Source organism: Oryzomicrobium terrae (assembly GCF_008274805.1).
GTDB lineage: Bacteria > Pseudomonadota > Gammaproteobacteria > Burkholderiales > Rhodocyclaceae > Oryzomicrobium > Oryzomicrobium terrae.
In genome coordinates, this window is record NZ_CP022579.1 from 2,829,572 (window position 1) to 2,886,565 (window position 56,994).

The following is a 56,994-nucleotide window of genomic DNA, read 5'->3' on the forward strand; positions in this document are numbered from 1 at the left end:
GGTAGCCACCCGGCCCACGTCGTTGCGGCCCAGGTCGAGCAGTTGCACATGCTCGGCCCGTTCCTTCTCGTCGGCCAACAGCTCGGCGGCCAGGGCGGCGTCCTCCTCGGGACTGGCCCCGCGCTTGCGGGTGCCGGCGATCGGCCGCAGGGTGACGCGCTTGCCCTGCCCCTGCTCATCGCCCTGCCCTTCGACCCGGACCAGGATCTCCGGCGAGGCGCCGACGATGTGGAAGTCTTCCAGGTTGAAATAGAACATGTAGGGCGAGGGGTTCAAGCTGCGCAGCGCCCGGTACAGGGCCAGGGGCGTGGCGCCGAAAGGCTTGACCATGCGCTGGGAGAGCACCACCTGCATGATGTCGCCCTCGGTGATGTAGCGCTTGGCCTTGACCACGGCCTCCTTGAAGCGGGCCTCGCCGAACACCGAGACGGCGGGCTGGGAGGCGCAGGGCGTTTCCGTGGGCACGGCGGCGGGCTGGCGCAGCTTGGCGAGCAGTTCCTTGAGGCGCGCCTGGGCCTTCTGGTAGGCGCCGGGAAAGCCCGGCTCGGCATAGACCACCAGGGTCAGCTTGCCGGACAGGTTGTCCACCACCGCGATCTCTTCCGAGAGCAGCAGCAGGATGTCCGGGGTGCCCAGGTCGTCGGCCTTGGCGGTGCGGGTCAGGCGCGTTTCGATGTAGCGCACCGTGTCGTAGCCAAAAGCGCCCACCAGGCCGCCGCAGAAACGCGGCAGACCGGCCACCGGGGCGACGCGGAAGCGCTTCTGGAAGCGGGCGACGAAGTCGAGGGGATTGGTGTCGTCCTCCCGCTCGGCGATGCGGTTGTGGTTGAGCACCAGCACCTGGTGGCCGTGCACCGCGATGCGGGTCGGGCTTTGCAGGCCGATGATCGAGTAGCGGCCGAAGCGCTCGCCGCCCTGCACCGATTCAAGCAGGTAGGTATAGGGCGCGTCGGCCAGCTTCAGGTAGATGGAAAGGGGGGTGTCGAGATCGGCGAAGGTCTCGAGGGTCACCGGGATACGGTTGTACCCCTGCGCGGCAAGCGCGTTGAATTCGGTTTCGGTCACAGCAACCTCGCAAGCAGGTTTTTACTTCTTTTGAACGCCCCCGTGCGGGGAGGGGCGCGTCGTTGCCCGGGTGTCAGCCGTCCGGGCCCGGACGGGGGATTAATGTTGGCGCGGCGAGCGCCACCAACCCTGCCACGATTGCCAGCGCTGCTGGCCGATCAGGCATTCCGTCCGGAGTACGACGTTCTTGCGGGTCACGATGGAGAAGAGTGCGGAGTTTGGTTCAGCTAGGTGATGACGCCAGAGACACAATCGAGGCCCCTGTGCGGATTTCGCCATTCCATGCGGCTACCACCCGGGCGGCCTCATGAAGGTCCGATACTAGCGCATGGCAGGAAGCGACGTCTACCGGCGACGCCGTCACCGGCCGCCCCTCGTTGTAACCGTAGGGCACGCCGATGGTCAGGCAGCCGGCGCCCCGGGCGGCGATGAAGTCGTTGCTCGAATCGCCGACGTGGACGTTCTCTTCCGGCCGGCAGCCCAACAGCTCGCAGGCGTGGCGCACCGGCGCCGGGTCCGGCTTTTTCTGCGCCAGGGTGTCGCCGGACACCACCGCGGCGAAGTAGCCGGCCAACCCCTGGCGTTCGAGCAGCGGCAAGGTGAAGGCCTCGGGTTTGTTGGTCACCACCCCGAGCTTGAGGCCCTGGGCCGCCAAGGCGTCCAGTCCGGCGAACACGCCGGGATAGGGCTGCGCCGTCCGGCCGTTGGTCTCGGCATAGTGGCGGCGGAAGGCGGCAATGCCGGCCTGCACCAGCCCGGGCGCGGGCGGCGCCTCCCAGGTCAGGCAGCGCTCCACCAGCACCGCCATGCCCTTGCCGACGAAATTGCGCACCTCGTCGTCGCTGCGCGGTGGCTGGCCCAGTTCGGCCAGCATGGCATGGCAGGCGGCGGCCAGATCGGGCACCGTGTCGAGCAGGGTGCCATCGAGGTCGAGGGTAACCGAGAGAAGCGCCATCACAATCCTTTACCGCCGAGGGCGGCGACGACGGATATCAGCCCGTCGCGCGCCCTCTGCATGTCACGTTAGACCCCGGCCAACTCGGCGCGCAGGGCGGCGATGACCGAGTCGTAGCGGTTGGGGTCGCTGTCCTTGCCGGCGCCATAGACCGCCGAACCGGCGACGAAGGCGTCGGCCCCGGCCCGGGCGATCTGGGCAATGTTGTCCACTTTCACTCCGCCGTCGATCTCCAGGCGGATGCTGCGGCCGGTGCGGGCGGTGTAGGCGTCGATCTTGGCCCGGGCCTCGCGCAGCTTGTCCAGGGTGCCGGGGATGAACTTCTGCCCGCCGAAGCCCGGGTTCACGCTCATCAGCAGCACCACGTCGAGCTTGTCCATGACGTAGTCCATGTAGTGCAGCGGCGTCGCCGGGTTGAACACCAGGCCGGCCTGGCAGCCGGAATCGCGGATCAGGCCCAGGGTGCGGTCCACGTGGTCGGAGGCTTCGGGATGGAAGGTGATGATGTTGGCGCCGGTCTTGGCGAAGTCCGGGACGATGCGGTCCACCGGCTTGACCATGAGATGCACGTCGATCGGCGCGGTGGTGCACGGGCGGATCGCCTCGCACACCAGGGGGCCGATGGTCAGGTTGGGGACGTAGTGGTTGTCCATCACGTCGAAGTGGATCCAGTCGGCGCCGGAGGCGATCACGGCGGAGACTTCTTCGCCCAGTTTGGCGAAGTTGGCGGAAAGGATGCTGGGGGCGATGACGTGCATGGGGAGTCGGGCCAGTGGCGCTAAGTAGATTCAGGCACAATTTTAGCGCGAACCCCGCCTCCCCTCCGTGGTCAGAGTGCAACCGCCCCGAGCGTCGCGGCGATTCCCTTGCCAGCAGCCGGAGCGGGACGACCTCTGCCCCCTTTCCCACAACAAGAGCAGCCATGGCCGATCACTCCTCCCCACCCCCTACCGACACCGGCACCTACAAAATCCGCGTCACCGCCACGCCCCAGTTCCTTCCCGAGCAGTCGGACAGCGAGGAAGGGCGCTACGTTTTTGCCTACACCATCATCATTGAAAACATCGGCACGGTCGCCGCCCGGCTGATTTCACGTCACTGGGTGATCAGCGATGCCCGTAACGACGAGCAGGAAGTGCGCGGCATCGGTGTGGTGGGTCACCAGCCCCTGCTCAAGCCGGGCGAACGCTTCGAATACACCAGCGGCTGCATCCTGCCGACGCCGGTAGGCACCATGCGCGGCAGCTACCAGATGGAAGCCGAAGACGGCACCACCTTCGACGCAACGATCCCGGAATTCACCCTCGCCGCCCCGCGGGTGCTGCACTAAGCCCCTGCCCAGCCCCACGGCTCTGGGCCCTCCACATAGCCAGCCCCTATCGCCAACATAGGGGTTAGCTATAGCAACCGATTGATTTAAATCAACATTTACCAACCCACCCCACCGACAATCCCCTGCTGATGAAAAGGTTTTTCACCAGCAAAAGGGAGATGTCATGAAAAAGAGAACCGCTCTACCCCTCCTCTTGGCCGGCCTGCTCGTCGCCGGAGGCAGCCAGGCCGCCGACCCCTACGCCAAGTTCAAGGAACTGTTCAAGCCGCTGCCGGCCATTGCGCCGATTCCGGCGGACAACCCCCAGACCGAAGCCAAGGTGGAGTTGGGCAAGATGCTCTATTTCGACGCCCGCCTGTCCGGCGACGGCACCATCGCCTGCGCCACCTGCCACAACCCGGCCCTGGGCTTCACCGACCGCATCCCCCGGGCCATCGGCCACGGCGCCGCCCGCGGCCCGCGCAACTCCCCCACCACCCTGAACGCGGCCTTCCTCACTTCCCAGTTCTGGGACGGCCGCGCTCCCACCCTGGAAGCTCAGGCCCTGGGCCCCCTCCAGGCCAACATCGAGCACAACATCACCCTGGACAAGGCGATCGCCGTGCTGAAGGGCTTCCCCGAGTACCAGAAGCGCTTCGCCGAGGTGTTCGGCGGCAAGGATCCGGTCACGCCGGACAACCTGGCCAAGGCCATTGCCGCCTTCGAGCGCACCCTGATCACGCCGAACTCTCCCTTCGATCGCTACCTGGCCGGGGACGAATCGGCAATCAGCACCCAGCAGAAGAAAGGCATGAAGAGCTTCGTCGAGAAAGGCTGCGTCGGCTGCCACAACGGCCCCAACTTCACCGACGGCAACTTCTACGCCATCAAGGTGCCGGGCTCCACCGACGAAGGGCGCTACACGGTGACCAAGAAGGAGAGCGACAAGCACGCCTTCCGCACCCAGACCCTGCGCAACGTGGCCCTGACCTACCCGTACTTCAACAACGGCTCGGTGTGGAAGCTCGACGAGGCGGTGAAGATCATGGGCAAGGAAATGCTCAAGACCGACCTGAGCAAGGATGAAGTGGACGATCTGGTGGCCTTCTTGCACGGCCTGACCGGCGAGATGCCCAAGTTCACCATCCCCGCCCTGCCGTAAACCACACGACTCACCGCAACTACCGACGGGGGCAGCAGCCCCCGTTTCCATTGGAGCGCCTGGAAACTGCCCCCTGGGGCAGGGCCATCCTCCCGGGCCGGCTACGGACGCGCAACCGAGGGGATACGACCGGCCAGCCATCGTCAACCACGATGGCTGTTTTTCACCCCTCTGAAAGTCCGCGACTGGCGCGGAGTTTCATGAGGCACCAAAAGCGCCATCGCGGTTGACGATGGCATGACACACACCTCAACACCTCCATGAGGCCAGCCAGGCCCGGGCACCAGGCCCCACGGTCCAGCCTCCCCGCGCTCACGCCTGCGCCGTCGCGCCGCCAGACAAGTCCACGAAACGCCGCGCCAGGCGATACCACCTCAGCGATCTGCGGCGTTGGGGGGCGGAATGCGCCCCTCGTCCATGCGCTCGCCGTAGATTTCCACCCCCATCAGCAGGGCGATCAGGGCCACGATCACGGCACTGGCGATCAGGCCGAAGATCAGGGTGCCACGGCGTTCCGCCCGCGCCGCGGCCTGCTCGGCCGACCGCCGCTCCGCGACGGAATCCTTTGTTTCGTTCATGGCTAGCCACATCCAAACGGTAAAGGCGCCATTATCCGCCCGGCCGGCCGCCACAGACCTGCCAGGGAAGCAGCCCCAAAACGAACAAGCCCGCACGGCGGCGGGCTTGTCCAGGGGTGGGCGTGCGGCCTAGCTACGGTAGTCGGCGTTGATCTTCACGTAGTCGTAAGAGAAGTCGCAGGTCCACACGGTGCCGGCGGCGCTGCCGCGGCCCAGGTCGATGCGCACGGTGATCTCGGCGGACTGCATGACGCGGGCGCCGTCCTCTTCCCGGTAGGCGGCAGCACGACCACCGTGCTCGGCCACCAACACGGTGTCGTCGCCGGCGGCCAGCCAGACGCGGATGCCGTCCACGTCCAGGTCGGCGATGCCGGCGTAGCCCACCGCCGCCAGGATGCGGCCCAGGTTGGGGTCGGAGGCGAAGAAGGCGGTCTTGACCAGGGGCGAATGGGCCACGGCGTAGGCCACCTGGCGGCATTCTTCCCGGGTTTTACCCCCTTCCACGGCGACGGCCATGAACTTGGTGGCGCCCTCGCCGTCGCGCACGATGGCCTGGGCCAGTTCCCGGGCCACGTCGATCAGGGCGGTGCGCACCTCGGCCCAGCCCGGCTCGTTGCCCGAGACGAAGGCCACGCCGGCCTGGCCGGTGGCGGCCACGACGAAGGAATCGTTGGTGGAGGTGTCGCCGTCCACGGTGATGCAGTTGAACGACTGGTCCGCCGCCTCCTTGGTCACCGCTTCCAGCAAGGACTGGGCGATGCCGGCGTCGGTGGCGAGGAAGCCGAGCATGGTGGCCATGTTCGGCCGGATCATACCAGCGCCCTTGGAGATGCCGGTCAGGGTGACGGTCTTGCCGTCCACCACCACCCGGCGCGAAGCGGCCTTGGCCACCGTATCGGTGGTCATGATGCCGTGGGCGGCGGCGTGCCAGTTGTCGGCCTTGAGGTCGGCAATGGCCGCCGGCAGGCCGGCCACCAGGCGATCCACGGGCAGGGGCTCCAGGATCACGCCGGTGGAGAACGGCAGCACCTGGCCCGCCGTCACGCCGAGCTTTTCAGCCAGGGCGGCGCAGGTGGCGTTGGCCGTGGCCAATCCCGGGGCACCGGTGCCGGCGTTGGCGATGCCGGTGTTGACCACCAGGGCACGAATGCCTGCGGCGCCGTCCCGGGCCGCCGCCAGGTGGCTGCGGCACACCTGCACCGGGGCGGCGCAGAAGCGATTGGCGGTGAACACGCCGGCCACGGTAGAGCCTTCGGCCAGGGTGATCACCGTCAGGTCGCGGCGGTTGGCCTTGCGGATGCCGGCCTCGGTAACGCCGAGACCGACGCCGGCGACGGGGAACAGGGCTTCAGGAGCGGGAGTGGCGTAATTGACAGGCATGGGAGGTACCTAACAAAAAAGAAAAAGGGGCGACGGCGGCGGCACGAAGCCCCCGCCACCGCCCCCTCAATGCATCAGTTGAGCTTGCCGTGGCAGTGCTTGAACTTCTTGCCGCTACCGCAGGGGCAGGGATCGTTGCGCCCAACCTTGTCGCCGGCACCGGCCGGCAGGGGGGCCGCCTCGGCCTCCGCATCGGCGCCGGACAGGGCCTCGTCGTAGTCGGCGTGGTGGTACTGGACGTTTTCCACGTCGGCGTGGGGCGCGGTCTCTTCCACCTCTTCGGCAGAGCGGATCTGCACGGTCATGAGCAGGCGGGTGACCTCGTTGCGTACGCCGTTGAGCAGTTGCTCGAACAGCTCGAAGGCTTCGCGCTTGTACTCCTGCTTGGGGTTCTTCTGCGCATAGCCGCGCAGGTGAATCCCCTGGCGCAGGTGATCCAGCGCGGCCAGGTGCTCGCGCCAACGCTCGTCGAGACGCTGCAGCATGACGTTGCGCTCGAACTGGTGGAAGGCATCCTCGCTCACCAGGGCGATCTTGTCGGCATAGGCCTGGTCGGCGGTTTCAAGCAGACGCTTGAGCAGATCGGCTTCCTGCAGCTGGGGTTCGTTCTTCAGCCACTCGCCCACCGGGGCCGCCAATTGCAGGTCCGTCAGCAGGCTGCGCTCCAGGCCCTCGATGTCCCACTGCTCTTCCACCGACTCTTCCGGCACGAAGGTGCGGAAGGTTTCCTCGATCACACCATGGCGCATGGCGGTGATGGTTTCGGTGATGTCCTCGGTTTCGAGCAGTTCGTTGCGCTGGGCGTAGATCACCTTGCGCTGGTCGTTGGCGACGTCGTCGTATTCGAGCAGCTGCTTGCGGATGTCGAAGTTGCGAGCTTCGACCTTGCGCTGGGCGGATTCCAGGGAGCGGGTCACCAGGGGATGCTCTATGGCCTCGCCCTCGGGCATCTTCAGCCGCTCCATGATCGCCTTGAGGCGCTCGCCGGCGAAGATGCGCAGCAGGGAGTCGTCCAGGCACAGGTAGAAGCGGGACGAGCCCGGGTCGCCCTGACGGCCGGCACGGCCGCGCAGCTGGTTGTCGATACGGCGGGATTCATGGCGCTCGGAGCCGATGATGTGCAGGCCGCCGGCGGCCACCACCTGCTCGTGCAGGGGCTTCCACTCGGCTTTGAGGGCGGCGATACGGGCGGCCTTTTCCTCGGCGGAGAGGGCCTCATCCTCGCGGATGGCGTCCACTTTCTTGTCGATGGCCCCGCCGAGCACGATGTCGGTGCCGCGACCGGCCATGTTGGTGGCGATGGTGATCATGCCGGGGCGACCTGCTTCGGCCACGATCTCGGCCTCGCGGGCGTGCTGCTTGGCGTTGAGCACCTGGTGCGGCAGTTTTTCCCGGTCGAGCAGGGCGGAGAGCAGCTCGGAGTTCTCGATCGAGGTGGTGCCCACCAGGATCGGCCGGCCCTTGGCATGCTGCTCGCGGATGTCGGCGACGATCGCGGCATGCTTTTCTTCGGGGGTGCGGAACACCTGGTCATTGAGATCCTGGCGCACCACCGGTTTGTTCGGCGGGATCACCACGGTTTCCAGGGCGTAGATCTGGTGGAACTCGTAGGCTTCCGTATCGGCGGTACCGGTCATGCCGCCGAGCTTTTCGTACATGCGGAAGTAGTTCTGGAAGGTGACCGAAGCCAGGGTCTGGTTCTCGGCCTGGATCGCCACGCCTTCCTTGGCCTCCACGGCCTGGTGCAAGCCGTCCGACCAGCGCCGGCCGGCCATCAGGCGGCCGGTGAATTCGTCGACGATGACGATCTCGCCCTTGGGGCTGACCACATAGTGCTGGTCGCGGTGGAACAGGGTGTGGGCACGCAGGGCGGCGTTGAGGTGGTGCATCAGGGTGATGTTGCCGGCGTCGTACAAGTTACGACCTTCGGCCAGCAGGCCCATGTCCACCATGATCTGTTCGGCGTGCTCGTGCCCGGCATCGGACAGGTGCACCTGGTGGCCCTTCTCGTCCACCCAGTAATCGCCTTCGCCGTCCTCGGTGTCCATGCGCACCAGTTGCGGCGCCACCTGGTTGAGCTTGAGGTAGAGCTCGGTGTGGTCGTCGGCCTGGCCGGAAATGATCAACGGGGTACGGGCTTCGTCGATCAGGATCGAGTCCACTTCGTCCACGATGGCGAAATGCAGACCGCGCTGCACCCGATCGCCCCGCTCGTAGACCATGTTGTCGCGCAGGTAGTCGAAACCGAATTCGTTATTGGTGCCGTAGGTGATGTCGGCGCCGTACGCGGCCTGCTTGGCGTCGTGGTCCATCTGGGACAGGTTGACGCCCACGGTGAGGCCGAGGAAGCGGTGCAGGCGTCCCATCCACTCGGCGTCGCGACTGGCCAGATAGTCGTTCACCGTAATGATGTGCACGCCCTTGCCGGTGATGGCATTCAGGTAGGACGGCAGGGTCGCCATCAGGGTCTTGCCTTCACCGGTGCGCATTTCGGCGATCTTGCCGTAGTGCAGAGCCATGCCGCCAATCAGCTGGACATCGTAGTGGCGCATCCCCATCACCCGCTTGCCGGCTTCCCGGACCACGGCAAATGCCTCGGGCAGCAGGGCGTCCAGGGACTCGCCCTGGGCGTGGCGCTGCTTGAATTCCGCCGTCTTGGCGGCCAGGGCCTCGTCGCTCAGGGCGGCGATACTCGGCTCAAGATCGTTGATGCGGCGAACGGTCTGGGAGTACTGCTTGATCAGTCGGTCGTTACGGCTGCCGAAAAGCTTTTTGAGAAGGCCGGAAATCATGTCGGGAGAGACCCAGAACTCACGGAAATCGCGAAAGGCGGGATTCTAGCATGGGGGGCGGGTTGCCCCGGGATGCACCAAGTTCATGGCATGAGCATGGCACGGGGGAAAGAGCGGCTGGCGGCAGCCTTACCCAAACTCAGCGCCGGGCCAGATTGGGCAGCGCCCGCTCGAGGAAGCGGTTGGGGTTCTGCGCCACGCCGTTCATGCGCACTTCGAAATGCAAGTGCGGCCCGGTAGAACGGCCGGTCGTGCCGACCTCGGCGATGCGCTCGCCCGGCTTGACCACCTGCCCCTCGCGCACCATCAGGCGGGAGCAATGCGCATAGCGGGTGGACAGGCCGTTGCCATGGTCGATTTCGACCATATTGCCGTATTGGGGATGAAACTCCGCCGCCACCACCACCCCGCCGGCGGCGGCAACGATGTTCGTTCCTACGCTGGCAACGAAATCGACACCTTCGTGCAGGGCACGAGCGCCGGTAAACGGATCTATGCGCCAGCCAAAGGTGGAGGCGTTCCACTGGGTATCGACCGGCAGCACCGTCGGCAAGCGACTCTTTTCAGCCCAGCGGGCGAGCAATTCGGACTCCAACAGGGAAAACTGATCGTTCTGGACGTCGACGCGGCGAGCGAAGTGATCGAGTTCTTGGTTCAGCTGTCCCAGGGACAGGGCCGGTTGCGGCAGTACCAGAGGGCCGCCCTGGCCCCCGGTCGGCAGGGCATCGAGAGGCTTGAGGGCAGCGCCGCCCTGCCCCACCTTTTCACCCGCCTTGACCCCGGCCAGCCCCATCAGGCGCTCGCTCACCGAATCCAGGCGCACCACCTGGGCCTGCAACTGCCCTAGCCGCAACGCCATGGCGTTCACGTTGTCGCGCAGGAAAGCCTCGCTCTTCTGCGCCTCATGCTCGCGGATCGCGGCGAGCATGTTCTCAGCCACGGGCAAACGGAAATGCAACGACAAATAGGCCAGCACCAGGCTGCCCACCACGATGCTGCCCACCAGGGCCAGTCCGGCCAGCAGCAGATGCCGGCCGGTCAAGGTCAGGGTCTTGGCGGTGGCAAAGCGGTTTGAGACTACAATGATGTGCATACGCTGATCTCCCTATGCCCGACTTCATCAACGCTTACTTCGACGCCCCCAACGGCCTAGGCCGTCTGATGGCGCACGCGCGGCTGCTCAACCGGCTGCAATCGGCCTATGCCGATGCCGTGCCGGCTTACCTGGGACAGGCGAGCCGAGTGGCGAACTACAAGCAGGGAATAGTGGTCATCCACACCGAGAGTGGCGGTGTGGCGGTCAAGCTGAAGCAGCTAAGCCCCTCATTGACCGATGTTTTTTTAGGAATTGGGGTCGAGTGTAGCGGCATCCAGGTACGGGTGCAACCCGGGCCCGAGGCCCCGGAAGAGCGCCCCCGGCCCCAGCGCGCACTCACGTCGGGAGCCCGGCAAGGCCTGGGCGAGTTGGCCTCGGGGATGGCCGACACCCCCTTGCGCCGCGCCCTGGAATCCCTGCTCAAGCACAGTGCCTGAAGGGCACGACGAGCGGCCCGGAACTCAGAAGGGAAGCGGCGCCACCACTGCGACCCGCTCGAGCAGCAGCAGGCCAAAAAAACCCAGAGCGACGATCAGGGCCCAACGGAACAAGCGGAAGGCGATGGTCAGGTAGCGACGGTCCGCGGTGACGAAATAAGCACCGACACACCCCGCCACACCAATGATGACCAGAACCGCCAGAATGCGCAGAACGAGCACGGCAGCTCTCGTCCGGAATCAGGTGGCCAGGGCTGCCGGCTGGGCCAGCCAGCGCGAAACCGCAGGTGGCGCCTCTTCTTCCTTCTCGAAGGTGACGAACTCCCAGGCATCCTGCTGGGCCAACAGGGCCCGGGCCAGTTGGTTGTTCACCCCGTGCCCGGACTTGTGGGCGGTGAAGGAGGCCAGCAGCGGGTGGCCGAGCAGGTAGAGGTCGCCGATGGCGTCGAGCACCTTGTGCTTGACGAACTCGTCGGGTAGCCGCAACCCGTCGGCATTGAGTACGCGGAACTCGTCGAGCACCACGGCATTATCCAGGCCGCCGCCCAGGGCCAGACCGTTCTCGCGCAGCCACTCGACTTCCTGCATGAAGCCGAAGGTACGGGCCCGGGAGACTTCACGCACATAAGACTGGTCGGCGAAGTCGAAGGTGGTTTCCTGGGCGGTACGGTCGATGGCCGGGTGGGAGAAGACGATGGAGAACGACAGACGATAGCCGTCGTAGGGCTCGAAGCGCGCCCATTTGTCGCCGTCGCGCACTTCGATCGGCTTGAGCACGCGGATGAACTTCTTGGCCGCAGGTTGCTCTTCGATGCCTGCCGACTGGATGAGGAAGACGAAAGGTGCCGAGGAACCGTCCAGGATGGGCACTTCGGCCGCGTCCAGGTCCACGTAGGCGTTATCGATGCCCAGGCCGGCCATGGCCGACATGATGTGTTCGACGGTGCCGACCTTGATGCCGTCGCGCTCGATGCACGAGCACATGCGGGTGTCGCCGACCAGCAATGCGGACGCCGGCAGCTCCACCGGCTCGGGCAGATCCACGCGGCGGAACACGATGCCGGTGTCGGGCGCTGCCGGGCGCAGGGTCATGGTGACCCGGGCGCCGGAATGGAGGCCCACGCCGGAGGCGCGAATCGTCGCTTTTAGGGTGCGCTGCCTAAGCATTTTTTCTGACCGAAAAAGACCTCACGTCGCCATCACGCGGCAACGAAGGGCGAAATTCTTGTTTCGCGTTGAAAAGGGAGGGAAGAACGCATTTTAGCACGCAGGCGTTCTTCCCCCTTTCAAGAGGCGAGTATCGATACGATAGGCGGGGTTAATCCGCCTGCCGGCGCAGGAAGGCCGGGATGTCGTAGCGATCGACGCCAGAGGAGACCATGGCCTCGACCTTGGCGTTGCTGCGGTTGGTGCGGAACACAGCCGGCACTTCCAGGCTGGCGTAGTCGGGACCGGCCGCCATGGGCATGTCGTCGGTACCGGTACGAGCCGCCACCACCAGCTGGGGCTGCTTGACCGCCTGGCCGAGGCCGGTGGCGACCACGGTCACCCGCAGGGCGTCGCCGACGTTCTCGTCGAAAACGGCACCGAAGATGATGTGAGCGTCTTCGGCGGCGAAGGCGCGGATGGTGTTCATCACCTCGTTCACTTCCTTCATCTTCAGGGAGCGGGACGCGGTGATGTTGACCAGAACGCCCTTGGCGCCGGACAGGTTGATGCCTTCGAGCAGCGGGCTGGCCACGGCCTGCTCGGCGGCGATGCGGGCACGGTCCACGCCGGCGGCGACGGCGGAACCCATCATGGCGCGGCCCATCTCGCTCATCACGGTGCGCACGTCTTCAAAGTCCACGTTCACCAGGCCGGGGAAGGTGATGATTTCGGCAATGCCGCCCACGGCGTTGCGCAGCACGTTGTCGGCAGCCTTGAAGGCCTCGTCCATGGACACGTCGTCGCCCAGCACTTCCATCAACTTGTCGTTGAGGATGACGATCAGGGAATCGACGTGCTGCTGCAGCTCGGCCAGGCCGGCTTCGGCCAGCTTCATGCGCTTGCCTTCGAAGCCGAAGGGCTTGGTCACCACGGCCACGGTGAGGATGCCCAGCTCGCGGGCCACTTCGGCCACGATCGGGGCGGCGCCGGTGCCGGTGCCGCCACCCATGCCGGCGGTGATGAACACCATGTTGGCGCCCTTGAGGGCTTCGGCGATCTGCTCGCGCTGTTCCATGGCGGCGCTGCGGCCGGCTTCCGGCTTGGCGCCGGCACCGAGGCCGGTGGCCCCGAGCTGCACCTTGTGCGGCGCCACGCTGCGGTTCAGCGCCTGGGCGTCGGTGTTGGCGGTGATGAACTCCACCCCCTGCACCCCTTCCCGGATCATGTGGTCCACGGCGTTGCCGCCGGCGCCACCCACGCCCACCACCTTGATGATGGTGCCGCCCACTTCCTTGTCGATGATTTCAAACATACTCGCCTCCGTTACAAGAGATTCATTGATATTGTTTGCTGCTTAAAACGGGACCGCCGATAAAACGGGTACTACCTGATTACCTGAAGCAGCCGGGCTGAAAGGACGCCCGGGGTACTGCAAAACCTTAGAAATTCTTCTCGAACCAGCCCTTCATCACCGAGAACACGTCCTTCACCGAGCGGGTCTCGCGCACTTTCATGCCGCGCTTGTGCTGGGTCTGGGCTTCGAGCAGCAGACCGAAGGCGGTGGAGAAGCGCGGGCTCTGCACCACGTCGGCCAGACTGCCGGAGTACTTGGGAATGCCCAGGCGCACCGGCATGTGGAAAATTTCTTCCCCCAGCTCGACCATGCCCGGCATCAGGGCGGCGCCGCCGGTGATGACGATCCCCGAGGACAGCACGTCCTCGAAGCCGGAGCGACGCAGCTCGGCGTGGATCAGGTCGAACAGTTCCTCGATGCGCGGCTGGATCACGTCGGCCAGGGCCCGGCGCGACAGCTTGCGCGAGGGGCGATCGTCCATGCCGGCCACTTCGAACACGTCTTCCGGATCGGCCAGGTCGGATAGGGCCGTGCCGTACTGGCGCTTGATCTCTTCCGCTTCCCGGGTCGGGGTGCGCAGGGCCATGGCGATGTCGTTGGTCACCTGGTCGCCGGCAATGGGAATCACCGAGGTGTGGCGGATGGCGCCCTGGGTCCACACGGCGATGTCGGTGGTACCGCCGCCGATGTCCACCAGGCACACGCCCAGGTCCTTCTCGTCCTCGGACAGCACGGCGTAGCTGGAGGCCAAGGGCTGCAGCACCAGGTCGTTCACTTCCAGGCCGCAGCGGCGCACGCATTTGACGATGTTCTGGGCGGCGGACACGGCGCCGGTGACGATGTGCACCTTCACTTCGAGGCGCATGCCGCTCATGCCGATGGGCTCGCGGATGCCGTCCTGGCCGTCGATGACGAATTCCTGGGTGAGGATGTGCAGGATTTCCTGGTCCGCCGGGATGGGCATGGCGCGGGCGGTCTCGATCACCCGGTCCACATCCATCGGGGTGACTTCCTTGTCCTTGATCGCCACCATGCCGTGGGAATTAAAGCTCTTGATGTGGCTGCCGGCGATGCCCGTATAGACGTCCTTGACCTTGCAGTCGGCCATCAGCTCAACCTCTTGAACCACCCGGGAGATGGTGCCGACGGTTTCCTCGATGTTGACCACCACGCCCTTCTTGAGCCCCTTCGACTCCTGGGTGCCCATGCCGATGACGTTGAGACGCCCTTCCGGCGTGATCTCCGCCACCAGCGCGACGATCTTCGAGGTGCCGATATCCAGGCCGACCACCAGATCCTTGGTATCCCTGCTCATTTCTTTTCCTTGCCGTCAGGCTTCGTTCCTGCGTTGCCGGTGCCCATCACCCGCAGCGCAAATCCATTGGGGTAACGCATGTCCACCACCTCCGGCCGGGGCGTACGTCCCGCCAGGGTGGTGGGGTAAAACGTGACGAAGCGGGCCAGGCGCATGGCCACCGGAGCCTTGGACTGCTCGCGCCCCAACTCCACCACCATTCCGTCGTCCAACTTCAAGTGCCAGGCCAGTCGGGGAGACAGGGTCAGTTCCACCGGGCGTCGCTCGATCGATTTCAGGGCCGCCAACGTATCCACGTAGCGACGCAGCACATCGGCGCTGGAGCCCTGCGGGCCATACAGCATGGGCAGCCGCCCCACACGCCGCTCCTCGGCTTCCTCGCTCCCGGCACCGGCAGGCGAGCCAGTGGTGAAGACTTCGCCGAAGGTATTCACCATCTGCCCCCCCTCGCTGCCCCAACGGGCTGCCGCCTGATGCTCTTCGAGACGGACTTCCAGCTTGCCCGGCCAGCGCCGCCGCACCTCGGCCTTGCGCACCCAGGGCAGTTTTTCCAGGGCGCCGCGCACCGCTTCCAGGTTCACGTTGAAGAAGTTGCCGCGCAGCAAGCCGGCCCCGGCCAACGCGCCCTCCACTTCGTCCGAACGCACAGCCTGGAGCCGCTCCACCACCACCACCTGGCGCAGCGGAAACAGCGGCAACCGGGCCGCGGCCAGCACTGCCGCGGCAAGAATGGCCGCCGCCCCTGCTGCAAACAGCAGGTCGGCCAGGACATTCAACAGGTGCGGTTTGTGCCACATGCGCAGGGGTCATCTCGTCAAGTCAGTCGTTGGCCGCCAGGGCCAGGACCTGGAGCACCAGGGCTTCATAGTCGAGGCCGGCCACTCGGGCCGCCATCGGCACCAGGGAGTGGTCGGTCATGCCCGGTGAGGTGTTGGCCTCGAGGAAATAGGGATTGCCGGCGTCGTCCATGAGGAAGTCCACCCGGCCCCAACCCCGCCCGCCCAGCACCCGGAAGGCCTGCAGGGCCTGGGCCTGGATGGCGGCCTCCTGCCCGGCGGCCAGGCCGCTGGGGCAGCGATAGGTGGTGTCGTCGCGCAGGTACTTGGCCTCGTAGTCGTAGAACTCGGTGGCCGGCTCGATCTTGATGATCGGCAGGGCGCGCATGTCGTCGCCGCTGCCCAGGATGCCTACGGTGTATTCCCCCCCCAGCACCGCCTGCTCGGCGATCACCAGGGAGTCGTGGCGGGCGGCTTCTTGGTAGGCACTGCGCAGCTCGGCGGCGGTCTTGACCTTGGTCACGCCGATCGACGAGCCCTCACAAGCCGGCTTGACGAACAGGGGCAGGCCCAGTTCGCGCACCACCGCAGCGAAGTCGCTGGCGGCGGTAAGCATGCGGTAGGCCGGCACCGGCAGGCCGGCGGCCTGCCAGAGCAGCTTGGTGCGCCACTTGTCCATGCCCGCGGCCGAAGCCAGCACGCCCGGGCCGGTGTAGGGAATGTGCATCAGCTCCAGGGCCCCCTGGATGGTGCCATCCTCGCCGTGGCGGCCGTGCAGGGCGATGAACGCCCGGTCGTAGCCCTTGAGGGCGTCCAGGGGCTGCTCCGCCGGATCGAAGGCATGGGCATCCACGCCCTGGCGTTGCAGCGCCGCCAGCACACGGCTCCCGCTGTTGAGGGAGACGTCCCGTTCTGCCGAGGTGCCGCCGAACAGCACCGCTACTTTTCCGAATTCCTTGTTCATAACCACGTCAGACCGTTGCAAGTTTGGCGGGAACGGCGCCGATCGACCCCGCTCCCATCGTCAAAACCACGTCGCCGTCCTGAGCCACGGCGCGGATGGTGGCCGGCATGTCGGCCATGTCCTCGACAAACACCGGCTCCACCTTGCCCGCCACCCGCAGCGCCCGGGCCAGGGCCCGGCCGTCGGCGGCGACGATGGGCGCCTCGCCGGCGGCATAGACGTCGGCCAGCACCAGGGCATCGACGGTGGACAGGACCTTCACGAAGTCCTCGAAGCAGTCCCGGGTGCGGGTATAGCGATGCGGCTGGAAGGCCAGCACCAGGCGGCGGCCGGGGAAGGCGCCGCGGGCGGCGGCCAGGGTCGCCGCCATTTCCACCGGGTGGTGGCCGTAGTCGTCGATCAGGGTGAAGCTGCCACCGGACGCCAGGGCGATCTCGCCATAGCGCTGGAAGCGCCGGCCAACGCCGCGAAACTCGGCCAGCCCCTTGGCGATGGCCGCATCCGGCACGCCAATCTCGGTGGCCACGGCGGCCGCTGCCAGAGCGTTCTTGACGTTGTGCAGGCCCGGTAGGTTGAGGGTCACCGGATAGCGCACCGTGGTGCCGTTGACCCGCACCAGGTCGAACTTCATCTGGGCACCGGCGGCCTCGATGTTCTCGGCGCGGAACTGGGCCTCGGCGGCGTGTTCCGGATCGATTCCGTAGCGCACCACGTGCTTGGAGACGAAGGGCAGGATTTCGCGCACGTTCGGATCATCCACGCACACCACCGCCACGCCGTAGAAGGGCAGGCGGTTGAGGAAGTCGATGAAGGCGTGCTTGAGCTTGCCAAAGTCGTGGCCGTAGGTCTCCATGTGGTCCGCGTCGATGTTGGTCACGATCGACATCACCGGCGTCAGGAACAGGAACGAGGCGTCCGACTCGTCGGCCTCGGCCACCAGGAATTCGCCGGTGCCGAGCCGGGCATTGGCGCCGGCGGCATTGAGCCGGCCGCCGATGACGAAGGTCGGGTCGAAGCCCCCCTCGGCCAGGATCGAGGCCACCAGGCTGGTGGTGGTGGTCTTGCCGTGGGTGCCGGCCACGGCAATGCCCTGCTTGAGCCGCATCAGCTCGGCCAGCATCTGGGCCCGGGGCACCACCGGGATATGGGCGGTGCGGGCGGCGATCACTTCCGGGTTGTCGGCCTTGACCGCGGTGGACACCACCACGGCGTCGGCACCGGCCACGTGGGCGCCGTCGTGGCCGAGCAGCACCCGGGCGCCGGCGGCGGCCAGGCGGGCGGTGGTGGCGTTTTCCGCCAGGTCCGAGCCGGACACGGTGAAGCCCAGGTTCACCAGCACCTCGGCGATGCCGGACATACCGGAGCCGCCGATGCCGACGAAGTGGATGTGTTTGACCTTGTGTTTCATGGTCGTCGATTCCTCAAACGTTCTTTTCCGCCGCTTCGGCGCAGATCGCTGCCACCCGCTCGGCAGCGTCGGTGCGGGCCACATCCCGGGCCTTGGCGGCCATTTCGGCAAGTTGTTCCCGGGGGGTCACGACCAGTTCGGCCAGGGCCGCCGGGGTCAGTTGCTCCTGGGGCATCAGCACGGCGCCGCCGGCATCGGCCAGATGACGGGCGTTGGCGGTCTGGTGGTCGTCCACCGCGTGGGGGAAGGGCACCAGCACGCTGGCCACCCCGGCGGCGGCCAGCTCGGCCACGGTCAGGGCCCCGGCGCGACACACCACCAGATCGGCCCACTCGTAGGCGCCAGCCATGTCGGTGATGAAGGGCACCAGGAAGCCGTTGGCGCCGGCCACCTCGTAGTTCTCGCGCAGGGCCTTCATGTGCTTCTCACCGGCCTGGTGCACCACCTCGGGCCGCTCTTCCTCGGCGATCAGGGCCAGGGCCTGGGGCACGGCGGTGTTGAGCGCCGCGGCGCCCAGGCTGCCGCCCACCACCAGGATGTGACGCACGCCGCTGCGCTCGGCGTAGCGGGCGGCCGGCGGGGCCTTGTCGGCCACGGCGGCGATCTCGGCGCGCACCGGGTTGCCGACCCACTCGCCCTTGGGCAGTACGTCGGGGAAGCCGGTGAGGATGCGGTCGGCCACCTTGGCCAGAACCTTATTGGCGAGGCCGGCCACGGCGTTCTGCTCGTGGACGACCAGGGGGATGCCAGCCAGGGCGGCCATCATGCCGCCCGGGAAGGTGATGTAGCCGCCCATGCCCAGCACCACGTCGGGCTTGATCCGTTTCAGGGCGCGGCGGGCCTGCCAGAAGCCGGACAGCAGGCTGAACGGCAACAGCAGCTTGCGGGCCAGGCCCTTGCCGCGCAGGGCGCCGAACTTTATCCAGACGCACTCGAAGTCCTGCTCGGGCACCAGGCGGGCTTCCATGCCGTCCGGGTTGCCCAGCCAGACCACGCGCCAGCCCTGGCTGCGCAGGACCTTGGCCACGGCCAGGGCGGGGAAGATGTGGCCGCCGGTGCCGCCGGCCATCACCAGGAGGGTTTTCGGGGTCGCGCTCACAGCTTGCCTCCCCGCATCAGCTGGCGGTTTTCCCAGTCGATGCGCAACAGCACGGCCAGGGCGACGCAGTTGGCGAGGATGCCAGAGCCGCCGAAGCTCATCAGGGGCAGGGTCAGGCCCTTGGTGGGCAGCAGGCCCATGTTCACCCCCATGTTGATGAAGGACTGCACCCCCAGCCAGATGCCCACGCCCATGGCCACCAGGCCGGGGAACAGGCGGTCGAGGGTGACGCACTGGCGGCCGATGGCGAAGCAGCGCTGCACCAGCAGGGCAAACAAGGCCACCACCACCAGCACGCCGACGAAGCCCAGTTCCTCGGCGATCACAGCCAGGAGGAAGTCGGTGTGGGCTTCGGGCAGGTAGAACAGTTTTTCGACACTGGCCCCCAGGCCGACGCCGAACAGCTCGCCACGGCCGAAGGCGATCAGGGCGTGGGACAACTGGTAGCCCCGGCCGAAGGCATCGGTCCACGGGTCCATGAAGCCGAAGATACGCTCGCGCCGGTAGGGCGAAACGATGATCAGGATGGCGAAGGCCACCAGCATCACCACGATCAGCACGGCAAACAGGCGGGCGCGCAGGCCGCCGAGGAAGAGGATGCCCATGGCGATGGAAATGATCACCACGAAGGCACCGAAGTCCGGCTCCTTGAGCAGCAGGACACCGACGAAGACCATGGCCACCGCCATAGGCAGGAAGGCCTTCTTCAGGTCGCGCATGTGGGGCATCTTGCGCACCGTGTAGTCGGCGGCGTAGAGCACAGCGAACAGCTTCATCAGCTCGGAGGGCTGCAGGTTGGCCACCCCCAGGGGCAGCCAGCGCCTGGCGCCGTTCACATCCCGACCCAGGCCCGGAATGAGCACGATCACCAGCAGCAGCACTCCGGCCATGAACAGGTAGGGCGCCCACTGCTGCCAGGCGGTGAGCGGCACCTGGAAGGCGACTACGGCGGCGACAATGCCGACGGTGAGGAAAACGCCGTGGCGCACCAGGAAGTAGGCCGGCTGGTGGCCGGCGAAACGGCTTCCCTCGGCAGTGGCGATCGACGCCGAATAGACCATCACCATGCCGAGCAGAAGTAGGATCAAACCGGACCAGAGCAGCAGCATGTCCACCTCGGCCGGAGTGCGGCGGGTGTTGTCGAGGATGGCTCTCATCGCCCCTCCCCTTGGCCTTTGGACGCGGCGGCCAGCTCGGCCACGGTGTCGATGAACACCTGGGCCCGGTGGGCATAGCCACGGAACATGTCGAAGCTGGCGCAGGCCGGCGAAAGCAGCACGGCGTCGCCAGATTGGGCCCGGTCCGCCAGCCAGCGCACGGCGGCGGGCAGGTCGGCGCAGCGCTGCACGGGGACACCGACGGCGGCAAGGGGCGCGGCGATGGCGGCCTCGATCAGCCCGGCGTCGCGGCCGATCAGGGCTACGGCGCGGCCGTGGGCGACCAAGGCGGCACCCAGGGGGGCGAAATCCTGGCCCTTGCCGTCGCCCCCCAGGACGATGCCGACCTTGCGGCCCAGACCCTCGATGGCGGCCAGGGTGGCGCCCACGTTGGTGCCCTTGGAATCGTCGATGTAGGTCACGCCGCCGACCTCGGCCACGGTCTCGACCCGGTGCGGCAGCCCGGCGAAGGACTTGAGGGCCGGCAGCACCCGCTCGGCGGCCACACCCACCGCCTCGCACAGGGCGATGGCGGCCAGGGCGTTGGCAGCGTTGTGGGCGCCGGTGAGCTTGAGTTCGTCCTGGCGCACCAAGGCCTTGTCGCCCTTCACCAGGGCGCCGCCCACCAGGCCGAAATCGCCGGCGCGCCCCGGGGCGTCCAGGCCGAAAGTGACGAAGGGCACGCCGCAGCGACCGTTGGCCAGGCTCCAGTCATCGTTCCGGTTGAGCACGGCGGCCTTGGCACCCTTGAAGATGCGGGCCTTAGCCGCGGCGTAGTTGGCCAGACTGCCCTGGTAGCGGTCCAGGTGGTCCTCGGAAACGTTCAGCACCGTGGCCGCGTCGGCGTTCAGGGTGTGGGTGGCCTCCAGCTGGAAGCTGGACAGCTCCAGCACCCAGGCCTGGGGCAGGTCGCCGTGGTCCGCGGCGTCCATCAGGGCGTCCAGGGCCGAGGGCGAGATGTTGCCGGCGGCCCGGGCGGTGACGCCGGCGCCGTTGAGCAGGTGGGCGGTGAGCGCCGTGGTGGTGGTCTTGCCGTTGCTGCCGGTGATGGCCACCACCTTGGCGGCCGGCGCCAGGGCGCGCAGGCCCCAGGCGAACAGTTCGATTTCCGAGACCACCGGCACAGTCAGGGCCGGCAGGGTCTCCCGGGGCACCCCCGGGGAGATGGCCACGACGTCGGCGTCAGCGAAGGTAGCGGCAGCGAAGGCGCCGCAAACGAGTTCGGCCGCCGGCACGGCGGCGGCCAGTTCGGCCTGGTTGGGCGGCGTGGCGCGGCTGTCGGCGACCCGTACCCGGGCGCCTTGCCGATCCAGCCATTTGGCCATGGCCAGCCCGGACTCGCCGAGCCCCGCCACCACGACCGTTTTACCCATGAGTTCCATGTTCGCTTACCGCAGTTTCAAGGTGGAGAGGCCAAACAGCACGAGCATGATGGTGATGATCCAGAAGCGCACCACCACCTGGGTTTCCTTCCAGCCGCTCTGCTCGAAGTGATGGTGCAGGGGCGCCATCAGCAGGATGCGGCGGCCTTCGCCGAAGCGCTTCTTGGTGTATTTGAAGTAGCCGACCTGGAGCATCACCGAGAGGGTCTCGACGACGAACACGCCGCCCATGATGAACAGCACGATCTCCTGGCGGACGATCACCGCCACGGTGCCGAGGGCCGCGCCCAGGCCCAGGGCGCCCACGTCGCCCATGAACACTTCGGCCGGGTAGGCGTTGAACCACAGGAAGCCGAGGGCCGCGCCGGCCATGGCACCGCAGAACACCGCCAGCTCACCGGCGCCGGGGATGTAGGGCACCCCCAGGTAGCGGGAGAAGACGGCGTGGCCGGCCACGTAGGCGAAGATCGCCAGGGCACCGCTGACCATGGCGGTCGGCATGATCGCCAGGCCGTCCAGGCCATCGGTGAGGTTCACTGCGTGGCTGGTGCCGGTGATGACGAAGTAGGTCAGCACGACGAAACCGATGGCGCCGAGGGGATAGGCCACGGTCTTGAAGAAGGGCACGATCAGTTCCATCTGGGACGGCACGCTGGCGTTGGCCGCCAGGTAGAGGGCCGCGCCCAGCGCCAGCACCGAGGTCCAAAAGTACTTCCAACGCGACGCCAGGCCCTTCGGGTCCCGGTACACCACCTTCTTCCAGTCGTCGTAGAAACCCACCGCGCCGAAGCCCAGGGAGACGATCAGCACCACCCAGAGGTAGCGGTTGGTCAGGTCACCCCACAACAGGGTGGTGATGCCGATGGCGATGAGGATCAGCACCCCACCCATGGTCGGGGTGCCGGTCTTCTTGAGATGGGTCTGGGGACCGTCCTGGCGCACGGCCTGGCCGATCTTCTTGGCCGCCAGCCAGCGGATCACCCCGGGACCAGCCCAGAAGGCGATCAGCAGGGCGGTCATCGCCGCCAGCACGGTACGCAGGGTGATGTAGTTGAAAACGTTGAAGGCCCGGATGTCCTGGGCCAGCCACTGGGCGAGAAGCAGCAGCATTTAGTGGGCCTCCTGCACGGGTTCGTCGGCAAGCAGGGCGACGACCCGCTCCATCTTCATGAAACGGGAGCCCTTGATCAGGACGGTGACGTCCGGCCCCAGTTCGGGCAGCAGGGCCTGGACCAGAGTCTCGGGGCTGCCGAAATGCTGGGCTCCCTCGCCGAAGTTGCGCGTCGCCACCTCGGCCAGCTCGCCCAGGGTGAATAAGCGATCCACCCCCTGGCTCTTGGCGTAGCCCCCCACTTCGTCGTGGAACTGGCCGCTCATTTCGCCGATCTCGCCCATGGCGCCGAGCACCAGCACTTTGCGGCCAATGGTGGCGGCGAGCACGTCGATGCCGGCGCGTACCGAATCCGGGTTGGCGTTGTAGGTGTCGTCGAGCAACTGGGCACCCTTCTTGCCGGCACGGCGTTGTAGACGCCCGGTAACGCCAGCGAAGCGGGCCAAGCCTTCGGCCACCGCTTCCAGGGGCACGCCGGCCGCCAGGGTGGCGGCTGCAGCCGCCAGGGCGTTGGCGGCGTTGTGCCGGCCAGGGACGGCCAGGCGTACCGTGGCTTGGCCTTCGGCACAGGTCAGATCCACTTCCAGGTCGAGACCGTGGGTGCGGACCGCACCGCGCACGTCCGCCGCATGCGTCAGCCCGAAGGTGCGCACCGGACGGCCGCTGTTGAGGCCCTGCCAGTAGCCAGCGAACTCGTCGTCGGCATTGATCACGGCCACCCCCTTGGCATCGAGGCCGGCATAGATGCTGCCCTTTTCCCGGGCCACCTCGTCCAGGGAGCCCATGCCTTCCAGGTGAGCGCGCTGGGCGTTGGTCACCAGGGCCACGGTGGGGCGGGTCAGGCCGGTCAGGTAGGCAATCTCGCCCGGGTGGTTCATGCCCATCTCGATCACCGCCACCTTGTGTGCGGCGGTCAGGCCGAGCAGGGTCAGGGGCAGGCCGATGTCGTTATTGAAGTTGCCCTGGGTGGCCAGTACCGCCTTGGCACCGAAAGCCACCGCCAGGATGCTGGCGATCATTTCCTTGGTGGTGGTCTTGCCGTTGGAGCCGGTCAGGGCGATCACCGGAATCGCGAACTTGGCGCGCCAGTGGGCGGCCAACTGACCCAGGGCATGGCGGGTGTCGGCGCAGGTCACCAAGGGCAGATTCGGGGCGGCGGCCCGCACCCGCGCCAGTTGGTCGGCGGCGATCAGCGCTGCGCAGGCGCCCTGGGCTGCCACCTGGGCGATGAAGTCGTGGGCATCGAAGCGTTCGCCCTTGAGGGCAACGAACAACTGGCCAGGCTGCACGGCCCGGCTGTCGCTGCTCACCCCGGCGATGGCAACCGACGTCCCGTGCAGCGTCCCGCCCACGGCGGCGGCGATCTCGGTCAGATCCAGCGTCACTTTTTTGCTCATTGTTGGTTGCTCCACGCGGCCAGCGCTGCCTTGGCCTGCACCACGTCGGAATAGGGCCGGCGCACACCGCCGACCTCTTGATAGTTCTCGTGCCCCTTACCGGCGAGCAGCACCACGTCCCGGGCATCGGCGGTGGCAATGGCGCGCTCCACGGCCCGCGCCCGATCCAGTTCGTGCTCGGCCCCGGGGGCGCCAGCCAGGATGGCGGCGATGATGGCGGCCGGGTCCTCGCTGCGCGGGTTGTCGCTGGTGACGATCACCCGGTCAGCACGGCGCACGGCCACTTCGCCCATCAGCGGACGCTTGCCGCCGTCCCGATCGCCGCCGCAACCGAACACGCAGACCAGCTTGCCGCCTCGCGCCTCGGCCACTTCGGCGAGGGCGCCCAGGGCGTTGTCCAGGGCATCCGGGGTGTGGGCGTAATCGACCACCACCAGGGGCCGGGCTTCACCGCCCAGGCATTCGAGGCGCCCCGGCGGCGGGGTCAGGCGGGCCAGCTGGGCGGCCACCACGTCGAGGGGCAGCGCCAGGCTGACCAGGGCGCCGGCCACCGCCAGCAGATTGGCAGCGTTGTAGCGGCCGAGCAGGGATGACGCCACGCTGGCGCGCTGATGGCCGTCGCTCAGGGTGAAGTGGAGCCCGGACGGGGTGATCGCCAGGTCGTCGGCGCAAAGCAGACGGGTGGCACGCGGGTGGCGGGCGCCGGTCAGGCTGTAGGCGATGCGCTCCCGGGCGTCGGTCACGCTGAGCAACTGGGCACCAAACGGATCGTCCAGGTTCACCACCACCGCTTCCAGACCGGGCCAGCGGAACAGCTTGGCCTTTTCCTCGGCGTAAGCGGCCATGGAACCGTGGTAATCCAGGTGGTCCCGGGTCAGGTTGGTGAACACGGCGGTGGCGAAGCGGCAACCGGCCACCCGGTCCTCGGCCAGGCCGATGGAGGACACCTCGATGGCGCAGGCCCGGGCCCCGGCGGCAACGAAACCGGCCAGCTTTTCCTGCAGGTGGGCAGGTTCCGGGGTGGTGAAACCGGACGGGGTAAGGGCCCCGGGAAATCCGTCACCCAGGGTGCCGATCACGGCGCAGGACTGACCGGCCGCATGCAGGGCCTGGGCGATCCACTGAGTGCAGGACGTCTTGCCGTTGGTGCCGGTGACGCCCACCAGGGCCAGCTTGGCGGTCGGGGCGCCATATACCGCGTCGGCCAGGGCACCGCACCAACGCTTGAGTTCCCCCACGGCCACGGCGGGAACGGTCAGGGACGCGGCATCCCAGCCGGCGGCCTCGTAGACCACCGCCACGGCGCCGCGGGCAACCGCCTGGTCGATGTAGCGGCGGCCGTCGGCAGCATCGCCCGGGTAGGCGAGGAACACGTCGCCCGGACGCACCCGGCGGCTATCGTTCTCCAGACGGGTCACGGTCACGCCTTGGGCGCGCAGGGTATCAAGCACCCGGTTGATCACGGTCAGGGCGTCCATTACATGCCCTCCTCTTCGGCCGGTGCCTGGGCCACCTTGAGGTTGCCGCCGATGGGGGCATCGTGGGCCACGCCCAGGGTGCGCAGAGCACCAGCCATGATCTGGGAGAAGGCCGGCCCCGCCACGTCGCCGCCGTAGTGGCGGCCGCTGGAGGGTTCGTCGATCATCACCGCCACCACCAACCGGGGATCGGAAGCTGGCGCCAGACCGATGAACGAGGCTACGTACTTTTTGGCGTACACGCCGTTTTCGATCTTGTAGGCAGTGCCGGTCTTGCCCGCCACCCGATAGCCAGGGATTTGCGCCTTGGGGGCGGTGCCGCCGGGCTGGGTGGCCATTTCCAGCATGGTGCGCACTTCCTGCACGGTCTGGGGCGAGAAGATGCGGGTGCCGGTGACCGGCCCCGGGGGCAGCTTGGTCAGGGACAGGGGCAGCAATTCACCGTCGGTGGCGAACACCGAATAGGCCCGGGCCATCTGCACCAGGGAGACGGAAATGCCGTGGCCGTAGGACATGGTGGCCTGTTCGATGGGGCGCCATTGGGCATAGGGACGCAGCCGGCCGCCGACTTCGCCGGGGAACCCCAGACGCGGCGGCTTGCCGAAGCCGACGCTGTCGAACATTTCCCACATTTCCTTGGGGGCGAAGGTGCCGGCGACCTTGGCGGTGCCAATGTTGGACGACTTCTGGATGACCTGGGCCAGGGTCAGCACACCATGGGGATGGGAGTCGGAAATGGTGGCGGTACCGATGGTCAGCTTGCCCGGAGCGGTATTGATCAGGCTGTCGAAGCGGAACTTGCCCTTTTCCAGGGCGAGCGCCGCGGTAAACGGCTTCATGGTCGAGCCCGGCTCGAAGGTGTCGGTCACCGCCCGATTGCGCAACTGGGCGCCGGACAGGCGCTCCCGGTTGTTCGGGTTGTAGGTCGGCCAGTTGGCCAGGGCCAGCACCTCGCCGGTCTTGGCGTCGAGCACGACAACACCGCCGGCCTTGGCGGCGTTGTCGGCCACGGCCTGCTTGAGGGTGCTGAACGCCAGGTACTGGATCTTGCCGTCCAGGGCCAACTGGATGTCGCGACCGTCCTGGGGGGGCTTGATCGACCCCACGTCCTCGACGATCTGGCCGCGCCGGTCCTTGATCACGCTGCGGCTGCCGTTCTTGCCTTCGAGCTGGTTCTGGAAGGCCAGCTCGACCCCTTCCAGGCCCTTGGCGTCCACCCCGGTGAAGCCGACGATGTGGGCGGTCATTTCACCGGAGGGGTAGTAGCGGCGGTATTCCTTTTCCTGGTGGATGCCAGGCAATTTGAGGGCGGCGATGCGCTCGGCGTTTTCCGGCGGAATCTGCCGCTGCAGGAAGACGAAGTTGCGGTCGGTGGCCAGCTTGCGGTTGAGTTCGCGCTGATCCAGGTCGAGCAACTTGGCCAGAGTGCGGGACTGATCCGGGGTGAGTTTGACGTCGCTGGGGATCGCCCAGATCGACTTCATCGGCGTGGAAATGGCCAACACGTCGCCGTTGCGGTCGGTGATGCGGCCGCGGGACGCGGATACTTCGATGTCGCGGCGGTAGCGGGACTCGCCCTTTTCCTGGAGGAAATCGTTGTTGATCACCTGCAGGTAGAAGGAGCGACCAACCAGGGCCACCATGGCGGTCATCAACAAAACGACAACCGCCCGGCTTCGCCAGGCGTCGAGTTTCAGGTGCAGCACCGGGCTTTCGGTGTACTTGTGCGGTTTCATCGCGCCACCACCCGGTTGGCAGAACGATTATCCGGCTCCCGCGCCACCACCACCTTGGCCGGGTCCGGCGCCTGCATCTTCAAGCGCTCCCGGGCGATCTTCTCGATGCGCGGATGGGTCGCCCAGGTAGACAGTTCGAGCTGGATCTGACCGTACTCCACATCCAGGCTGCGCGAGCGCTCCTGCTCCGCCTCCAGGGCCTGGAAGAGCTTGCGCGCCTTGTGCTGGGCAGTGACCAGCCCGAGGGAGCAGAGCATCACGGCGAGCAGGAGGGCGAGGTTGAAGCGCAGCATGATCGCTTAGGCCGCCAGCTTTTCGGCGACGCGCATCACGGCGCTACGCGAACGGGGGTTGGCCGCGACTTCGGCAGCGGAGGCCTTGACCGGCTTGCCGACGATGCGCAGGCGCGGCTGCGGCAACTGGGCGGCGGTCAGCGGCAGGTTCTTGGGCAGATCGTCGGGATTGGCCTCGGCCTTCATGAAGCGTTTGACGATGCGGTCTTCCAGGGAATGGAAGCTGATCACCGCCAGGCGGCCGCCGGGCACCAGCAGGCCCATGGCCGCGGGCAGGGCTAGCGCCAGCTGCTCGAGCTCCTGATTGATATGAATCCGTAGAGCTTGAAAGCTCCGCGTCGCCGCATCCTGCCCTGGCTCGCGGGTACGCACGGCCTCGCGCACGAGCGCAGCGAACTCACCTGTGGTTGCAATACGCCGTTCCCGCCGAGCAGCCACAACCTTCTTTGCAATCTGGAAAGCAAACCGTTCTTCGCCATAGTCCCTGATCACCTCCGTAATTTCCCGCTCGCTGGCGCGATCCAGCCACTCGGCGGCGGTCTCGCCCCGGGAGGTGTCCATGCGCATATCGAGGGGCGCGTCGAAACGGAAGGAAAACCCCCGCTCCGCTTCATCCAGCTGGGGAGACGAAACTCCGACGTCGAGCAGGACGCCATCCACCGCTGAGTAACCCGCCGCCCGCACCACATCCCCCATCTCGGCGAAGGGCGCGTGGAACAGGGTGAAACGGGGGTCGTTGATTTGACTGGCCGCGGCGATCGCCTGGGGATCGCGATCGAAGGCCAGCAGACGGCCGGCCGGGCCGAGCTTGGACAGGAGCAGACGGCTGTGGCCGCCGCGGCCGAACGTGCCATCGATGTACACGCCGTCGGCTTTCACCGCCAGCGCCTCGATCGCCTCTTCAAGCAGGACCGTGACGTGGGTGAGAGAGGCGCTCACAGGGAAATCGCCTCGAAGCCCGGCGGAGGAACGTCACTTTGGAGCGCCGCCAGGGCTGCGGCGTTTTGCGCCTGCCAGCCCTCGTCGCTCCAGATTTCGAAGTGGGAGCCCATACCCACCATCCACACCTGCTTCTCCAGCTTGGCATGGCCGCGCAATTCGGGGGCAATGAGCATGCGCCCGGCGGAGTCCATTTCCTCTTCCCGGGCATTACCGACCAGCACGCGCTTCAGCGCGGCGGAACGGGGGTCGAAGCTGGGGGCCTTGAGGATCTGGTCACGGATCGGCTCCCAGGCCTGCAGGGGGTAGAGCAGCAGGCAGCCGTGGGGATGGGCGGTCAGCACCAGCGCACCGGCCGATGCCTGGGCGAGCGCTTCCCGGTGGCGCGCCGGAATGGCGAGCCGCCCTTTGGCGTCGAGGCTGATCGAAACCGTCCCCTGGAACATGGCGCCCTGTCGCTTCCCCTGTTAAATCTCACATCCCGTTCGGCTAGAACGAGAACCCCGCAACCCGTTTTTCCCACTTCCTACCACTTTCACCCACTTTAGAGGAATGATTTACCACGGTCAAGCGCAAAAACGGATTTTTCCCAATGGAGACAATGACTTAGAGACGCTTTTGCGCAAAAAACGTAGAAAAATAAACCTTAATAATCAATGGGGATAGAAAAGCATCTGAAAGTGCTTTGTGAGGAATGCAATGCCATTGGCGGACGACGAACGGCCATGCCGGACGCATCGACCGGTTGCCGGGCAAATAACGGGGGAGGTAAAGCAGAACGTGCGGGGGACAGGCCGGGAGCGGGATACCGCCAGGCTCCGGCGCAGCGATGCAGGGGCGGCGACCCGAAAGGGCCGACCGAAGGGGTGGAACGACACGACAGCGACTACTAAATGCACCTGCAACGACATGAATGAAGTGGGAAGCCGGCCGATAAGCCGGGTTCTGTCGATGCCCGAAAGCACCGTGGCAGCCATTCCTCTAGGCGGACGCGTTACCACGCCGCTCAAGCAGCCTACCCGGGAGCAGCGCGAGCCACGCCATTGCTCCCCTATTTGGCCTTGCTCCGGATGGGGTTTACCGTGCCGTCCGGCGTTGGCCCCGGACGCGGTGGGCTCTTACCCCACCATTTCACCCTTACCTGGCGTGCGGCGCCATCGGCGGTATCTCTCTGTTGCCGGAATCAGGCGGCGCGAAGGTTGCCCTTCAAGCCGCACCGCCGCCTGATCCGCCCACCCCTTCGGGCGGGACTCTCCGTCACCTTGGTTATAGTGCCCGGCCGTTAGCCGGCATCCTGCTCTGTGGAGCCCGGACTTTCCTCCCCGTGCTTGCGCACGCGGCGGCTGCCTGGCCGACTTCCCGGCGCGGATTATACCCCGGCGGCGGCCAGGCTCCGGCCACTTTCCCGCCGTCCCGGGCGGAATTGTCGGGTGTCATCGTAATAGGCCGGATCGGCGTTGGCGGCAACAACTCCCGGGATGCCGAGGAGTGGCACCGGCTGCAGCGCCCGGGGGGCATCGTAGGTGCCGGCGGCCAGGTCCCGGGCCAGCCAGCCGTCCAGCGCCCGACGTAGGGCGTCGGGAGCCTGGGCCAGACAGGCGGCCTCCACCGGATACAGGATGGCCTTGGCGGTCAGGCCGAAGAACGGCGCCAGCAGGGCTTCGTAGGTGGCGTGACCGAAGACGATGAAGCGCATGTGCCGCGCCACGTCGGCGCGGCGCTCCCAGAACAGGGCCTTCCACTGGAAGCGGCGCAGCAGGTCGAACAGGGACGGGTCGGAGGACAGCACCGCCAGGCCGCACTCGTCGAAGTGGGTCATGGCGTCCCGGGCCTGGCCGCGGGCCTGCCCTGGCGCCGGTTCGCCACCCACTTCGGCGATGCCGCGCAGGTGGCGGGCGTTGAGGGCTGCCTTGGCCTGGGGAAAGGCCAGCCAGACCAGGGCGTTGAAGAAGTCGTGCCAGTTGTCGGGACGGGTTTCCACCTCGCCCCGCGCCCACACCCGGCGCTCGTAGCCCAGGCCGTCGTCGGCCGGCGGGACGAAGCGCACCGGCAATCCGGATTCCGTGAACACCGGCAGGGCTGCGGCCAGCGCCGCCAGGGCTTGCCCGTCGGGCCGGCCGGGCAGGCGGTCGAGCCAGGGGCGCAGCGGATCGAACAGGGGATGGGCGTAGGACCCGGCCATCGGCGGGCGTGCCTTACTGAGCGGCGCTGGCGCCAGCCGCATCCACTGCCATGGGCGCGGGGGCGGCGGAGGCTGTCGCCGCCGGATTGGCGACGAAGCGCAGCTTGCCGCCGTCGACCTTGAAAGTGCCGATCAGATCGCCCAGGCCGCCCGGCGGCTCCTCGTCCAGGGGGCGGAAGCCTTCGCAGGTCTGGGTTTCCACCAAATAAAGCTTCTTGCCCTGGCGCAGCACGTAGGTTTTCTCGCCAGTCTGGTGCACTTCCACCGCGATGTTGGCAATGCTGGCGGTCTTGAGGTTATGGCGACGCTGGCAGTCGGGCAGGCGTGCCGCCACCAGGGCCAGGTCTGCTTCCTTCTTCCAGAACCAGGGTTGGTCGGCGATCAGGGTCAGAGCGTGGTCGCGGCCCGCGATCTGGTACGACGCGGCATCGTGCATGCAGCCGGACAGGACGGGCACAGCGACGAGCGACAGGAGCAGGAGGGCGCGCATGGAAGCCTCGGCGGGTGGAAGAAGAAAAAGAGGATCAGTCCTGCAACTGCCAGGCCAGGGTTTCGCCGGCGCGCAACGGGGTGAGGGTTTCGCCCGGGGCATAAGCATAGGCGTCCGGCACGGTCCAGGGCTGCTTGACCAGGGTGACGGTGCCGGCGTTGCGCGGCAGGCCGTAGAAGTCGGCGCCGTGGAAGCTGGCGAAGCCTTCCAGCTTGTCCAGGGCCCCGGCGGCCTCGAAGGCTTCGGCGTACAGCTCCAGGGCGGCGTGGGCGGTGTAGCAGCCGGCGCAGCCGCAGGCCGCTTCCTTGGTGTGGCGGGCGTGGGGCGCCGAGTCGGTGCCGAGGAAGAACTTCGGGTTGCCGCTGGTTGCGGCCTCCACCAGGGCCAGCCGGTGGGTTTCGCGCTTTAACACCGGTAGGCAGTAATAGTGGGGGCGGATGCCGCCCTGGAAGATGGCGTTGCGGTTGTAGAGCAGGTGGTGGGCGGTGATGGTGGCACCCACGTTGGGGCCGGCGCGCTTGACCAGCTCGGCCGCATCCTTGGTGGTGATGTGCTCGAACACCACCTTGAGGCCGGGGAACTTGGCGATGAGGGGCAGCATCACCCGCTCGATGAACACCGCTTCCCGGTCGAACAGGTCGATAGCCGGGTCGGTGACTTCGCCGTGCACCAGGAAGGGCAGGCCGCGCTTTTCCATTTCGGCGATGGCCGGGAAGGCCTTTTCCAGGGCGGTGACGCCGGCGTCGGAGTTGGTAGTGGCGCCGGCCGGGTAGAGCTTGACCGCCTTGACGAAGCCCGACTCGGCCGCCTTGACGATCTCGGAGGCCGGGGTGTTGTCGGTCAGGTACAGGGTCATCAGCGGCTCGAAGGCCGCGCCCGGGCCTTGCTGCGGCAGGGCTGCCAGGATGCGCTCCCGGTAGGCGGCAGCGGCCTCGACGGTGGTCACCGGCGGGCGCAGGTTGGGCATGATGATGGCCCGGCCGAACTGGCGGGCGGTGTGCGGCATCACCGCCGCCAGGGCGGCGCCGTCGCGCACGTGCAGGTGCCAGTCGTCGGGACGGGCGATGGTCAGGGAGGTCAAAGCGGAAGAAGGCTGGGGCTGGGTCACGGCAGGCTCGGCGCGGGGCATCTGACAATAATGGCGCGATTTTACCGGGGAACCGTCCCGATACCGACGGATTCCACGCTTACGTCCCCACTACATCGCCAAACCCCGCGCCAATACTCGATCTCCACGGGGCACGCCTGAAAGTCCGCGCCCATGGCCGATCTCCAGGCATGCATCGCCAAGAACAAGGACTGGCGCGGGGTTTCAGGCATACCCCCCTAAGCCCGCCCCCTCAGCCCCCCGTATCGGGGCAATTGGTGTGGCCGGGGCCAGGCGCGCTAACGCGCCCCAGCCCTCTGCCCAGGACGGGAGCGGGGACGGGCGGAATAACGCACAACTCAGCCCGCGCCGTCCTTGAGTTCCAGGGCCCGGGCGTAAAGGGCGTTCTTCGGCGCTCCGGTGAGGGCGGCCGCCAGCTTGGCCACCTGTTTCACCGGCAGGCCTTCGCCCAGCAGCAGGGCGAGCACCCGCTCAGCCTCGGCGGGCAAGCCCTCCTCCACCGCCGGCGGCGGGCTGCCGACGATGACCACGAACTCCCCGCGCTGGTGGTTGGGATCGGCGGCCAGCCAGGCCGGACCGTCGGCCAGGGGGCCGACGTGGATCTGCTCGAAGGTCTTGGTCAGTTCCCGGGCGATCACCAGGGTGCGGCCGGGTTCCAAGGTGGCGGCCAGGTCCGCCACCATGTCCACGATGCGGTGCGGCGCCTCGTAAAAGACCAGGGCGGCCGGCACCGGTTTGAGGGCTTCCAGCTCGCGGCGACGTTCGCCGCCCTTGGCCGGCAAGAAGCCGACAAACAGCCAGCGGGCATCCGTCAGACCGGCGGCGGACAGGGCGGTGACCGCCGCACTCGGACCGGGGATGGGGATCACCTTGAACCCCGCCGCCCGCACTGCCTCCACCACCTTGGCGCCAGGGTCGGACACCGCCGGGGTGCCGGCATCCGAAACCAGGGCCACCGCATCGCCGGCGGCGAGCTTGTCGATGATCTGCTCGGCGGCGTGGCGCTCGTTGTGCTCGTGGGCGGCCAGCAGGCGCGCCGAGATGGCGAAGTGGGTGAGCAGGCCCTGGGTGTGGCGGGTGTCCTCGGCGGCGATCCAAGCCGCTCCGCGCAACACCTCCTGGGCGCGCGGGGAGAGATCAGCCAGGTTCCCCAAGGGGGTGGCCACCACATACAATACAGAAGATTCAATCGTCATTTTTTACAGTCACTACCCAATCACTACCATAAGGCTGCGGCCGCGCCGGCAGTGCGGCCACACCCACCAGGGGAAGCCGCCAATGGCGACGCACGATAGCACACCGACCAGCGCGGCAGCCCGAGGCGCCGCGGCCGAGCAGGCCGCCGCCGACTACCTGACCCGCCAGGGACTGACGCTGCTGGCGCGCAACTACCGGATCAAGGGCGGCGAGATCGACCTGATCTGCCGGGAGCGCCGCACCCTGGTCTTCGTCGAGGTGCGCGCCCGCGCCAGCAACGCCTTCGGCGGCGCCGCGGCGAGCATCGACCCACGCAAGCAGGCGCGCCTGATCCTGGCGGCCCATCACTATTTGCAACGCCTGCCCCAGCCGGATACGCCCTGCCGCTTCGACTGCGTGCTGTTCGACGCCGGCCGGCTGACCTGGCTGAAGGACGCCTTCCGTGCCGGCGAGTGAGCCCCCCGGCGCTGTACCACACCGCCGAGGTGACGCACGGGGCGGCCAAGCCAGGCTGGCCGGCGCCCTGCTCCTGGCCCTCTGCATCCTCCCGGGGCCGGCCGGCGCCCAGGCGGTACGCATCCTGGTCCAGGACTCGCCCCTGGCCGGCAGCCAGTATTACGCCCTGGAACGACGCTACGGGGAGATGCGCGTCGGCGATGCCCTGACCCTGACCCGGGAACCGGACAATCCCCACGACCGCCACGCGGTGCGGGTAGACTGGCGCGGCGACAAGCTCGGCTACCTGCCCCGGGCAGAAAATCGGGCCGTGGCCGCGGCCATGGACCAGGGGCTGGCGGTGGAGGGGCGAATCGCCGCCCTGGCGCCCCACCCCAACCCGTGGAAGCGGCTGCGCGTCGAAGTGTGGATCGGTCAGTAGCCCTGCCCCCGACACGGGGCGGCGGCGGGAGGCCCAAGGCTGCATGCTAAACTTGGGGCTTCATTCCTCCCTACGCCCGACGTACGCCCACCATGGATCTCATCGCCCGCATCAGCCAGCAATTTCAGGACAGCGCCGACACCAAACTGGCGGCCGTGGAACTCCTTGCCGCCCCCATCGCGGCTGCCACCGAACTGATGACGAGCGCCCTGCTCAACGGCGGCAAGATCCTGGCCTGCGGCAACGGCGGCTCCGCCGGCGACGCCCAGCACTTCGCCGCCGAACTGGTGGGGCGCTTCGAGCGGGAACGCCAGGAGCTGGCGGCCATCTCCCTGTCCACCGATACCTCGATCATCACCGCCGTGGCGAACGATTACGCTTTCGAGCAGATCTTCTCCAAGCAGGTGCGGGCCCTGGGGCATCCGGGGGACGTGCTGCTGGCCATTTCCACTTCGGGCAATTCGGCCAACGTGATCGAAGCCATCCGCGCCGCCCATGACCACGATATGAAAGTGGTGGCGCTGACCGGCAAGGGAGGCGGAAAAATCGGGGAACTGCTGCGTGACGACGACATCCACCTCTGCGTACCGGCCAAGCGCACGGCGCGCATCCAGGAGGTGCATCTCTTGACCATCCACTGCCTGTGCGATGGCATCGACTGCATGCTGTTAGGAGAAGACGAATGACCCAGCCCTCCCCCGTTCCGCAATCCCCCGGCCGGCGTACCGTCCGTGGTCTGGCCGCCATCCTGGTGGCTGCCACCCTGGCCAGCAGCCTGTCGGGCTGCTTCCCGGTAGTTGCCGCCGGCGTCGGCGCCGGCGTGCTGGTGGTGGCCGACCGGCGCACTGCCGGCACCTACACCGAAGACCAGTCGATCTCGCTCAAGGCCGGCCAGCGCATCGGCCACATCATGGGCGAGCGCTCCCACATCAACTCCACCAGCTACAACCGCAAGGTGCTGCTCACCGGCGAGACCGACAGCGAAGAGCTGCGCGCCAAGATGGAAGAGACGGTGCGCGGCATCGCCAACGTGGACGGGGTATACAACGAGATCAAGATCGCGCCGCCGACGCCGTTCACCTCCCGCTCCGCCGACACCTTCATCACCTCCAAGGTGAAGGGCCGCTTCGTCGATGCCAACAAGTTCTCCGCCAACCACGTCAAGGTGGTCACCGAGGCCGGCGTGGTCTACCTGCTCGGCCTGGTGACCCAGCGCGAGGCCGACGATGCGGTGCAGATCGCCCGCACCACCGGCGACGTGCGCAAGGTGGTGAACCTGATGGAGATCATCAGCGACGCCCAGGCCAAGGATATCGACGCCAAACCGCCCCAATCCGTGGACGACGGTCCCCGCGGCTAAGCGGCGCCGTTCGACAAAAAAGCCGGAGCATTTGCTCCGGCTTTTTTGCGCCTGCCGATCCTGCTGCTCAGCCGTTCACCGGCATGACGAACTCGGGCCCCTTGGCGGTGCTGTCGGGCCAGCGCTGCATGATGCTCTTGTAGCGGGTGTAGAAGCGCACGCCTTCCTCACCGTAGGCATGGTAATCGCCGAACAGGCTCTGCTTCCAGCCGCCGAACGAATGCCAGGCCATGGGGACCGGAATCGGTACGTTGATGCCGACCATGCCCACTTCGATGCGCTGGGCGAATTCCTGGGCGGTGCGGCCGTCCCGGGTATAGCAGGCCACCCCGTTGGCAAACTGGTGGCCGTTGATCAGGGCCACTGCCTCGGCAAAGGTGGCGACCCGCACCACCCCCAGCACCGGACCGAAGATCTCGTCCCGGTAGATGCTCATTTCCGGCCCCACCCGGTCGAACAGGGTGGCACCGAGGAAGTAGCCCCCGGGCCGTTGCGGCACCGGATGGGGGCGCCCGTCGAGCACCAGCTCGGCCCCGGCGGCAATGCCCGCCTCGATATAGCCGAGGATGCGCTCCCGGTGGGCGGCGGAGACCACCGGCCCCATGTCCACGCCCGCTTCCAGGCCGTCGCCGATGGTCAGGCGGCGGGTGCGCTCCACCACCTTGGCAATAAGTGCGTCGGCGATGCCGCCCACCGCCACCGCCACGGACACCGCCATGCAGCGTTCCCCGGCCGAGCCGTAGGCCGCCCCCACCAGGGCGTCGGCGGCCTGGTCCAGGTCGGCGTCGGGCATCACCACCAGGTGGTTCTTGGCCCCGCCCAGGGCCTGCACGCGCTTGCCGTGGCGGGCACCGGTCTCATAGATGTAACGGGCGATCGGCGTCGAGCCGACAAAGGACACGGCCTGCACGTCGGGGTGGGCGAGCAATTCGTCCACCGCCGCCTTGTCGCCCTGCAGGACGTTGAACACACCGGCCGGCAGCCCGGCCTCGGCCCACAGGGCAGCGGTCATCAGGGAGGCGGACGGGTCCCGCTCCGAGGGCTTGAGCACGAAGGTGTTGCCGCAGGCGATGGCCACCGGCGCCATCCACATCGGCACCATGAAGGGAAAATTGAACGGCGTGATGCCGGCCACCACGCCCAGGGGCATGCGCTGGTTCCAATGGTCGATGCCGCCACCGATGGCCGGTGAATGCTGGCCCTTGAGGAGCTGAGGAATGCCGCAGGCAAACTCGATCACTTCCTGGCCGCGCTGCACCTCGCCCAGGGCGTCGGGCAGGGTCTTGCCATGCTCCCGGCTGATCCAGCGCGCCAGTTCCTCGGCGTGGCGCTCCACCAACTCCTTGAAGCGGAACAACACCCGGGCGCGCTTTTGCGGCGGGGTCTCGGCCCAGGCGGGGAAAGCCGCCTTTGCCGCCGCCACCGCGGCTGCCACATCGGCTCCTCCGGCCAGGGCCACCTGGCGAGTCACAACACCCCGGGCCGGATCGTACACATCGCCGCGCCGGGTACCCGTCCCTGGCGTATTGGCGCCGCCGATCCAGTGACCGAGCAGGGGCAGATCGGAAGTGGCTTGCTGCGTCATCGAAGAATCTCCTGGTCGCACATCATGAAAATATTATGGTCAGGCAGAGGTCACACAGGCGTCGCTGCAAACGTTCATGCTGTACCCAACGACTGCATCCCCCACCAGAATACTGAACTGAACGAACCTGCCGGAAGTGTTCCGGCCGCTTCATCCTCCCTGGACAACTTGGTCATGCCCAACTCTCCGGCGGTTCCCGCCCCCCCAGCGCCGCCACGCACCGTCAGCTTCGCCGAGGCCTTCCGCTTCTGGCTCAAACTCGGCTTCATCAGCTTCGGCGGCCCCGCCGGGCAAATCGCGGTGATGCACCAGGAGCTGGTGGAGAAACGCCGCTGGATTTCCGAAGGGCGCTTTCTCCACGCCCTCAACTACTGCATGGTGCTGCCCGGCCCGGAGGCCCAGCAACTGGCCACCTACATCGGCTGGCTGATGCACCGCACCTGGGGCGGCATCGTCGCCGGCGCCCTGTTCGTATTGCCGTCGCTGCTGATCCTCATCGGCCTGTCCTGGCTCTACGTCGCCCAAGGCCACACCCCCCTGGTCGCCGGCCTGTTCTACGGCATCAAGCCGGCGGTCACCGCCATCGTCCTGCAGGCCGCCCACCGCATCGGGGGACGGGCCCTCAAGCAGCCGTACCAGTGGGCCATCGCCGCAGCCGCCTTTGCCGCCATCTTCGCCTTCAACACGCCATTCCCGTTGATCGTCGCGGCGGCCGCCCTAACGGGCTACCTGGTGCAGCGCTTCACCACGCCCGCCCCGGCCACCGCCCCCGGTCATGCCACGACGACGGCCGCCTCCCCGCACCAGGCCTGCCTGATCGACGACGACACACCGCCCCCAGCCCACGCCCGCTTCCGCTGGTCCCGGTTGGCGGCAGTAGCAGGCATCGGCGCCCTGCTCTGGCTGGTGCCGATGGGCCTGCTGGCCGTCCTGGGCGGCTGGCGCGCCCCCCTGACCCAGATGGGCTGGTTCTTCACCAAGGCCGCCCTGCTCACCTTCGGCGGCGCCTACGCGGTGCTGCCCTACGTGTTCCAGGGGGCGGTCACCCATTACGGCTGGTTGAGCCCCGGCCAGATGATCGACGGGCTGGCCCTGGGTGAAACCACCCCGGGCCCCCTGATCATGGTGGTGGCGTTCGTCGGCTTCGTCGGCGGCTATGGCCATGCCGACGCCACCCTGGCCATGGCCGGGGGCAGCCCCCTGCTCGCCGGCATGCTGGCCGCCACGGTGGTCACCTGGTTCACCTTCCTGCCTTCGTTCCTGTTCATCCTGGCCGGCGGCCCCCTGGTGGAATCGACCCACGGCAACCTCAGCTTCACCGCGCCCCTGTCGGCCATCACCGCCGCCGTGGTGGGGGTGATCGTCAACCTGGCCCTGTTCTTCGCCTACCACGTCTTCTGGCCCACCGGCTTCCCCCGGGGCTGGGCCAGCCTGGCCACGCCGGACTGGCCATCGCTTGCCATCGCAGGCTTGGCCGCCGTGGCCCTGTTCCGCTTCAAGATCGGCGTGGCTCAAGTGATCGGCGGCTGCGCCCTGCTTGGTCTGGCAATCCGAGCTTGGTTGAGCTGACGGCCCGGCCTTACGGCAGGCACAGGGTATCGGCCCAGCGCCCCAGGGCGCGCAGCGCCTCGTGGCCCGGCGTGCCGGGCACACCATTGAAGGGGCTGATAGTCAGGTAGCCCTGCTGCACCCAGACGGCTTCCGCCGTGGTATCGCTGGCAGATGCCGGGGCGGCGTACTTGAAGCTCAGGCCGAAGCGTCCCCGGGCCGCCGGATTAAGATCGCCCAGGTCGTCGGTATAGGTCAGGGCGAAGGGCAGATAGGTCCCGACCTGGGTGTATTTGATGCCTTTCAGCCCGGCCAGGGGTGGCAGGTTGACATTGAGCCCGACGCCCTTGGGCAGCAGGGGCGCACCGGCGACCCGGGCGTTGTCCAGATCCCGCACCAGACGGGCAACGATTCGGGCGACGCCGGCGGCATCCCGCTCCTTTAGATCGGCGCTTACCGCCAGGGCCGGCACGCCGCTATGCAGGGCGATCAGGGCGGCGTTGAAGGTGCCGGAAAAGTTGTTCACGTAGCCCAGGTTATTGCCCACGTTGGGGCCGGAAATCACCAGATCGGCCCGCGGCAGCAGCTTTTCTAGGCCATACAGGGCCGCCATCACCGGGGTGCCGCTGATTTCCACCGTCACCTCCTGGCCGGCGCACGCCGGGCTCTGGCAGGTGCCGTCCTGGGTGGTCTTGACGTAGTAGCTGTCCGGATAGGCGGGATCGTCGTCGCGCCCCGGCACCACCTCCCGGCCGTACAGGAATGCCCCGGCCCGGCCGCTTTGATCGGCGTAGGGTGCGGCGATGCGCACGGTGTGGCCCTGGGCCTTGAGTTCCTGGTAGAGGGCGCGGATGTTGGGATGACGGTAGCCGTCGTCGTTGGTGAGCAGGATGTTGAGGGCCAGGGCCGGAGCGGAGAGGAGCAGGCCGGCGCAGGCGAGGATCAGGTGTCGGACGTTCATGGGCGATAGCGTTGTGACAGGCGCCGGCCGGGCCAGCACCGGAATATCAGGGGGACGGCACCAGGGCGCGGCATTGGGCCGAGCATGGCGCGGCGAAGGGAATGCCGAGGAGGCGGGCGACCACCGGGGCGATGTCGGTCAAGGCCAGAGGGCCGGCCTGGCCGCCCCGGGCAAAGCCGGCACCGTAGCCGATGAAGCCGGTCTGCAGGCCCGACTGATCCGGGTGGTGACCATGGGCGCCGCCAGAGGCCTGGCCAAGGACACTCCCCGTGGCGTCGTTGCGGAACAGCACGCCGGAGGTACCCGCCAGCGCCAGGACCGCCTCGGGATCGGCGCCTTCACGGCGCAGTTCCTCCACCTCGACGACGCTGAACAGGGCCTGCTGTTCGGTGGGCAGCGCTGCTAACAGGGCGCGTACCCGCGTCAGGGCCGCGTCGTCGCCAGGATCGCGCAGGCGCAGGAAGGCACTGCCGCCGGCGGCATGGAAGCTGGCGCGCCAGTTGCCGTCGCCGGGGGCATCGGGCAGCAGTCCGGCCTTGCGCAGCCAGACGTTGGGCGAGAGGGAGGTGTGCACAGCGGCAAAGCCATGATCACCGGTCACGATCACCGCCGTGTCGGCAGCCAGCCCGGCCTGTTTCAAGGCGTCGAGGATGTTGCCAACGGCCTTGTCCACCGTCGCCAGGGCTTTGTTCACCCGGGCACCGCTGCGCCCGACGGCATGCTGGGCGGAGTCGGCAGCTACCAGGTGGATCGCAGCCAGGCTGGGCCGGTAGGTGCGCAGCAGGTAGGCCAGGATGCGGCTGTTGTTCTCGTCCATGGCCAGGCCCCGGTAATCCAGGTCCAGGGCGCGCAGCTTGCCGGTTGCGTTGCGCTCGACCTCGTCGAACAGCCCCGGTGGCGTGGCGTGCTCGCGGATCGGGCCGGTGCGGTCGTAGGGATCCGTGTAAGACCAGATTTCCGGCAGGTTGTAGTCGATCGGCGCACCCTTGCTGATCGGCCAGGAGACGGCCGCCGAGGTCAGCCCGGCCTGGCGCAGCGCCTGCCACAGGGTGGGCGCCTGCACGTCGGCGGCATCGACGTACCAGAGGCCGTTCCCCTGAGGGGAAAAGCGGGTGTTGTAGCGAATGCCATGGCCGGCCGGCGCAACACCGGTAACCAGGGTGGTGTGGGAAGGATAGGTCAGGGTGGGAAAGATGCCGCGCACGCCATCCGAACTGCTGCCCTCCCGGGCCAGCTCCTGCAGATTGGGGGTCGGCCAGTCGGTCTGGCGGTAGAACTCGGGGCGCAGGCCGTCGATGCTGATCAGCACCACGTGCTTTGCCGGCGCGGCAAGCGCCGCGGCGCAGGCCAGCAACAGCGAGGCGGCCAATCCGCGGCGCAGAATCGTTGTGACGTTCATGAAGCGTTTCTCGAACCAGAGTGGCGGGGGTTGCCGCCCCGCCCCAGCGCCCCACTCGGGGCAGGCGCGAAGGGGGCGGGGCGGACTGCCGTCAGAAGTTGTAGATCCCCTGAATGCCGATCGTCCGGGGCATGCCGGAGGTGGCGATCTGGGCGTTGGACAGGAAGGAGCCGTGGTACAGGTCGTACTTGGTGTTGAGCAGGTTGCGCACCCACAGCGCGGCCGTCCACTTTGCCCCCGGCTGGGTCACCGCAAAGCGAGTGTTGGCCAGCCAGTAGCTGTTGGTGTTGTAGGCCGGCACGCTAGATTTCAGCGTGTCGTGGAACACGTAGTCGCCCTGGGCCGTGTAGCGGAAACCGCCCTGGGTCCAGGTATAGCTCAGGGAGCCACCATAGCTGGTTTTGGGGAAATTGGTCAGTTCCTGGCCGGCGAAATCGCTATAAACCGGCGCGGTGTAACCGTTAGCCTTGGTGGCGGCCACATCCAGCCCCTTGTACTCCTTGTAGTAGCCTTCCTTGTAGCCCAGGTACTGGCCGATGGTCAGGCCGGCGATCGGCTCCCACTGCAATTCCAGTTCAAGCCCATAGATTTCCGATTTGGGGATATTCACCAGGCGGCCCACGTTCTTGATCACCGGATCGATGAACACCTGAGACTGGTACTGCTGGTCCCGGTAGTCGTAGTAGAAGGCCGACGCATTAAGGCGCAGGGAGCGGGTCACGTCGCTCTTGGCACCAACCTCGTAGGCCCACAGCACCTCAGGCTTCACCGCGTCGACCTGCTGCGGGAAGGACGAGTTGTAGGCCGTGAAGCCGCCAGACTTCACCCCGCGGCTGACGCTGGTGTATAGCAGGGTGCCCTTGCGCAGCTGGTATTCCAGGCCGAGCTTGCCCGAGGTTTCGTCCGAGGTGAGGGAACGGTCCTGGGCCGGGAAGGTACTGGTGCCCACCTTGGCCGGCTGCGCCGGATACAGCGCATAGCTGGTGGTGAAGTTTTCCAGCTTGCGCGTTTCGTGCTCCTGGCGCAGCCCCAGCACCACCCGGGTGTTTTCGGTCAGCTTGTAATCCCCCTGGCCGAAAGCGGCCAGTACGTCAGCCTTCTGCTTGTAGGCAGTGAGGGTGGCGTAGCCGAGGTTGCCGGTGAAGTCGGAGTAGAACTTTTCATCCAGGTTTTCCCGGCCGTAGTACACCCCGGCCAGCCAGTTGAAGCGGTTCTGCCCCTTGGACGCCAGGCGCAACTCCTGAGAGAACACGCCGATATTGCTCTTGAAGTATTCGTCCGACTGGGGAATGGCCGAGCCATCCCAATCAATGAATTCCCGGCGCTTGAAGCTTTCGGTGCTGGTGATGCTAGTCAGCTTGACCTTGTCGAACTCCCAGTTCGCCGTCAGCGCCGCACCGTCGCTCTGATTGTCGCGGTGGGGCTTGTCGCCGACCGACAGGCCGGTGACCTTGGCAAAGGCCGGCGTCAGACTCCAGCCGGTCACCCGGGGATCCTTTTCCGCGGCGATGGTCGAGAATCCCAGGGCTTTGCCGGCAGCGTTCGGCACCAGCCCCTGGTACAGGCGCGGCCCCTGGCTCTCAGACTTGTCCTGGCCGTGGTGCACCGTCAGATTGAGCTTCAGGTCCCGGGTGGCGTCCAGCTCCAGCTGGCCGCGCAGAGCCAGGGTGTCCTTGTCACCCAAGGATTGTCCGGTCACCCGGTTGTACTGCCAGGCGCCGCCCTGCTCCCGGGCAAAGGAGAAGCGGCCACGCAAGGCGTCGCTGAAGGGGCCGGAAACATAGCCTTCGACGGTTTTGGCATTGTAGGAACCGTAGCTGGCGGTCACCCCGGCATCGAACACCTGGGTAGGGCGCCGCGACAGGAAGTTGATCGCGCCGCCGGTGCTGTTGCGCCCATAGAGGGTGCCCTGGGGGCCGCGCAGCACTTCAACCCGATCGATATCGAAGAGCAGGCCCTGCGTCTGCACCGGGAAGGGATAGGCCACCTCGTCCACATACACGCCCACGGTCGAAGTGTTGTTGGTCGCGTAATCCTTGAGCCCGACCCCGCGGATGCGGAACAGGGGCTGGCCGCTGCCGTACTGGGGGTCGATCTCGACGTTGGGCACCTCGTACTGCAGCTTGTTGATGTTGGTGATGCCCTTGTTTGTCAAATCCTCACCGGACAGTACCGTCAGGGCGGCCCCCACGTCCTGGGCCGACTGCTCCCGCCGCTGGGCGGTCACCACCACCGTGGGCAGCGCTGCCGTCGATTCCCCCGACGGCGCAGTGCTGGATTGAGCCAGGGCCGGAATGCCACTCAGCGCACCGCCAATGCCCACCAGCCCTCCGAGCAGTAGTTTTTTCATGCTTGCATCTCCGCGTAATAGTCGTTGGTGCGCCCGGAATCGTCCCCGGACGCCACGGGTGGGCAAAAGCGAATTCCCCCCCCACCGGGACCTACGGATTAGCAGATGTCATGCCAATGTAACAATCCTGTAAAAACAGTTAGTTGCAAATTCGGAAAGTATGCCTATGTGCTGTAGCGCACAAATTCCTGTTGGCACTGGCCAAACCGCACCACACCCAGCAGCGATCCGCCCCCGCCAACCGGCGGAGAACCATCGCGCGGTGCTCACCAGACCTGCGGAAGCGCCATCAACAATTCTTTTTTGGCCAAAACGCCCCCGAATTTCGGCGCAGCAGCGATAATGCGAGGTTGGGCAAAAAACGGATTCTCAAGTAATGAAGCGAGTGGATGACTTTCGCCTGCGTCTAGGCAAACACGAACTGGTACCGATCATGGTGGGCGGCATGGGCGTCGATATTTCGACCGCCGAGCTCTCCCTCGAGGCAGCGCGCCTCGGTGGCATTGGCCATATTTCGGATGCCATGGTGCCGACGGTGTCCGACCGTCGGTTCAACACCAAGTACGTGCGAAACAAGCTCGCCCAATACAAGTTCAACGTCGCCAACTCCGACAAATCGGTAGTCCAGTTCGACCTGGCGCTGCTTGCCGAAGCTACCGCCATGCACGTCGGCCGGACCATGGAAGCCAAGCGCGGCCCCGGCCTGGTGTTCATCAACTGCATGGAAAAGCTGACGATGAACGGCCCCAAGGAAACGCTGCGCGTTCGCTTGCGGGCCGCGCTGGATGCTGGCATCGATGGCATCACCTTGGCGGCCGGCCTGCACCTGGGTTCATTCGCCCTGATCGAGGACCACCCCCGCTTCCACGACGCCAAGCTGGGCATCATCGTCTCGTCCCTACGCGCCCTGCAGATCTTCCTCAAGAAGAACTCCCGCACCGGTCGCCTACCTGACTACGTGGTGGTGGAAGGCCCCTTGGCCGGCGGCCACTTGGGCTTTGGCATGGACTGGGCTGAGTACGACCTGGCTACCATCGTCGCCGAAATCCGCAATTGGCTGATCGCCGAAAAGCTCGACATCCCCCTCATTCCCGCCGGTGGCATCTTCACTGGCTCGGACGCAGTGGGCTTCCTGGAAATGGGGGCCAGCGCCGTCCAGGTCGCCACCCGCTTCACCGTAACCCGCGAGTGCGGCCTGCCTGAAGACGTGCAGCAGGAATACTTCAAGGCCAGCGAAGACCAGATCGAGGTTAACCAGATCTCGCCCACCGGCTACCCGATGCGCATGCTCAAGAACAGCCCCGCCATCGGCAGCGGCATCCGCCCCAACTGCGAAGCCTACGGCTATTTACTCGACGCCTCCGGCAACTGCCAGTACATCGAGGCCTACAACCGCGAAGTGGCCGCCCACCCCGAAGCGCGCAAGGTCAAGGTTTTTGACAAAACCTGCCTGTGCACCCACATGCGCAACTTCGACTGCTGGACCTGCGGTCAGTACACCTACCGGCTCAAGGACACCACCCGGCAGAATGAGGATGGCAGTTATCAACTTCTCAGCGCCGAACACGTCTTCCGTGACTACCAGTTCAGTACCGACGGGAAGATATCGCTACCTGAGTAGCAAATAGATCACTGAATCATCCAACAATTAAAATGGGCGAGGAGAAATCCTCGCCCATTTTAATTTAAAGAAAAGGCAGAAAATCAAGAACCAACTAACTCACAGCAGGGAACTGACACCAGCTTCTCCATATGAATCCAATCCACAACATCACCTGCCGGAGAATATTCCGGAACCAACTCCTGCATTATATTGCGCAGCGCCTCCACATCACCAAATCTCAAACAGCTCTCTAGTTCTTTTATTTTTGGCACAAGATCAGACAATGGAATAAAGTCCTCGTGAGCCTTCATTATTCTTGGATGAGAGGTAGGTTTTGGGTTATCACCGATGAGGAGCTCCTCATACAACTTTTCCCCAGGGCGCAATCCTGTTATTTCAATTTCAATATCACCATCAGGGTTCTCAGAGTCCTTAACGGACAAGCCAGACAATTCAATCATTCTGCGTGCAAGATCGATGATCTTAACCGCCCCCCCCATGTCCAAGACGAAGACATCCCCACCCTTTGCCATGGCTCCAGCCTGAATAACAAGCTGAGCAGCTTCAGGAATAGTCATAAAGTAACGTGTTATATCAGGGTGTGTAAGGGTGATTGGGCCGCCATTGCGAATTTGCTGCCTAAATTTTGGCACAACAGATCCAGAGGAACCAAGCACATTTCCAAATCTAACCATGGTGAATTTTGTTTTTGAATTATTTGCTGCAAAAGCCTGAAGAATCATTTCAGCAAGGCGTTTGCTAGCCCCCATGATATTCGTTGGACGGACTGCCTTATCTGTGCTGATCAGCACAAAATCTGCAACACCACATCGCTCAGCCGCCTCAGCCGTTTTAAGCGTACCAAGTACATTATTTTTGATTCCTTCTGCAGGATTGTGTTCAACAACAGGCACATGCTTGTATGCAGCTGCGTGGTACACAATATCAGGGCGCCAGGTTCTCATAATATCCCCCATGCGTCCTTCATCACGCACAGAAGCAAGCAGTGGAACCATTCGAATCGCACCACCACAATTTATATACTCTTTTGCGAGCAACTCTTGATGAATTTCATACAATGCAAACTCACTCTGTTCTATCAAGAGTAAAACCGAAGGGGAAAGCTGAGCAATTTGCCGACACAGTTCCCCACCAATCGATCCACCGGCCCCCGTAACTAACACAGTTTTCCCTGTAATATTCTTGGCTAATAAAACCGGATTAGGAGCCACAGGATCGCGGCCTAAAAGGTCATCAACATCCAGCTCTTGAAGATCGGCAAAACCAAATCTCCCTTTAGCCAAAGCAGTGAAACTTGGCAGTGTACGTACAGAAACCTTTGCCTTTAGAAGGTCATTTAATATTTTATTCCGGCGCTGCCTCGAAATACTAGGCAGTGCTAATAAAACACTGCAAACCCCGACACTATCTACCAAGTCATTTAAATTACGAGGGTTATAAATTGGCAAACCGTTAAGCAAATTCCCTTGCAAAGTCAAATCGTCATCCAGATAGCCGACCACTCTCATCTCAAAATTATTAGCCATTGCAGCAGCTAGCTGCCTCCCCGCCCCCCCTGCGCCATAAATAAGCACCTTAGGCAAATCCGCTTTCGCGAGCCTGGCCCGGTAAAGACCACCCAACCAATAGCGGGCAAATGCACGTGAAGTTCCAACTGCAAAAAAAAGAAGCATTGGTTGAATCAAACCAATTGTACGCGGAATATCGGGAATACCATAAGCCGTAAAAATTGCAGAATACAACATAGCGTAGACGCCGCACGCTTTTATTACAGCGTGAAGTGCAGGCCAACCTGAATACCGAAAAATGGCTCGATAAAGGCCCATTGCTGCAAAAATCGGCAATTGGAGGGCAAGCGCGACCCAAACGGCAATAGCAACTCCACCTGAGAGTGCAACAAACTCATTAAGCCGTAAGTAAAATGCAAACCAGACACAAAGAACGCAAAGACTTGCATCTATTGCAAGGGCGATCAAACGCTTCACCATTCTTGGCAAAGCCAAAAATGGATTAGTAGCAACCTCAACTTGCATACTTAGCTCTTTCAATGTCTTCTTAGCCGAGAAAACACACTTAATCACAAAAACACAAGCAAAACAGAAAGAAAGCGCCCAGAACCCTAACCAATGGAAAACACCTTTCCAGACTCCAGACCCACCTCAACCCGGCAACTTCCCCTTACTGCAAAAAATCAATCACAGTCTTGACGCAAGCTCACAACATGCTTAACAGCAGATCTAAAATTCTCATGAAGCCTTTGAGCTCCCACAGGGGTCACCCGCGAAATATCTGCCACATAAGAAATAGTTTTTTCAAACTCACCACAAAAATCCAAACCAGAAGAAACAAAACAGTCTTGATAATCACGAGATAAAATAACGCGCTGGGAACCTAGGCGCATATGTTCGGCCAGAATTAATTCAGCAGGAACAGCCCCCCTCCCAATTCTCCCCACCCCTCCAAAACCAAATTTAACCCCCCTCATCTGACACATTGAAGCAACCCAATCCATTATGCCATCAGACACAATCTCAAACATAAAATCCAGACGACATTCAATATGCAAGTCATTAAGACCAACATGTATCGAATCGACCCCACCTATCTCTAAAATTGACTTCAGCCTTATTAGTGAAGCTGCCGTCTCCACTAGCAGAACCACCTCCACACGACCATTAATTAATTCAACAAAGCGGCGGACTTCAGCCTCAGTTCTGAACATTGGAAGCATAATCGCATCTGCGCCTCCGTCAATTACTGAAGCAATCTCTGCCGCTGAATCCTTATGGATTGGATTCACCCTGACCAACAACTTCGAACAGCTGAGAACAGTTTTTACCTTTTTAACATCTTCTAAGGTGTGCCGAGATATCAATGTATTAAGGTGCCCTTGCCGCTCGACTTTGCCATTAATCTCAAGATCAACCATCACATAGTCAACCCTACAAGAGTCAGCAATAGCAGCACGACAAGCATCGGCAGTTATAAATATATATTCCATTTAAAACTTAAATTTTTCAAAAATATAATCAAAGTCCTCACCCTGCTTTATAACCTCCAGGCCATTTTTTCCGCACATAACAATAGGCACACTTGGCAATATAAACGGAGGCTTCATTACCACAGAGTAAGAGCCTACATTTGAATAGACCAAAAAATCACCTACCATCGGATTACCGCGAACATTCCTGCTAAGAAAATCACTCTCGATACATGTATAACCAGCCACATCGAATACCAGCTCACTATCGCGCAAGTTTTGTGGATTACAAACAAGCGTAACCGGTAAATTTGACGACCTTGCCGTTGGGCTTATGTTGAATATACTGCCGGAAACAACAGCAATAAGTCTTTCGCCGACATATCGAGTAGATGTAACTTGACATACAAAATTTAATGTATCTGCAACCAGAGCAGTACCTGGCTCTACAATCAGAGTTGGCAAATCATCCTTATCTCCGTAATGACGAATAAGCTCATTACCAATAATTTGTGCATAGTCACAAAATGAGGCCGGAACAACACCCATCTTGTTAGCCAAGTCGGCTGGCATATGACTCATAAAACCACCACCCAAATTTATAAACTTAGGCGGATTAGAAAATATTCTATTGGCCAAAGCAACTACTTTTAATGCGCGAGTTTTGTATGTAGATGGCTGGCGATTGGGGTAGTGGCAATGCAATCCTACAAGGTCAAGCCTTTTATTCTTTGAAATTATTTTCAACGCTTTCTCGAACTCTTCCCCTCCAACATCAAATCCAAATCGTGAGGACTGCCCATCAATTTCACCAAAATTACAGCGAAAAGCAACCTGAACCGTTGGCATTTCGGTCTGGGCGCAAATTATCTCAAGCTTCTTAATATCCTCAAGATTATCTAGATTAATTAAGACACCTGCACGAGCTGCCGCATCAAGAGATGAATATGATTTACACGGACCGTTGTAAATTACTTTGCCAAAATCAACACCCACTCTACGTGCCAATTCAAGCTCCATCTCAGAGACAACTTCGGCGCGCCCACCCAATCTATCTACGAGCTTACAAATATACGGAGTGTAGTTTGTCTTATATGAGTAAGCTATTTCAACCCTAGGATAGAATCTTGCGAACTCACCGAGCATTTCGTGATAGTTGCTACAAAATCGCGCCTCGTCAAAAAAATAAAAAGCATCACCGAGCTCTTGGCTAGCGCAAGAAATACTATTCCAATTATCAAGAATATTATCGTTCATTTTTCTCAAATATTCCCTTCATCGACAAAACCACAAAAGCCGTACGAAAAACAATTCTTGCATCCTCAAAAATCCCTAGCTTATTAAAATTATCAATATAAATATTGTCGTACTTGATTTTCTCAGGCCACTCCAAATCATTCCTACCCGATATCTGCGCCAATCCAGTAATCCCAGGCTTAACAGAGAACCGGCGCTTTAGCTCAGGTGAAAAATCCTTATACTCACCTAATTCATAAGTTACAGGCGGCCGTGGCCCAACAATAGCCATATCACCTAAAATAACATTTAACAACTGAGGGAGCTCATCCAGACTAAGCTTTCTAAGCAGAGAGCCGACACGTGTGATACGAGGGTCGCCTGTATAGCAAAACAGCCCCTCGTTCATATGCTCGGCACCAGGCACCATCGTACGGAATTTATACATACAAAATGGCGCCCCCCCCAACCCTAACCTCTCCTGAGTAAAAAAAACAGGCCCTCTTGAGTCTATTTTTATGAAAATACAAATAACAATTAGCAAGGGGAGCAGCAATAAAAGCAACACCACCCCTAAAAACAAATCAATTATTCTTTTTAAGAAAACCATATCAAATCGGGGTCAACCAGGATGCGTGCTGCTCAAGCTCCCCACTTACAGCAGCATGATATTGTTTAAGCAATGCGAGAGTAATCTTACCTGGACTACCATCCCCGATCTTAAATTGATCCACTTGGCCGACTGGCGTTAATTCTGCAGCCGTTCCACAAAGGAAAATTTCATCGGCCAAATACAATTCTGTACGATCAACTACTCGCTCTTCAACTAAAAGCCCCATTTCTCCACCGAGAACAATGACTGTCTCGCGAGTAATGCTATTCAAAATTGAAGAGGTGCAGAGCGGGGTTATTAACCTCCCATCCTTAATTAGAAAAATGCACGCCCCAGTGCTTTCCGAAAGTTTTCCATCTGAGGCAAGAAATATTGGCAGATCACAGCCAAACGCCTTAGCCTGGTTATATGCGTAACGGGAATTTATGTAATTAGCACCCAATTTAACCCGAGGGGGAAGAGAGTTATCTCCGATACGCACCCATGATGAAACACATGCTTTAAGTGCTTTTAATTGAAGAATATCACTCCGACATTTCTCGATTGGAGCAACAAACAAATTGATAGGCTCAGAACTTGTCCAAGATCCTTCTCCATCAACAAACACAGCGACCCGAATAGCAATATCAGAACGATAGTCATTAGCCCGAACCACCATTTTAATAATACTTTCCAATTCACTCATGTTATATGGAGAGCAAAATCCTACCAGGCTGCACGAGTCAAAAAGCCTTTCGAGATGCTCATTTAATCTGAAAACATTCAAGGCACCAGTTTTCTCTGATCGATATGCTCGAATACCTTCAAAGACACTCAATCCAAATTGAGCCGCCGGTGAAAGAGCACCAATCATCGCACTCTGAGAGTCTACAAGCGCTCCAGACAACCAAATAGTTCTTTTCATGCGCATCACTTTATATAATGATTATAAACACCATTTAATATATAACTTACATACGCCTTCATGCGCATCCATAATGGCAAGCCACTTCTTTCAACCACGATTCCAAAAAACTTTAGCTGGGTGAATTTATTCTTTGTACTACCAGAAGGGTAGTAAACACACAGAACTTCATGAATAGCCTTGTACTTGAAAAGTTCCGACTTTGCCAATCGAAACCAGAAATCAATATCTTGTGCATATCTTAGATTTGCAAAGCGCTCTACTTCAACAAGTGCGCGCGCTAGCAAAACAGTTGAAGTTCCAATTCCACGTTTAACAAGAATATCTGATGCGGCATCAATTGATGCGGGGGGGAATACTTCATTTGAACGCCCCTCGAAGGAATAGCCCGTAACAATAAAAGTCGCCCCAGCCTTAGCCGCCTCCATTTGCTTTAGTATTTTTTCGGGCAGCCAAAAATCGTCCGCATCCAAAAAAGCCAAAAACTCTCCAGCACTCTGTTCTATTGCTGCATTTCGTGCCCCACCAGGTCCTCTCTGCCCAAAATTTTTCACCACTTTAATTAGCAGATCAAAATCTTGCAGGGCATCGGCAATAGCCCCCTGAGAGTGATCGCCATCGTTTGCAATCACCACTTCAAAATCGACCCCAGGGCATTGTTGCCAACATAGCTGAATAGACTCAACAGCACGACACAACAGATCCAATCTGTCGTGAAATGGAATAATAACACTTAGTGAACGCATCTCCGCTCGACGACTCCGCAAATGACCTTTTTTATATCCTAAATAGTTTACTCAAGCTTCGAATTCGAATAACTATCGGAATCACCACTTAGATCAACGTAAACTTTCATCGGAACTAGCAACAAGTAAAAAAAAGGCGATATCGTCACATTCATAATGACAATCCATCCTAAATTTGTCAGAGGGAGCACCACACCAAGAGGCTTAAGGGCTTTAGGCAAGCTGGCCAAATTCTTCCAAATAGAAAGTATCGCAACCACAAAAAGCAAAAATACGCCAAAGTAACCTACATCGATCAGCATGGACGGCAAGGTGCTGGTCCGTACGACACCATTATTTGTGGACTTTTCAATCCCACTTTCTGAGGTGGCCTGTTGCATTCGCGAATACATGAGTGACTGGTGCGAATACATGCCATGCCCCCACAGCCCTCCCCCTTCAGATTCAAGCGTTTTTATAGCAACAAAGATTGGCAAAAGACGATCATAATCGCTTGACTTAAAGCCAACATTCCCAGCAGCACCACTTAACCCCTCACCTGAACTAGATTTAATAGCCACTGCTCTACCAACATCTAGCAAAGGGTTAATGTGGCGTGCTAAAAAATCGCTTGGACTAAAGTCTTTTCCAAAAACCATATCGTGATTTGTTGCCAACCCAAGTACATGGACAACAAAACAGCCAACAATCAGCGCACCAAAAAAAACGGCCCTTGCCCTATAAAAAAAATAGGGCCCCAATATTACAAAAGGCACAAGCATAGATATTCTTGAATCGAAATATCCGCCAACGCACACCATTAACAGGAGAGCGGACAACTCATATCGGCAATCTTCGCGCCTCACTGCTCGAATTACTGCCATTGCACAAATCGGGATAAGCAACCAGAAATTGAATGCAGATCCATTAACGTACCAACCCTGATAAAAAAATCTATCATTGTGGACAAATTGCCCAATCAACCCCCATATCTGAATATAGATAACCGCTGCAAAACTACCCGCGAGAAGGGCTTTTCGAATACCGTGAATCTTCCCATATTGCAGCCGTACCGCAACAATCAAGTTCACGCCAAAGAACAAGAAAACAAAATAAATTAGTAGCGGCCTTTCAAAAATACCCCTTAATGTTGCAACTAGACACACCAAACTAAAGGCAAAAAAAGCCAAGCCTGTTTTACTTGAGAAATAATTAAAAAACAATCTCCGCCAGCCATCGCCCTTATCAAAAACAAAGACAAGCAAGCTTGTAACATACAGAAAGAAAGCGCTAGCGAGCAATAACGCATGCCCCTCATATTGAACGGGATACGCCGCTATTGACAACCCCAGCAGACTTTCTCTAATGCCCCGCCTTCTTAGCAAGCCAAAGATCGACATAAGTAATTCTCTTATGATTCTCAATTAAAAAACAGCAGTCCGCAAAGACGCTTTCAACATTCTTGACAGTAATTGAACCGTCAGAGATTTCCCAGCAATGGTGCGGATCAATCCAAATTTTCTTTAATATAAACCTCCTTATAAAAGAGCCAAGTGTAAGAAAGCCGTGCGGCAAACTAAAGTAGCTTGGTTTATATGTCGGAGACATAAATAAAAAATGAGAGCGCCGATTCGGTATCGTAGCAATTACCTTACCACCTGGGCGTAAATATCTTGATATATTCTTAAGAGCGATCTTGACTTTGTCAAAAGGAATATGCTCAAGCACATCAGCAACAATTACAAGATCGTAGTCTGAAAGGTCAGAAAAATCGGGCTCGCTGAGATCCCGTACATAATCGGGTGCCAGCCGTGCGTTGATGTCTAAGGTGTGGTACACAGAACAGTGCCTCGATAGAATATCGCGAACAATTCCATTACCAACGCCGATTTCCAAAACCCTACTTGGCTTTATTGCCAGCGCAGTTTTTAGAATGTGATAATAGCGTATCCAGTTTACAAAATTAAGCTGATTCAAGTAGTCTTCCGAACTCAAACTAAACTGATCATCAAACCCACTCATTTTCTCACCCAGCATTTAATACTACCTGTTTCAAGAATCTAGAATAATCAAATGCTATAGCAGCCATGCTATACTTTTCGACATCCTTAGTCACCGAATTCCCTAGAGAGCCACACACCCAATCATTATATGCGTGGGCAATGAATTCAACTGCCTCCTCTTTTGAAATGGCATAAACCCCCGACTGCGTTTCCTCAACAATTTTTCGTACATTATCGTTTAGATGCCCTCCTGTTGCTAAGAGCACTCCATCGCATGCCATATATTCAAAAAGCTTCGTAGGATAGACATCCGTCTCATCGGGATCATCCCAATTTAATAGCAAAAGTACATCTGCCTCGGCCTGGCGTTCAATCACATACTCGCGCGGATGCATGCCACCGTGGCGGAAAACACATTCTAAATTATATTGAGCAACATACCCATCAAACGAAATTGGTTTGGGGCCAAGAAAGACCACTTCAATATTTTCATTAGCAGCGGGGCAGGCTTTAAAAATAACCTCATGAAATATCTCAAAGAGCAATCTTAGATTTTGCTTTCCTTCATAAACAAGCCCCGTATATAGAAAAGTCATTTTTCTATTTTTTGAGACGCCCAGCCGTGGATTTTTCCTAAAAAAGCCATTTGTGAAAACAGAAACCGGCCGGTGATGCATATCTTCTAATTTTTTCTTGAAGGAGGGAGTCACAGTAACCAGTTCACGGGCATGCACCATCGTTCGCCTTTCCAAAAGGCGATCAATAATTTTGTGCAACCATCCATACTCATAACTATGATTCATGGTCCATAAATCACGGAATTCTGCAACCCAGACAATCCCAGTCTTGATTGAGATTGCTTTGGCACAAACATGAGCAGTTGGATGTGGGGAAGAACTTAGTAGGACATCAGGTTTCCAATTTTCTGCTACACGCACACCTTCGGCCACCCAATTTTGTCGCGCAGTAACATAATCATCTGGGAAAGCTCCGCGCACCAATCTATACACATTCATCATGGAGCGCAAAGCCGATTTTGCGGAGCTCCATTGACTTGCATCAGCTAATTTATTAAGCAGGCCGCCTTGGTACTCTCCTCCGTCATCACCTGCATCGCCCTTTGAAAAAAATCTCTTAATTATTTTTCGATAAGGAGACCAAATATCATATGGGCACAAGAAACTTACTATCTCCACCTTCTCCTCATTAAGCAGCCCGACATGCTTTTTAATATCTTTAGCGCAACCTGGGCTTATTATTTTTACATCCCATCCATATTTTGAAAAAAAATGAACTAGCGACGGAACTCTTGGGCTCGCGTGCTGAATATCAGCAACAACCAATAGCTTATGCATGGGCGAAAACTCCTTCGTATGCATTTTTCATTTTTGCTGCCTCGATGCGCATGTCGTTTGAGTGCCTCATCAAATTTTTTGCCACCCGGCCGCACTCTATACGGCTCGCAGAATTCTCTATAAAGAACTGAATAGCTTCAGCACAAGAATTTGCATTTGACGGTACAAATAACTTCCCGCTAACGCCGTCTTTCACCCACATAGAGTTTTCACCAACATCAGTAATTACTACGGCCAAGCCACAAGCCATCGCCTCTGCTGTGCTTGACGACAGACCAGAATCCGATAGGGAGGTTGATATATATATATCATTCCCTTTTAAAATACTCGGCAATTCATTATATTCGTACCGCCCATAAAAATTGACAACACTCTCTAAGCCTAAGTTATTTTTAATATTGTTTAACCTGGAGGAATCGTACCCTGTTCCATACAAGGAGAGTTTTATGTGAAACCCTCGAACATACAACAGCTTCACCGCCTTTAGAAGTGTTTCAATATCATATATGCGCTCATGATTGCGAAGACTTATTAACTTTATCACCCCAAAATCTTCAGCATGCGCTTTTTTACAAAACTTTCTAGTATCGACACCAAATCTTATTGGCAATAACTTATTGCTAGAACATCCCAAATCAAGCAACCGCTTCTTCATATTCCCGCCATCATACGTAACAAGAAGAGCACGAGCCAAAGCCAACTTTAAAAAAACTCGCTTTAAAAAGCTTCTACTATTGATTAATACATCCGACCCCCAGGCGGTTAACACTAACCGCCTAGCGGGCCTTAGATAGGCGAGCAGAGCGTAATATCCAATATAATGCACATGGATTATTACCTTACCAGCTGCACTGAGCCTATAAAGAGCGCACAATGCTTGAAAAAACCTAAACACAGCACCACCCTTTGTAAATTCCAAATAATTCACATTGGACGAAATTTTTCCAACATTATTTTCATGAGTCGATATCCAATAAATTTTATATGCACTGGAACTTAGCAAGCCGACCCATTTATGACTATGCACAGAAGCGGCACTAGCCAAAAAGATTATCTTACAATCATCTCGACAAATCATCATCGCCTTGAGAAAGCAACCGAGCTACGCGCGACAAACAAAACAGCCGCCATAGCTTCAAGGAAATCCAAAGAACAACACGCATATAAAGCGCGAGCTGATGTTTGAAAAACATCCGCACTCAAGTCTTATAACGTTATGCGTGCGCGCAACCGTCTCATCACCACCAAAACCGAAATACCTGCCACAACTCCCATAACCATCATCTGAACAAATGCTGCCCCTACTAATCCGTGATGGGGGATAACAAGTCCCTGCACAACGACGAGCAGAGCAATGGCTGGCCCAATGAGAAAAAAATTATACCTTGTGTGCGCTCCCATCAGTATCACATAGTATGAAAACTGATAGACACCAAAGAGGACTTGGAAAAGAGCCAAAAATAAAAAACTCCACGCCCCAACCTTGACCCCCTCCCCATAAACCAAAGAAAAAACAAGATCTCCAGCTATGCAAACCAAAAAAGACAACGTCGCTGCAATCAACACAAACCAAGCAAGCGCTTTTAAGTAAAGCTGTCTCAACCCAACAAAATCACCGCCAGCCCATTGTTTGACAATTTTTGTATACAAAAAGTACCCTGTACCCGAATACAAAATCGCGACCACGCCTGTTATCGTCGTAATTGCAGAGTAATAACCAACGGTAAAAATATCCGTTTTATTAACAAGAACATATCGACTAACAGAGAGCAACCCCGTGACAAGAAGCGCATTCACAACGACATCAAAAGCGCCATCCATAACTCTAACACTCTGACCTGCTCGCCGCTTTCCTCGACAAGAATTTGCATATTGAATGATAACCAACCCCCCTTGTAGGGCAAGACTGAGCATCATATACTCTACCAATTCAACCTTAACCCAAAGACAACCGATTAGAGGAACAAGCTTCCCCGCTGTCTTTAATATTACAAAAAAACTTCCCCTTTTAAACTCTGACCTAGCACGCAGCGCGCTTACACACACAACTTCAAACGCAACATCAACAAACGCAAATGCGACTATAAAAAACAAAAACAAAAACGAAACATCACCCCCATACACGAATACCGATATATCTCTTCCATACACCAGGAACAATC

At 61.8% G+C, this 56,994-nt stretch carries 52 protein-coding genes and 1 other RNA gene (2 of these 53 only partly in view); 9 read left to right on the forward strand and 44 right to left on the reverse strand.

All coding sequences use genetic code 11. The features are described from left to right. The 3 genes from trpE to rpe form a co-directional block, all read right to left on the reverse strand. Positions 1-1,065 carry the 5' portion of an anthranilate synthase component I gene (gene trpE / locus OTERR_RS12805; RefSeq protein WP_149426000.1) on the reverse strand. The gene continues 435 nt to the left of window position 1, outside the view, so the window shows 1,065 of its 1,500 coding nt (coding positions 1-1,065); its start codon is at positions 1,063-1,065; its stop codon lies off the left edge, out of view. A gap of 223 nt (positions 1,066-1,288) precedes the next feature. Continuing rightward, entirely contained in the window at positions 1,289-2,020 is a 732-nt protein-coding gene (locus OTERR_RS12810) for a phosphoglycolate phosphatase (RefSeq protein ID WP_149426001.1), read from the reverse strand. A gap of 68 nt (positions 2,021-2,088) precedes the next feature. Continuing rightward, positions 2,089-2,778, reverse strand: a complete 690-nt coding sequence (rpe, locus tag OTERR_RS12815) for a ribulose-phosphate 3-epimerase (protein ID WP_149426002.1) — start codon at positions 2,776-2,778, stop codon at positions 2,089-2,091. Positions 2,779-2,942: 164 nt separating this feature from the next. On the opposite strand from rpe, the gene apaG reads away from it, so the two are divergent. Next, the gene (apaG, locus tag OTERR_RS12820; RefSeq protein ID WP_054622200.1) at positions 2,943-3,350 is read left to right on the forward strand and encodes a Co2+/Mg2+ efflux protein ApaG; all 408 of its coding nucleotides are present in this window, start codon (positions 2,943-2,945) and stop codon (positions 3,348-3,350) included. A gap of 166 nt (positions 3,351-3,516) precedes the next feature. Beyond that, the gene (locus tag OTERR_RS12825) at positions 3,517-4,494 is read left to right on the forward strand and encodes a cytochrome-c peroxidase (RefSeq protein ID WP_149426003.1); all 978 of its coding nucleotides are present in this window, start codon (positions 3,517-3,519) and stop codon (positions 4,492-4,494) included. Positions 4,495-4,868: 374 nt separating this feature from the next. Here the strand turns inward: OTERR_RS12825 and OTERR_RS12830 are convergent, their stop codons facing one another. The 4 genes from OTERR_RS12830 to OTERR_RS12845 all read right to left on the reverse strand — a co-directional run bounded on the left by OTERR_RS12830 (position 4,869) and on the right by OTERR_RS12845 (position 10,337). Then, positions 4,869-5,072, reverse strand: a complete 204-nt coding sequence (locus OTERR_RS12830; protein WP_054622198.1) for a hypothetical protein — start codon at positions 5,070-5,072, stop codon at positions 4,869-4,871. Between the two features lie 129 nt (positions 5,073-5,201). Further along, the gene (gene argJ, locus OTERR_RS12835; protein ID WP_149426004.1) at positions 5,202-6,452 is read right to left on the reverse strand and encodes a bifunctional glutamate N-acetyltransferase/amino-acid acetyltransferase ArgJ; all 1,251 of its coding nucleotides are present in this window, start codon (positions 6,450-6,452) and stop codon (positions 5,202-5,204) included. A 74-nt stretch (positions 6,453-6,526) separates the two neighbouring features. Then, positions 6,527-9,244, reverse strand: a complete 2,718-nt coding sequence (gene secA, locus OTERR_RS12840; protein WP_149426005.1) for a preprotein translocase subunit SecA — start codon at positions 9,242-9,244, stop codon at positions 6,527-6,529. A 139-nt stretch (positions 9,245-9,383) separates the two neighbouring features. Next, the gene (locus OTERR_RS12845) at positions 9,384-10,337 is read right to left on the reverse strand and encodes a M23 family metallopeptidase (protein ID WP_149426006.1); all 954 of its coding nucleotides are present in this window, start codon (positions 10,335-10,337) and stop codon (positions 9,384-9,386) included. Between the two features lie 14 nt (positions 10,338-10,351). Between OTERR_RS12845 and OTERR_RS12850 the strand changes: the two genes are divergently transcribed. Beyond that, a complete protein-coding gene (locus OTERR_RS12850) occupies positions 10,352-10,777 on the forward strand; it encodes a DciA family protein (RefSeq protein WP_054622194.1) in 426 nt (141 codons plus the stop codon). Between the two features lie 24 nt (positions 10,778-10,801). On the opposite strand, the gene OTERR_RS12855 is transcribed toward OTERR_RS12850, so the two are convergent. From OTERR_RS12855 to rsmI, 22 genes are all read right to left on the reverse strand, one after another. Continuing rightward, positions 10,802-10,999, reverse strand: coding sequence for a hypothetical protein (locus OTERR_RS12855; RefSeq protein ID WP_149426007.1), 198 nt, complete (start codon positions 10,997-10,999; stop codon positions 10,802-10,804). An 18-nt stretch (positions 11,000-11,017) separates the two neighbouring features. After that, positions 11,018-11,944: a UDP-3-O-acyl-N-acetylglucosamine deacetylase gene (gene lpxC, locus OTERR_RS12860; protein WP_149426008.1), complete on the reverse strand. Its 927-nt coding sequence runs from the start codon at positions 11,942-11,944 to the stop codon at positions 11,018-11,020. Positions 11,945-12,095: 151 nt separating this feature from the next. Continuing rightward, on the reverse strand, positions 12,096-13,238 hold the full coding sequence (ftsZ, locus tag OTERR_RS12865; RefSeq protein WP_054622191.1) for a cell division protein FtsZ: 1,143 nt from the start codon (positions 13,236-13,238) through the stop codon (positions 12,096-12,098). A gap of 127 nt (positions 13,239-13,365) precedes the next feature. Next, complete coding sequence (gene ftsA / locus OTERR_RS12870; protein WP_054622190.1) at positions 13,366-14,595, reverse strand: cell division protein FtsA; 1,230 nt, start codon at positions 14,593-14,595, stop codon at positions 13,366-13,368. Further along, entirely contained in the window at positions 14,592-15,392 is an 801-nt protein-coding gene (locus OTERR_RS12875; RefSeq protein WP_149426009.1) for a cell division protein FtsQ/DivIB, read from the reverse strand. Before OTERR_RS12875 ends, ftsA begins: the two co-directional genes overlap by 4 nt. A 22-nt stretch (positions 15,393-15,414) precedes the next feature. Next, positions 15,415-16,335, reverse strand: coding sequence for a D-alanine--D-alanine ligase (locus tag OTERR_RS12880; RefSeq protein ID WP_149426010.1), 921 nt, complete (start codon positions 16,333-16,335; stop codon positions 15,415-15,417). Between the two features lie 7 nt (positions 16,336-16,342). Further along, positions 16,343-17,743, reverse strand: a complete 1,401-nt coding sequence (gene murC / locus OTERR_RS12885) for a UDP-N-acetylmuramate--L-alanine ligase (protein WP_149426011.1) — start codon at positions 17,741-17,743, stop codon at positions 16,343-16,345. A 13-nt stretch (positions 17,744-17,756) separates the two neighbouring features. Continuing rightward, complete coding sequence (gene murG / locus OTERR_RS16070; RefSeq protein ID WP_187775354.1) at positions 17,757-18,812, reverse strand: undecaprenyldiphospho-muramoylpentapeptide beta-N-acetylglucosaminyltransferase; 1,056 nt, start codon at positions 18,810-18,812, stop codon at positions 17,757-17,759. A gap of 26 nt (positions 18,813-18,838) precedes the next feature. Next, positions 18,839-19,999, reverse strand: a complete 1,161-nt coding sequence (gene ftsW, locus OTERR_RS16075; RefSeq protein WP_054622186.1) for a putative lipid II flippase FtsW — start codon at positions 19,997-19,999, stop codon at positions 18,839-18,841. Then, complete coding sequence (gene murD, locus OTERR_RS12895) at positions 19,996-21,381, reverse strand: UDP-N-acetylmuramoyl-L-alanine--D-glutamate ligase (RefSeq protein ID WP_149426012.1); 1,386 nt, start codon at positions 21,379-21,381, stop codon at positions 19,996-19,998. Before murD ends, ftsW begins: the two co-directional genes overlap by 4 nt. A gap of 6 nt (positions 21,382-21,387) precedes the next feature. After that, on the reverse strand, positions 21,388-22,491 hold the full coding sequence (gene mraY / locus OTERR_RS12900; protein WP_149426013.1) for a phospho-N-acetylmuramoyl-pentapeptide-transferase: 1,104 nt from the start codon (positions 22,489-22,491) through the stop codon (positions 21,388-21,390). Then, complete coding sequence (locus OTERR_RS12905) at positions 22,492-23,889, reverse strand: UDP-N-acetylmuramoyl-tripeptide--D-alanyl-D-alanine ligase (protein WP_149426014.1); 1,398 nt, start codon at positions 23,887-23,889, stop codon at positions 22,492-22,494. Then, the gene (locus tag OTERR_RS12910; protein ID WP_149426015.1) at positions 23,886-25,367 is read right to left on the reverse strand and encodes a UDP-N-acetylmuramoyl-L-alanyl-D-glutamate--2,6-diaminopimelate ligase; all 1,482 of its coding nucleotides are present in this window, start codon (positions 25,365-25,367) and stop codon (positions 23,886-23,888) included. Before OTERR_RS12910 ends, OTERR_RS12905 begins: the two co-directional genes overlap by 4 nt. Further along, a complete protein-coding gene (locus tag OTERR_RS12915) occupies positions 25,367-27,103 on the reverse strand; it encodes a peptidoglycan D,D-transpeptidase FtsI family protein (protein WP_054622181.1) in 1,737 nt (578 codons plus the stop codon). Before OTERR_RS12915 ends, OTERR_RS12910 begins: the two co-directional genes overlap by 1 nt. Beyond that, positions 27,100-27,396, reverse strand: a complete 297-nt coding sequence (gene ftsL / locus OTERR_RS12920) for a cell division protein FtsL (RefSeq protein WP_054622180.1) — start codon at positions 27,394-27,396, stop codon at positions 27,100-27,102. Before ftsL ends, OTERR_RS12915 begins: the two co-directional genes overlap by 4 nt. A 6-nt stretch (positions 27,397-27,402) precedes the next feature. Beyond that, positions 27,403-28,335 (reverse strand): 16S rRNA (cytosine(1402)-N(4))-methyltransferase RsmH, encoded by a 933-nt coding sequence (rsmH, locus tag OTERR_RS12925; protein ID WP_149426016.1) that lies wholly within the window; start codon positions 28,333-28,335, stop codon positions 27,403-27,405. Next, positions 28,332-28,781: a division/cell wall cluster transcriptional repressor MraZ gene (gene mraZ, locus OTERR_RS12930; RefSeq protein ID WP_054622178.1), complete on the reverse strand. Its 450-nt coding sequence runs from the start codon at positions 28,779-28,781 to the stop codon at positions 28,332-28,334. Before mraZ ends, rsmH begins: the two co-directional genes overlap by 4 nt. A gap of 472 nt (positions 28,782-29,253) precedes the next feature. Continuing rightward, an RNA gene (gene rnpB / locus OTERR_RS12935) (RNase P RNA component class A) lies at positions 29,254-29,694 on the reverse strand. A gap of 10 nt (positions 29,695-29,704) precedes the next feature. After that, positions 29,705-30,517, reverse strand: a complete 813-nt coding sequence (locus tag OTERR_RS12940) for a DUF3025 domain-containing protein (RefSeq protein ID WP_149426017.1) — start codon at positions 30,515-30,517, stop codon at positions 29,705-29,707. A 13-nt stretch (positions 30,518-30,530) separates the two neighbouring features. Then, entirely contained in the window at positions 30,531-31,007 is a 477-nt protein-coding gene (locus tag OTERR_RS12945) for a hypothetical protein (RefSeq protein ID WP_149426018.1), read from the reverse strand. 34 nt (positions 31,008-31,041) lie between these two features. Continuing rightward, positions 31,042-32,088 (reverse strand): dihydroorotase, encoded by a 1,047-nt coding sequence (gene pyrC / locus OTERR_RS12950; RefSeq protein ID WP_223116067.1) that lies wholly within the window; start codon positions 32,086-32,088, stop codon positions 31,042-31,044. 365 nt (positions 32,089-32,453) lie between these two features. Beyond that, the gene (rsmI, locus tag OTERR_RS12955) at positions 32,454-33,311 is read right to left on the reverse strand and encodes a 16S rRNA (cytidine(1402)-2'-O)-methyltransferase (RefSeq protein ID WP_149426020.1); all 858 of its coding nucleotides are present in this window, start codon (positions 33,309-33,311) and stop codon (positions 32,454-32,456) included. An 82-nt stretch (positions 33,312-33,393) separates the two neighbouring features. Between rsmI and OTERR_RS12960 the strand changes: the two genes are divergently transcribed. The 4 genes from OTERR_RS12960 (at position 33,394) to OTERR_RS12975 (ending at position 35,549) form a co-directional block, all read left to right on the forward strand. Continuing rightward, entirely contained in the window at positions 33,394-33,768 is a 375-nt protein-coding gene (locus OTERR_RS12960; RefSeq protein WP_149426021.1) for a YraN family protein, read from the forward strand. Next, complete coding sequence (locus OTERR_RS12965; protein ID WP_246154173.1) at positions 33,755-34,189, forward strand: HIRAN domain-containing protein; 435 nt, start codon at positions 33,755-33,757, stop codon at positions 34,187-34,189. Before OTERR_RS12960 ends, OTERR_RS12965 begins: the two co-directional genes overlap by 14 nt. Before the next feature lie 92 nt (positions 34,190-34,281). Continuing rightward, positions 34,282-34,875, forward strand: a complete 594-nt coding sequence (locus OTERR_RS12970; RefSeq protein WP_054622172.1) for a phosphoheptose isomerase — start codon at positions 34,282-34,284, stop codon at positions 34,873-34,875. Continuing rightward, positions 34,872-35,549, forward strand: a complete 678-nt coding sequence (locus OTERR_RS12975; RefSeq protein ID WP_054622171.1) for a BON domain-containing protein — start codon at positions 34,872-34,874, stop codon at positions 35,547-35,549. Before OTERR_RS12970 ends, OTERR_RS12975 begins: the two co-directional genes overlap by 4 nt. 67 nt (positions 35,550-35,616) lie before the next feature. Here OTERR_RS12975 and OTERR_RS12980 read toward each other — a convergent pair whose 3' ends face one another. Beyond that, positions 35,617-37,134 (reverse strand): CoA-acylating methylmalonate-semialdehyde dehydrogenase, encoded by a 1,518-nt coding sequence (locus OTERR_RS12980; protein ID WP_149426022.1) that lies wholly within the window; start codon positions 37,132-37,134, stop codon positions 35,617-35,619. 174 nt (positions 37,135-37,308) lie between these two features. On the opposite strand from OTERR_RS12980, the gene chrA reads away from it, so the two are divergent. Beyond that, on the forward strand, positions 37,309-38,703 hold the full coding sequence (gene chrA / locus OTERR_RS12985; RefSeq protein ID WP_149426023.1) for a chromate efflux transporter: 1,395 nt from the start codon (positions 37,309-37,311) through the stop codon (positions 38,701-38,703). A gap of 10 nt (positions 38,704-38,713) precedes the next feature. Here the strand turns inward: chrA and OTERR_RS12990 are convergent, their stop codons facing one another. The 3 genes from OTERR_RS12990 to OTERR_RS13000 all read right to left on the reverse strand — a co-directional run bounded on the left by OTERR_RS12990 (position 38,714) and on the right by OTERR_RS13000 (position 43,392). Beyond that, the gene (locus OTERR_RS12990) at positions 38,714-39,643 is read right to left on the reverse strand and encodes a 5'/3'-nucleotidase SurE (protein ID WP_149426024.1); all 930 of its coding nucleotides are present in this window, start codon (positions 39,641-39,643) and stop codon (positions 38,714-38,716) included. Positions 39,644-39,689: 46 nt separating this feature from the next. Further along, the gene (locus OTERR_RS12995; protein WP_149426025.1) at positions 39,690-41,042 is read right to left on the reverse strand and encodes an alkaline phosphatase family protein; all 1,353 of its coding nucleotides are present in this window, start codon (positions 41,040-41,042) and stop codon (positions 39,690-39,692) included. Positions 41,043-41,133: 91 nt separating this feature from the next. Continuing rightward, positions 41,134-43,392, reverse strand: a complete 2,259-nt coding sequence (locus OTERR_RS13000; RefSeq protein ID WP_149426026.1) for a TonB-dependent receptor — start codon at positions 43,390-43,392, stop codon at positions 41,134-41,136. A 376-nt stretch (positions 43,393-43,768) separates the two neighbouring features. Between OTERR_RS13000 and OTERR_RS13005 the strand changes: the two genes are divergently transcribed. Then, complete coding sequence (locus OTERR_RS13005) at positions 43,769-45,013, forward strand: nitronate monooxygenase (RefSeq protein ID WP_149426027.1); 1,245 nt, start codon at positions 43,769-43,771, stop codon at positions 45,011-45,013. Positions 45,014-45,096: 83 nt separating this feature from the next. Here OTERR_RS13005 and OTERR_RS13010 read toward each other — a convergent pair whose 3' ends face one another. The 11 genes from OTERR_RS13010 to OTERR_RS13060 form a co-directional block, all read right to left on the reverse strand. After that, positions 45,097-47,049 (reverse strand): nucleoside-diphosphate sugar epimerase/dehydratase, encoded by a 1,953-nt coding sequence (locus OTERR_RS13010; protein ID WP_149426028.1) that lies wholly within the window; start codon positions 47,047-47,049, stop codon positions 45,097-45,099. 158 nt (positions 47,050-47,207) lie between these two features. Further along, positions 47,208-48,017: an aldolase/citrate lyase family protein gene (locus OTERR_RS13015; protein WP_149426029.1), complete on the reverse strand. Its 810-nt coding sequence runs from the start codon at positions 48,015-48,017 to the stop codon at positions 47,208-47,210. Further along, positions 48,018-49,253 carry a type III PLP-dependent enzyme domain-containing protein gene (locus OTERR_RS13020; RefSeq protein WP_149426030.1) on the reverse strand — a complete coding sequence of 412 codons (1,236 nt, stop codon included), beginning with the start codon at positions 49,251-49,253 and terminating at the stop codon, positions 48,018-48,020. Continuing rightward, positions 49,243-49,842, reverse strand: coding sequence for a sugar transferase (locus OTERR_RS13025; RefSeq protein ID WP_149426031.1), 600 nt, complete (start codon positions 49,840-49,842; stop codon positions 49,243-49,245). Before OTERR_RS13025 ends, OTERR_RS13020 begins: the two co-directional genes overlap by 11 nt. A 1-nt stretch (position 49,843) precedes the next feature. After that, positions 49,844-50,749, reverse strand: coding sequence for a branched-chain-amino-acid transaminase (ilvE, locus tag OTERR_RS13030; protein WP_187775240.1), 906 nt, complete (start codon positions 50,747-50,749; stop codon positions 49,844-49,846). Between the two features lie 5 nt (positions 50,750-50,754). Continuing rightward, positions 50,755-51,495: a glycosyltransferase family 2 protein gene (locus OTERR_RS13035; RefSeq protein WP_149426033.1), complete on the reverse strand. Its 741-nt coding sequence runs from the start codon at positions 51,493-51,495 to the stop codon at positions 50,755-50,757. 47 nt (positions 51,496-51,542) lie between these two features. Continuing rightward, positions 51,543-52,874, reverse strand: a complete 1,332-nt coding sequence (locus tag OTERR_RS13040) for a hypothetical protein (protein ID WP_149426034.1) — start codon at positions 52,872-52,874, stop codon at positions 51,543-51,545. After that, positions 52,837-53,511 carry a class I SAM-dependent methyltransferase gene (locus tag OTERR_RS13045; protein ID WP_149426035.1) on the reverse strand — a complete coding sequence of 225 codons (675 nt, stop codon included), beginning with the start codon at positions 53,509-53,511 and terminating at the stop codon, positions 52,837-52,839. The genes OTERR_RS13040 and OTERR_RS13045 overlap by 38 nt, the downstream gene beginning before the upstream one ends. Beyond that, the gene (locus OTERR_RS13050) at positions 53,501-54,832 is read right to left on the reverse strand and encodes a glycosyltransferase family protein (protein WP_187775241.1); all 1,332 of its coding nucleotides are present in this window, start codon (positions 54,830-54,832) and stop codon (positions 53,501-53,503) included. Before OTERR_RS13050 ends, OTERR_RS13045 begins: the two co-directional genes overlap by 11 nt. Then, a complete protein-coding gene (locus OTERR_RS13055) occupies positions 54,825-55,877 on the reverse strand; it encodes a glycosyltransferase (protein WP_187775242.1) in 1,053 nt (350 codons plus the stop codon). The genes OTERR_RS13050 and OTERR_RS13055 overlap by 8 nt, the downstream gene beginning before the upstream one ends. Before the next feature lie 161 nt (positions 55,878-56,038). Then, positions 56,039-56,994, reverse strand: partial view of a lipopolysaccharide biosynthesis protein gene (locus OTERR_RS13060; protein WP_149426038.1) — the 3' portion only. It continues 271 nt past the right edge of the window; only the last 956 of its 1,227 coding nucleotides appear in the window; its start codon lies off the right edge, out of view; the stop codon is at positions 56,039-56,041.

What these genes read in the sequence shown, in the direction of transcription:
- OTERR_RS12810 (WP_149426001.1), bottom strand. Translation starts at nt 2,020, where the DNA reads ATGGCGCTTCTCTCGGTTACCCTCGACCTCGATGGCACCCTGCTCGAC.
- rpe (WP_149426002.1), bottom strand. Translation starts at nt 2,778, where the DNA reads ATGCACGTCATCGCCCCCAGCATCCTTTCCGCCAACTTCGCCAAACTG.
- apaG (WP_054622200.1), top strand. Translation starts at nt 2,943, where the DNA reads ATGGCCGATCACTCCTCCCCACCCCCTACCGACACCGGCACCTACAAA.
- OTERR_RS12825 (WP_149426003.1), top strand. Translation starts at nt 3,517, where the DNA reads ATGAAAAAGAGAACCGCTCTACCCCTCCTCTTGGCCGGCCTGCTCGTC.
- OTERR_RS12830 (WP_054622198.1), bottom strand. Translation starts at nt 5,072, where the DNA reads ATGAACGAAACAAAGGATTCCGTCGCGGAGCGGCGGTCGGCCGAGCAG.
- argJ (WP_149426004.1), bottom strand. Translation starts at nt 6,452, where the DNA reads ATGCCTGTCAATTACGCCACTCCCGCTCCTGAAGCCCTGTTCCCCGTC.
- secA (WP_149426005.1), bottom strand. Translation starts at nt 9,244, where the DNA reads ATGATTTCCGGCCTTCTCAAAAAGCTTTTCGGCAGCCGTAACGACCGA.
- OTERR_RS12845 (WP_149426006.1), bottom strand. Translation starts at nt 10,337, where the DNA reads ATGCACATCATTGTAGTCTCAAACCGCTTTGCCACCGCCAAGACCCTG.
- OTERR_RS12850 (WP_054622194.1), top strand. Translation starts at nt 10,352, where the DNA reads ATGCCCGACTTCATCAACGCTTACTTCGACGCCCCCAACGGCCTAGGC.
- lpxC (WP_149426008.1), bottom strand. Translation starts at nt 11,944, where the DNA reads ATGCTTAGGCAGCGCACCCTAAAAGCGACGATTCGCGCCTCCGGCGTG.
- ftsZ (WP_054622191.1), bottom strand. Translation starts at nt 13,238, where the DNA reads ATGTTTGAAATCATCGACAAGGAAGTGGGCGGCACCATCATCAAGGTG.
- ftsA (WP_054622190.1), bottom strand. Translation starts at nt 14,595, where the DNA reads ATGAGCAGGGATACCAAGGATCTGGTGGTCGGCCTGGATATCGGCACC.
- OTERR_RS12875 (WP_149426009.1), bottom strand. Translation starts at nt 15,392, where the DNA reads ATGTGGCACAAACCGCACCTGTTGAATGTCCTGGCCGACCTGCTGTTT.
- OTERR_RS12880 (WP_149426010.1), bottom strand. Translation starts at nt 16,335, where the DNA reads ATGAACAAGGAATTCGGAAAAGTAGCGGTGCTGTTCGGCGGCACCTCG.
- murC (WP_149426011.1), bottom strand. Translation starts at nt 17,743, where the DNA reads ATGAAACACAAGGTCAAACACATCCACTTCGTCGGCATCGGCGGCTCC.
- murG (WP_187775354.1), bottom strand. Translation starts at nt 18,812, where the DNA reads ATGGCCGGCGGCACCGGCGGCCACATCTTCCCCGCCCTGGCCGTGGCC.
- ftsW (WP_054622186.1), bottom strand. Translation starts at nt 19,999, where the DNA reads ATGAGAGCCATCCTCGACAACACCCGCCGCACTCCGGCCGAGGTGGAC.
- murD (WP_149426012.1), bottom strand. Translation starts at nt 21,381, where the DNA reads ATGGAACTCATGGGTAAAACGGTCGTGGTGGCGGGGCTCGGCGAGTCC.
- mraY (WP_149426013.1), bottom strand. Translation starts at nt 22,491, where the DNA reads ATGCTGCTGCTTCTCGCCCAGTGGCTGGCCCAGGACATCCGGGCCTTC.
- OTERR_RS12905 (WP_149426014.1), bottom strand. Translation starts at nt 23,889, where the DNA reads ATGAGCAAAAAAGTGACGCTGGATCTGACCGAGATCGCCGCCGCCGTG.
- OTERR_RS12910 (WP_149426015.1), bottom strand. Translation starts at nt 25,367, where the DNA reads ATGGACGCCCTGACCGTGATCAACCGGGTGCTTGATACCCTGCGCGCC.
- OTERR_RS12915 (WP_054622181.1), bottom strand. Translation starts at nt 27,103, where the DNA reads ATGAAACCGCACAAGTACACCGAAAGCCCGGTGCTGCACCTGAAACTC.
- ftsL (WP_054622180.1), bottom strand. Translation starts at nt 27,396, where the DNA reads ATGCTGCGCTTCAACCTCGCCCTCCTGCTCGCCGTGATGCTCTGCTCC.
- mraZ (WP_054622178.1), bottom strand. Translation starts at nt 28,781, where the DNA reads ATGTTCCAGGGGACGGTTTCGATCAGCCTCGACGCCAAAGGGCGGCTC.
- OTERR_RS12940 (WP_149426017.1), bottom strand. Translation starts at nt 30,517, where the DNA reads ATGGCCGGGTCCTACGCCCATCCCCTGTTCGATCCGCTGCGCCCCTGG.
- OTERR_RS12945 (WP_149426018.1), bottom strand. Translation starts at nt 31,007, where the DNA reads ATGCGCGCCCTCCTGCTCCTGTCGCTCGTCGCTGTGCCCGTCCTGTCC.
- rsmI (WP_149426020.1), bottom strand. Translation starts at nt 33,311, where the DNA reads ATGACGATTGAATCTTCTGTATTGTATGTGGTGGCCACCCCCTTGGGG.
- OTERR_RS12960 (WP_149426021.1), top strand. Translation starts at nt 33,394, where the DNA reads ATGGCGACGCACGATAGCACACCGACCAGCGCGGCAGCCCGAGGCGCC.
- OTERR_RS12970 (WP_054622172.1), top strand. Translation starts at nt 34,282, where the DNA reads ATGGATCTCATCGCCCGCATCAGCCAGCAATTTCAGGACAGCGCCGAC.
- OTERR_RS12975 (WP_054622171.1), top strand. Translation starts at nt 34,872, where the DNA reads ATGACCCAGCCCTCCCCCGTTCCGCAATCCCCCGGCCGGCGTACCGTC.
- OTERR_RS12980 (WP_149426022.1), bottom strand. Translation starts at nt 37,134, where the DNA reads ATGACGCAGCAAGCCACTTCCGATCTGCCCCTGCTCGGTCACTGGATC.
- chrA (WP_149426023.1), top strand. Translation starts at nt 37,309, where the DNA reads ATGCCCAACTCTCCGGCGGTTCCCGCCCCCCCAGCGCCGCCACGCACC.
- OTERR_RS12990 (WP_149426024.1), bottom strand. Translation starts at nt 39,643, where the DNA reads ATGAACGTCCGACACCTGATCCTCGCCTGCGCCGGCCTGCTCCTCTCC.
- OTERR_RS12995 (WP_149426025.1), bottom strand. Translation starts at nt 41,042, where the DNA reads ATGAACGTCACAACGATTCTGCGCCGCGGATTGGCCGCCTCGCTGTTG.
- OTERR_RS13000 (WP_149426026.1), bottom strand. Translation starts at nt 43,392, where the DNA reads ATGAAAAAACTACTGCTCGGAGGGCTGGTGGGCATTGGCGGTGCGCTG.
- OTERR_RS13005 (WP_149426027.1), top strand. Translation starts at nt 43,769, where the DNA reads ATGAAGCGAGTGGATGACTTTCGCCTGCGTCTAGGCAAACACGAACTG.
- OTERR_RS13010 (WP_149426028.1), bottom strand. Translation starts at nt 47,049, where the DNA reads ATGCAAGTTGAGGTTGCTACTAATCCATTTTTGGCTTTGCCAAGAATG.
- OTERR_RS13015 (WP_149426029.1), bottom strand. Translation starts at nt 48,017, where the DNA reads ATGGAATATATATTTATAACTGCCGATGCTTGTCGTGCTGCTATTGCT.
- OTERR_RS13020 (WP_149426030.1), bottom strand. Translation starts at nt 49,253, where the DNA reads ATGAACGATAATATTCTTGATAATTGGAATAGTATTTCTTGCGCTAGC.
- OTERR_RS13025 (WP_149426031.1), bottom strand. Translation starts at nt 49,842, where the DNA reads ATGGTTTTCTTAAAAAGAATAATTGATTTGTTTTTAGGGGTGGTGTTG.
- ilvE (WP_187775240.1), bottom strand. Translation starts at nt 50,749, where the DNA reads ATGAAAAGAACTATTTGGTTGTCTGGAGCGCTTGTAGACTCTCAGAGT.
- OTERR_RS13035 (WP_149426033.1), bottom strand. Translation starts at nt 51,495, where the DNA reads ATGCGTTCACTAAGTGTTATTATTCCATTTCACGACAGATTGGATCTG.
- OTERR_RS13040 (WP_149426034.1), bottom strand. Translation starts at nt 52,874, where the DNA reads ATGTCGATCTTTGGCTTGCTAAGAAGGCGGGGCATTAGAGAAAGTCTG.
- OTERR_RS13045 (WP_149426035.1), bottom strand. Translation starts at nt 53,511, where the DNA reads ATGCTGGGTGAGAAAATGAGTGGGTTTGATGATCAGTTTAGTTTGAGT.
- OTERR_RS13050 (WP_187775241.1), bottom strand. Translation starts at nt 54,832, where the DNA reads ATGCATAAGCTATTGGTTGTTGCTGATATTCAGCACGCGAGCCCAAGA.